This is a genomic window from Neorhizobium galegae (genome assembly GCF_021391675.1).
GTDB lineage: Bacteria > Pseudomonadota > Alphaproteobacteria > Rhizobiales > Rhizobiaceae > Neorhizobium > Neorhizobium galegae_B.
The window spans coordinates 3,653,871-3,711,541 of sequence record NZ_CP090095.1 but is presented as its reverse complement, the minus strand read 5'-3'; the positions used below and the strand labels follow the sequence as shown (position 1 = coordinate 3,711,541).

The window sequence follows — 57,671 nt, the reverse complement described above, 5'->3', positions numbered from 1 at the left end:
GGGAACCATTTTCAGGTTGGCGATGCTGAAGAGCCAGTCGTAGTCGTATTGGGTCAGCTGAGCGGCGTATTCGCCTTCTTGCGTCACGACGGGGATATCCTGGGCCAGCGCCCAGTTTCTGACCGATCCGTTCGACGTTGCTACGGCCTCGATCCTATGTCCGCGCCCCCGCAGAATTTCAGCGCATTGAACGAGTAATAAACCGCCACCGATCAAAACACACTTCAATTCGCCCATAAAGCTTGTCCCCACTCGTTGCTGTTCCAGGCACTCCGATAGAAACGGGGAGCGGTATAAAACTCAACATGCGCCGGACCACCCATGCGGATGATCGCGCCTAAGCCTGAATTGCAGGCCATACCCGGCTTTCCCCCATACGGATGATCATGGCTTCCAAAGGAGTAATTGCGATTGCGTCTTGGCTGGCAGCACATTGAGGCTGCGGGTTTGCGCTCGCGGATTTCAGTGGGAAGCGGAACGAGGCTCGTGGCATCATTGGGGTGATGTCATCAGGTTGGCCTCCGTGGGTTAGGGCGGTGTCGATGCTTGAGGGGTCAAACCAGGTCTGTGCCAGCGATATTGCAATCGTCGGCATGGCTTTGAGAGTGCCGGGTGCACGCAATGTTTCGGAATTCTGGCAGAACCTGCGAGACGGCGTAGAGTCGGTTCGGACGTTTTCGCCGGAGGACCTGATCGCTGAAGGCGAGGACCCCGAGCGGCTCCATCACCCCAACTACGTTCCCCGCGGCGCCGATCTTCCCGACATGGAAATGTTCGACGCGGAGTTCTTCGGCCTGAACCCGAAGGAAGCGGCGATCATGGATCCCCAGCACCGCCATTTCCTTGAATGCGCCTGGGAAGCCATGGAGGACGCCGGCCGGACGCCGAACAATCAGCCCGGCCCGGTCGGTATTTTCGCCGGCTGCGGCATGGGCAGCTATTTCTATTTCAACGTTTGCAGCAATCGCAACCTGATCGACCAGGTGGGAATGTTCCTGTTGCGCCACACGGGCAACGACAAGGATTTTCTGGCGACGCGAGCCTCTTTCACGTTCGACCTGCGCGGCCCGAGCGTCAATGTGCAGACCGCCTGCTCGACGTCGCTCGTCGCGGTGCATTACGCCTGCCAGAGCCTGATCTCCGGCGAATGCGACATGGCGCTTGCCGGCGGGGTGACGATCGAATTCCCGCATCGGCGCGGCTATACGTTCCAGGAAGGCGAGATCCTTTCGCCCGACGGGCACTGCCGGCCTTTCGATCATCGCGCGGCGGGGACCGTTTTCGGAAGCGGCGTGGGGGTGGTCGTGCTTCGCCGGCTTTCGGATGCTCTTCGCGACGGCGATGTGATCCATGCCGTGATCAAGGGTACGGCCGTCAACAATGACGGCAACAGCAAAGCTGGCTATCTCGCGCCGAGCGTCAGCGGGCAGGCCGAGGCGGTTCTGGAGGCTCAAGGGCTCGCAGGCGTCGATGCCGACACCATTCAATATGTCGAGTGCCACGGCACCGGCACGTTCCTCGGCGATCCGATCGAGATCGAGGCGCTGACGGCGGCCTTCAGGCAGAGCACCGAGCGGACCGGCTTCTGCCATGTCGGATCGGTCAAATCCAATATTGGCCATCTCGATACCGCCGCGGGTGTCGTCGGTCTCATCAAGGCGACGCTTGCCGTCAACGAGGGTGAGATTCCGCCGACGCTCGGCTTCGAACGCCCCAACCCCTCGATCGATTTCGAGAAGAGCCCGTTCCGGGTCAACAACAAGCTGGTGAAGTGGCCGCATGCGCCGGGCCCTCGCCGGGCGGCCGTCAACTCGCTCGGCGTCGGCGGCACCAATGCGCATGCCATCATCGAGCAGGCGCCGACCCGTTACGTGGCCGACGCAGCCGGGGCTAATGCAAAGATCGGCGCCGATTCCGATCCGATGCTGCTTTTCCTTTCGGCCCGCCAGCGCAAGACGATCGATCAGGCGGCCGAGCGGCTCGGCTCGGCGATCTCCGGACAGCCCGGCCTTTCGCTCGATGACGTCAGCTATACGCTGCAGCATGGCCGCAAACATTTCGACCACCGCATGGTGGTCGCCGTCCGTGGTCGGGAGGACGCCATCGCGGTCCTTGCGAACCCCGGCAGCCGTGGTTTCGTTCATCAGCCCGTGCCGAACAATTCCGGCGCCATATTCCTGTTTCCAGGCGGCGGTGCTCAATATGTCGGCATGGCCAAGCGGCTGTACGAGGAGGATCAGACATTCCGGCGGAGCGTCGAAGAGGGGCTTTCCCATCTGCCTGTCGACGCAGCAAACGAGATCCGCACGGTGTGGCTCGGCGAGAACTCCGCGACGGCTGCGAAAACCTTCCTACGCCCCTCGCTCCAACTTCCTGCCATTCTGATCACCGAGATCGGATTGGCCCGGCTATGGATGGATTGGGGCGTGAAGCCGAAGGCGCTGATCGGCCACTCCATGGGCGAGAACGCCGCGGCCTGTGTTGCCGGCGTGATGTCCTTCAAGGACGCCGTCAACCTGGTGCATCTGCGGGGCAAGCTGTTCGAGACTATTCGGCCCAGCGGCATGATGAGCGTGCCCCTCGATCACGACCGGCTTTCCGAACTGCTGCCGGCATCGCTCGACATCGCTTCGGTCAATGCGCCGTCGCTTTGCGTCGTGTCGGGCCTCAACGAGGATCTCGACCTCTTCCGGGAATTCCTGGCGAGGCAAGGCATTGATGCGACGCGCGTGCCGATCAACATCGCCGCCCATTCGCGGCTGGTTACACCCATCCTGAGAGCATTCGAGGCTTTTCTGCGCGATATCACTCTTCGCGCCCCGGCAATTCCGATCCTATCGAACCGTACGGGCTTGCCGTTGAGCGCCGAAGAGGCGACCGATCCGATGTACTGGGTCGGTCACCTTCGTTCGACCGTTTATTTTGCGAACGGCATGGCAGCGCTTTCGGCGGAACCGGGACGTATCTATATTGAAGTGGGTCCCGGGCGTGTTCTGTCGTCACTGACGAAGGCGCAGGGGTCGATCCCCGCAAACCAGGTGATCAACAGCCTGCCGCATCCCGACGAGGCCGGCGACGATCGGCTCCATTTCCTCTCCGCCGTGGGGCGGGCCTGGGCGACCGGGCTCGAGGTCGATATCGACCGCCTGTGGCAGGACCGTTCGCCGCGCCGGGTCCGGCTGCCGGCCTATCCGTTCCAGCACAAGCGCTTCTTCATAGACCGCGCCGGAGCAAATGAGAGAGGCAAGAGCGCCGAGCCCGTCCTTTCGAAGGAACCCGATATCGAGCGCTGGGGTTATCGCCCCTCTTGGAAGCAGACGCTAGCGAATTACGAGCTGGGCGCCGAGAAAGAGGCGCAATCCTGGCTCTTCTTCCTCGACGAGGCCGGGGTCGGTCAGAAGCTGGTCGAAGCGCTGAGGACGGCCGGCCACCGTGTGGTAACGGTTTCCCTCGGCGACGCTTTCATTCGCCGCAGCGCCGAGGACTACATGCTCTGCCCGGAACTGGGCCGCGCCGGATATGACGCCCTGATTGCCGGGCTTGTCGGTGATGGCGGCCTGCCGTCGCGTGTCGTGCATATGTGGCTTCTGACCCGGGCCGAGACCTTCCGGCCCGGCTCGAATTTCTTCCATCGGAACCAGGAATGCGGTTTCGACAGCATGCTGCATCTTGCCCAGGCTCTGGGGGATGCAGCCAGCCTTGCGGACGTGCATTTCACCGTCGTCACCAACGGCATGCAGCAGGTCTTGCGCGAGCCGTTGCCCTATCCCGAAAAAGCCACCGTTCTGGGGCCTAGCCTGGTCCTGCCGAAGGAGATGGCGGGTGCCACGGTCAGGGTGATCGATATCGATCTGCCGCCCAAGACCGAGCGGAACAACAAGCGGTTCTCCTTCGGGCGCTTGATGGGGCGGGTAGAGAAAAAGGAGCCCGCGGAGCCGGCGGCGTTGATCGAGCAGCTCTGGGAAGATCTGCATGCCAAGCCGGGATCCGAAATCGTCGCCTTCCGCAAAGGGCGGCGCTGGTCGCAGGTTCATCAGCGGCTGCCGTTGAAAGATGTATCGTCCGAGCAGGCGACACTGCGTGAGGGCGGCGTCTACTTCTTCTCCGGCGGCCTGAGCGACGTCGCTTTGGCGCTTGCCGACGAACTCGCCGGCCGGTTCCGGGCGCGGATCGTGCTAGTCGGCCGCACCGTTGTGCCGCCGCGGGAAAACTGGGAATTCTACGATCGCACCCACGGCCATGGCGTCGTTCGGCGGGCGATTTCGGCAATCCGGAGGCTTGAGGAGAAGGGGTCGGAAGTTCTTTATCTGGTCGGCGATGTCGGCAATCCGGAGCAGATGAGCCGGGCGGTCGAGACCTCGCTCTCCCGGTTCGGGGAAATCAACGGTGTCTTCCATGCGGCCGGCACGGTTGATGACGGCCTGATGCAGACCAAGACACGCGACAGCATCGACAGGGTCCTGACGCCGAAAGTGCTCGGCACCACTGTGCTGGATGCGGCATTCGAAACCGTGGCCCTCGATTTCTTCCTGATGTTTTCCTCCACCAGCACCGATGTGGTGCGGGCAGGGCAGGTCGATTACGTCGCCGCGAACGCCTATCTCAATGCCTTCGCGCAGAGCCGTTCTCATCGCCCCGACCGTGCCACCGTCGCGCTGCATTGGGGCGTCTGGAATGAAGTCGGTCTTGCGGCACGGGCGCTTGGCGCCTCCGAGGGCGGCGGGTGGATCAAGCCGGTTGCCGGGCCGGCTGCCGGTCCGTTCTTCCAGCACTGGAAAGAGGACGAGACGGGATTGCCCTGGCTCGAGGCGCTGGTCAGCCCCGAGACGGAATGGATGCTCGACGAACATCGGCTGCTTTCCGGCCAGGCGGTCATGCCGGGTACAGGTTATCTGGAGCTGATTGCACAGGCGTCCCGGGAATACGGGCTTCCGTTCGAAGCGGAAGTGGCGGACCTCGTATTCCTGAGGCCGCTTGCCTTCAATGACGGCGAGACGAAAGCCGTTCGAGTGCGGTTGGAGCCGGCGGCGGAACATTTTCGCATCGTGGTTCTGGCCGGCCCGGCGGATGGCGAGGATGCGCTGTTCGTCAAGCACGCCGAAGCCATCCTCAAGCCGCAGGCGCAACAGAGGCGCGCGACGGTCGACATCGCCGCTGTCGCCTCTCAGTGCGACGGGTCACGGGTCGCCGGAGGCGGAGCGCGCTTCGCGCAGTTCAGGAGAAGCATATCCGCTTCGGCCCCCGCTGGGCCGTCCTGCGCTCCATGGCGATGGGGCGCGGCAAGGCTGTTGCGGAATTGAAACTGGACCCGATCTTTGCCGACGATCTTGCGAAAGGCGTCCTGCTGCATCCGGGCCTGCTCGACATCGCGACCGGCTTTGCCATGCAGCTTGCCAAGGACTACGACGCAGAGACCTCGCTTTGGGCGCCGGCAACCTATGGCCGGGTGGTCCTCCACATGCCCCTGCCGGCCGAGGTCGTCAGTATCGTGGAACTCGCCGACAGCAGCGATTTCGGCGAGGGTTATGCGGCCTTCGACGTGACGATCACCGATCCTCTCGGCAACGTCATTTTCGAAGCCGAAAAATTCGTCATGCGCAGGCTGGAGAGCGATCTTGCGCTGGGTCTCGCATCCCAGGCGGACTCGCCGGCTGCTGCCAAAGCGAAGCCGGCCGCGCTTTCTCCGGCGATGTTGAAGCTCGGCACCCAGGTGCGCAACGGTATCCTGCCGGCGGAAGGTTTTTCGGCGCTGCAACGCGCGCTCGGCACATCCGAACCTCAGCCGATCATCAGTTCGATCGATCTCGAAACTCTGCGCGAATGGATTGCCGCCTCTGCCGAAACCGCGACGCCGTCCGGCGACAATTTCGAGAGACCGGACCTCGAAAGCGAGTTCGTCGAGCCGCGCAATCCGATCGAGGAAACGCTGGCCGGCTATTGGCGGGAGCTCCTCGGGATCGCCAAGGTCGGCATCCACGACAGTTTCTTCGACATGGGCGGGCATTCGCTGATCGCGGTTCGCCTGTTCCGGATGATCAAGAAACAATATGCGCTCGACCTGCCGATATCGACGCTGTTCGAGGCGCCGACGATCGCCCAATGCGCGGAGCGTATCGCTGCGGAATTGCCGGATGGAGGCGAGGCCGCAGGATCCGAGCTCGCGGCGAGCCTGCCGACGACGACGGCAAAACCGGTTCATCTGGTCCTGATGAACCCCGGTAGGAATGCAAAAGCAACCCCGCTGTTCATCTGCGCCGGCATGTTCGGCAATGTCCTGAACCTTCGCCATCTGGCAATGACCATGGGTGCGGACAGGCCCGTCTACGGATTGCAGGCCCGCGGACTTTACGGCGACCACGAGCCGCACGCGACGTTCGAGGAGATGGCGGCCGACTACATCGCCGAAATCCGTACGGTGCAACCCAGCGGACCCTATCTTCTCGCCGGTTATTCGGGTGGCGGCATAACCGCCTTCGAAATGGCCCGGCAGCTTCAAGATACAGGAGAAGAGGTTTCCCAGGTGATCATGCTGGACACCCCCATGCCGCGGCAGCCGGGGCTGGGCCTGCGCGACCGTATCAGCATGAAATTGCAGGACATGCGCCGACATAAGATGAGGTTCGTTGGCGCGTATCTGAGAGACCGTCGTGCCTATCAGGAGCAACAGCGCGCCAAGTTCGAGTTGGAGCATCAAGGTGAATCGCCTGAGTATTTCAACAATGTCAGGATTGAGATGGCGTTCAGGAGAGCCTTGCTCAGGTATGATGTCAGGGCTTATTCCGGCAAGGTCACTTTGTTTCGTCCCAAGCCCGATATCTTCTATAGCCTTGGTGGCGGCCGTCACCTGAAGCAGAACCGCGATGTGCTGCTGCCTGACAATGGGTGGGGGGGGCATGTACCGCAATTGCGGGTCTCGGAAGTGCCAGGAGACCACGACAGCATGGTGCTCGATCCGTATGTTCGCGTGCTCTCCGAGCACATGCGTGCTGTCCTTGAAGCCTCCGGTGTCACGGCTGCGCTCCATGGGACTGCCGATATGGAGGCCAAAGTTCAAAGCAGAGCGCCGGCCCGGGTCGCCGAGATTGCTTAGCCGATGAACGATGGCCGGATCTCGAAAATACTGTTTCCGCGATTGCCATGACATGCCCGGGGGCACGCTGCTTGCGTGCCTTCAACATTAAACTGGAAAGTCTTCTTAAAGAACGGGGAGTCTTCTGTGACTGACGCAATCGTTCCCTCGGATTGGAAGCAGGTGCCTTCCCCTCACGCCAGGGAGCCGTTGCCTCTCGACGCTTTGCCCGTGACGGTTCAGCCGCCGAAACGGCGTCTTCGCACGACCCTTATCCAGGCCGCAGGTTGGTCGATGATGGGGTATCTCCTCTCGCAGGTCGTACGCATCGCAAGCAACCTGGTGCTGACAAGGCTGCTGATACCGGAAATGTTCGGCATCATGGCCGTCGCCACCATGATTCAGGTGTCGGTCGCCATGTTGTCCGATCTCGGGCTCAGGCCCGCGGCCATACAGAGCCAGTTTGGCGACGACCAGTCCTATCTCGACACCGCATGGACGCTGCAAATCATCCACGGCTGCTTGATCTGGTTTGCGTGCGTCCTGATTGCCATCGGGATCGGGCGTGCAGCCGAGTATGGCCTGTTCCCAGCCGGATCGGTCTACACGGTCGCGTCGTTGCCAGCCATCATCATGGGAATGTCTTTTTGTACCGTGATCATGGGGCTGCAATCCACAAAACTGATCACTGCGTTCCGGCACCTCGATCTTGGGCGCGTCACCTTAATCGAGATAGTGGCTCAGGTCGTCAGCCTGGCGGTCGGGATCTCGCTTGCGTGGCACACAGGCTCGATTTGGTCGTTCGTCGCCGCAACGCTTCTATCTGCGTTGACGACCACTATTCTTACTCACATATGGCTGCCGGGTCGGCACAACAGCCTTTACTGGGAAGCTGCGGCGATAAGGGATCTTGTTCGGTTTGGCCGCTGGATCATGCTGTCGTCCATCCTCACGATGATAGCAGCCAACGGAGATCGTATCTTTCTCGCCGGATGGACAAGCCCCGTCATGCTCGGCTTCTACAGCCTGGCCTTCAATCTTATCTCGATGCTGGAAGGTGCCGGTGGCCGGCTGTTCTTAAACGTGGCAATGCCGGCCTTGGGCAGGATTGCAAGGGAACGCCCGGAGCAGCTCGGCTCCATGTTCTGGAAAATGCGATTGCCGCTGGATCTTGTTTTCATCGGAAGTGCGGGCGCGATCTATTCGAGCGGCACGGCAATCATCGAAGCGCTCTATGATGATCGCTATCGAGATGCTGCTCCAATTATCCAGATATTATCGTTCAGCCTTCTCATCATGCGTTTCGGTCCCCTGTCTGCGGTCTATCTCGCCGTCAATGAACCGCGTAACCAGACCGTCATGAATTTCATTCGCGCGGTCTCGAGTTTTACATGCCTGCCCCTGGGTTATTACTTGTTCGGCTTCGAGGGCGCAGTATGGGCGGCCGCACTTTACGGACTGCCCGTATTGCCGGCGATTCTTTACTTCAATCACCGTCACGGCCTCAACAATTTCCTATATGAAGCGGGTGTGTTGTTGGCCTGGCCTGTCGGGTATCTGGCTGGAGTTCTTGCGACGGGCATTCTCCACCACGCTGGGCCGCTGTTTTAAGAAAAGCTGCCAGAAACTTCCAGTTTTGCTATTTTTATATGTCGGCCTGCCGATTATTTGGCGCCGAGATGTCTGGACGGCGGTTGCTTCCACGCCGCATCGGTCGTTGTCCCGAAATACGACGTTTTGCGTCGGACCAGGTCAAGTATCCGAAAGTTCATGGGCGGGGCCGGGATCGAGTTTTATGGGAGCATTTTGACGTGCACGTTAACTATAAGGAGATATCCAATTCCCTATCGGAACTTAGCTCGCCCCCTCCGGTAAATATTTTTATCTAGCTGCTTACTTGCGCATAGACTAAATTACGTATCTGCTGTATATTGACCTTAATAAAAGGTTGAAAGGTGTAAAGACAGTCTGTTGGCGTACTTATAGTTGCGGTTCCTGAGGGGGACAATCGATCCTAGACTTCAGGTAAGGGGGTAAGATGAGTTCCACACCAAGCGGCTACAGCCGTTCTCCTGCTGTGGCAGAATCCTTTCGCATTATGAATGACATCCCAAAGCTCGCCGAAAGAGATGATCGAGGCAGTGAGGGAGCAAACCACGACGGATGCCTTGTGATCATCGACGCGAGAGCGCTTGATCGCGAATGCCTTGCCAAAGCCCTCATCGGGCGTGGCCTCGAGATGGATGTCTGCGCTGTCGGCTCCATCGAGGAATGGAAACTAGAAAAAGATCTCTATCCGCCTGTCCAGGCCGTTCTGTTCAATATAGGCGGCCGAAAGGCGGACGATTCCGCACTTGCTACTGACATCTCGAAATTGACGACCGAGTTCAAGTCGCCGCCGATCATCGTGCTCTCCGACTCCGACGACCTCGCCCAGGTCGTGAAAATGTTGGAATACGGGGCTCGAGGTTTCATTCCCTCTTGCGTCGGCATCGGCGTCTGCGTGGAAGCGATCGGTCTGGCCGTTGCCGGCGGGATTTTCGTTCCGGCAAGCAGCGTCCTCTCCATGCGGCACCTGGTCAGCGCTGCGACGGCGGCGGCGGAACACCGGCCACTCTCGGGAATGTTCACGCTGCGCCAGGAAGCGGTGGTCGAAGCCCTTCGCAAGGGCAAGGCCAACAAGATCATCGCCTACGAGCTCAATCTGCGGGAAAGCACGGTCAAGGTCCATATCCGCAACATCATGAAGAAGCTGAAAGCGACGAACCGTACCGAGGTCGCCTACAAACTCAATGACCTCTTCCCATACGGAGCGGCCAACTAACCGTTCGCCGGTCGGTTGGCGGGCCGACCCGAGATATCACGGCTGCGAAGTCGAGCCTTCGCAGCTGCGTGAAGGGATACGATAGAAAACCACGTCAGCGCTGACAGGGGCGTTGCCGCGGCAATGCCTCCCGGAGCGACGAACTTTCGACATGGATGTTTGTCGGGCTGGCGATCGTGCATACGCCATTGCACCTGGCGAAACACATGGGAACGGCGCAGCGCGCAGGTTCCGAACATTGACAGCTGATCTGTTCATCTTCCATCTGACAGTCGAGCGATACCGGAAAGGGGTCCGGTGTGCCGCGACTGTGAGACCGATCTCTCGTGTCCCGCCAAATCAAATCAATCATCCAGGCTCGAACAGATTCCGATCGTGGGATGGACGAAGCAGCTAAGGCGCTGGCTTTGGCAGGGCCTTCCAATTCGGATCCGGCCAGACGAAGGGGTTGCCCCCGGGGTCCGGACGGGTTTCGGCAAAATAGCTCTGGCAGCCACTCGCCTCGTTCGGTTCGCCGACATGCACCCAGAAGCTTCGGCAGACTTTTTCGACGATGACGCGCCGGCATTCTGCCATGCTCGGCGGGTGCAAGCTTTCCCGCTGCAAGAAATCTCGGGTGACCCCCCATGCAATCTTCTGCAGCTCCTTCGCAAGGTCCCGGGGCACGGTCGGCGGCGCTGCGGCGCCCTCGGGCGACTGGCGATAGATCGAGGCGTAGTGGACCGCAGCGACAAAATAGACGCCTGTATCGGTCAGGTGGACCTCGTCGCGGAATATCCGGTCGAGTTTTTTCCTGTTGCTTCCGGTGAGGCCGACAACCTTCCCGTCGAGTGTCCTTTTCACCAATTCCACGAGAGCCGTTCCGGCAGGTACGACGGAAAGATTGGCCGGGCGCTTTTCAGCTTGCAGTGTCAGCTTCACTTTCTCCGCTACGCATTGCCATACGACCGAAGCGTTTGTCTCGTGTTCCAACCAGGGCTGCGGATTGTCCTTGTCGACGCCAAGCCAGGTGTGGACATAAAGGGTTCGGCCTTTAGGGTTGCCGTCGAGAAGGCGGTCGTGAAAATGGCGCAGATAGCCAATCGCGTTTTCCCATACGATCATGTTTAGCAAATTGTGGTTTTCCGCTGCGACAACGGTGTCGTAAGGGCGCCCCGTGCCGATGCGCCGCGGGCGAAGCAGTTCCTCGACGACATCCATCTGATCGCCGTTGCGGTTCTTCCCGTACCTGTATCCGGCCCAGCTCCAATCCTGGTCGTTCTCACCTCGCGTTCGATACCTCAGCGGGGATCCAATGACGATCTGCTGCTCCCAGGCAATATTTTTGCCGCGGCTTTTGGCAATCATCTCGACCCAGTTGGCCAGGGGATTGTCGATCAAGCTATGGCCGGTGAAAAAGACCTGCGCGGAGTTCAGCGGGGCATCGCCCGGTGTGATTTCCTGTGAAGACGCCGGGCCGGACAGTAGCCATGCCATAGACAAGATGATGGTACGCATCGCTGTCATAAGAATTCCGTCTTTATTGAGCGCGAGAACAACTATCGGCAGATAGAGAAATACAACCTGGGAGCATAGACGTCGGAGATCCTGTCCAGCATCATGGACAAAAGGCGTAAGCCTTCCGGTATCGGCGATCTGGCTGTCAACAAAAGCCAATGGAAACCCGAAGCGACCGCCTGCCCGACGGACGGCGTCTCTCACCTTCTTTAGGTGTAGCCACAGGCTGCATTAGTCGGCGTTGCTCAAATATCGGCGGTGCCAGAAAATGGCGGCGATCTCCTCGCAAGGTTGGAACATGAGTTCGATCGATAAGGTTCTGATTGTCGCGGAACACGCCTCCCTGAAGTTCGGTGGCGAAGCTTCCCTCCCGTGGCATTATTTCACCCGATTGCGCGCCCGGGGCATAGAGACGTGGCTTGTCGTTCATGAGCGTACTCGGGAGGAATTGACTTCTCTCGCACCCGACGCCGTAGACCATATGCATTTTATCAAGGACACATGGCTGAATATTCTGATGTGGAAGCTGGGGCAGCACGTGCCTGACCAGCTCGCCAACATCACCGTTGGCTATATCAGCCGCCTCGCTACGCAGATGGCCGCACGTCGCATAACCCGCGAACTGGTTCACAAGCTAGGTATTCAGGTCGTCCACCAACCAATTCCGGTCTCGCCACGTGAGCCATCCCTGATCGCCAACGTCGGTGCGCCGGTGGTTATAGGACCTATGAACGGCAACATGTCCTATCCGCCGGGCGTTCATCCGAAGGGACGAACAAGCGGCTGGGGCGATATACTGTTCAAGCTGGGGCGGCGTTTATCAGACGGTCTGCATCTCTTGATGCGCGGCAAGCGAGAAGCTGCGCTGCTACTGGCAGCCAATGAGAGAACACGCGCGGTTCTACCCACGAATATCGGCGGCACGGCGGCAATGCTCGTTGAAAATGGCATCGACGTCGAACTTTGGACGCAACGCAGCTACGCCGACGATCTGCCGGGAAAGCCGGTTCGCTTCGTTTATCTAGGGAGATTGGTTGACTGGAAGGCGGCGGACCTCCTCCTGCTGGCGTTTGGGCGCGTCAAAAGCCGGGAGGAACTCGTGGAACTGGATATTGTCGGTGACGGCCCGATGCGGAGTACGCTCGAAGCGCTGGTTGAGGCCATGGATTTGGTTGGCCGGGTACGCTTTCTCGGATTTTTGCCTCAACGGGAATGTGCGCGGGTTCTGCAGCAGTCGGATGTTTTCGTCATGCCCAGTATTCACGAATGCGGCGGTGCCGTCGTTCTTGAGGCGATGGCCGTAGGTCTGCCTGTCATCGCCACAAAGTGGGGTGGCCCCGACGACTATCTGGATGATGATTGCGGCGTCCTCGTTCCGCCAACGTCGCGAGACGATATTGTCGCGGGGTTCGCCGAAGCGATGCAGCGTCTTTCCGATGATGTGAACTTACGGCGCCGCCTTGGGGAAGCCGGCCGCGCAAAAGCGCTTAGGCACTTCGATTGGGACGACAAGATCACGCAAATCATCCAGCTTTACGCCGTGGCAATCAAAAATCAGATCACAGCTGCAGAGGACGAGGATGTAAACTCCAACGAACGGGAAAAACAAATCCTCCTGAACGTTGGAGGCAAGTGACGGTCGTCCGGCAACCGAGCCAACGCATGCGCTTCGGGACCGGGGGCCTCGAAGCCGATTCCCGATCAGGTGATAAGCGGCCTGGGGCAAGTCGTGAAAATTTTATTAAAATTTTATAGTATATACGAGCGATGCGCCTCTCGACTTCCCAGTAGTTCCTTGGGTGGTAAGGTATTCTTAAATCGTTCGACCCTCATGCAGGCTTTTCACAAGGAAACGGAAGCTTGCTGGCCCCATTGAACCTCCACTTATAGCTTGGCCGGCCTATCTGGCGTCCATGTCGAGCGTGCAGCCGCCATGGCCGGGGGCGGGCTTGAGAACCGAATCAGGCTCCCGTTCACAGACGAATCGATCGCCCGAGGCGCAAGGTCATTCGGTCAAGGCGCGTTCCTGGTCGTAACAACCATCCCAGATAACTCTTTGGAAACCGTGTTTTGCGGCGATTGGGGCAAGATGTGTGGCTTTAATACGTCTTCCGCCGCCGCAGTTAACCTTCTGTCAATAAATCCGTTCCCGACACATAACCGGCTATATCGCGAAGGTTAAGGAAGTCTTGCTTTATATTGGGTGGCGGAGTTGATTGCGGCACAGTTTTTATTGGGGGTTAGAGTCATGTCCGTTGAAGATCCGCGTCTGTCGAACATCTCGGAAGAAAATCTGACTGAGAATTTCTCGTCGGAAATCCAGGAGGAGATCGCAGCCTCTTCTACGCCTTCTCCGATCGAGCATGAGATCCAGGTGGCGCAGGCCGGTGATGGCCGCACCCCGACGACGAACCGCGTTCCGACCGATCCGAATGCGCCGGCCGCTGCTCCAGCAGCGCCGGCTGCAGAAGTGACCCCGGACGCCAACAACATCGTTCACCTGGCGACGAGTGTATCGATCGACGATATCCGGGTCGACGGCGCAAACCTGATCCTGGTGCAGGCGGACGGAACCGAGATCGTCATCGTCAACGGCGCGACCAAGATCCCGACGATGCTGATCGGTGAAGTGGAGGTACCCCAGCAGGTGCTCTTCGCCGCCCTGGAAGACAGCGGCATCAACGTCGCAGCCGGCCCGGACGGATCCTTCAGTGCGACCGGACGCCCGGACAGCTCCGGCGCTGAATTCGACGACTCGATCCAGGGCAGCCAGAACGACCCCATTCAGCTCGCCTCGCTGCTCGGCGATACGGAATTTGGCGATGGCGGAGGGCTTGACGACCGGACGGCTGCGGACGATCAGCCGGACGCCTTCGACATGGGGTCGCCGTTCATCTTCTCCGAATCGGTTCTGGCAGATGACGTCGTCGGCAACGAGACGATCACGGGCGTGCTCGCTTTCGACGGCGGCGACGATTTCGGCATCGTCTCCTCGGTGAATTACCAGAGCACTTCCGACATGGCGGAAGGGACCGGCAGCGGTGTTGCTGCGCCGCTCACGTCCGGCGGTCAGGCGGTCACGGTGTCGACCTCGGCTGACGGCCTGACGGTCACCGGCACGATCACCGTCGGCGAGACCACGGTCACCGTCTTCACGCTGACGGTCACCAACCCGACCACCGGCGCCTTCACCTACACGCAGTCGCAGCCTCTCGACCATCCGGATCTCGGTGAGATCGGTGCCGATGACGCCCTGCGACTGAACTTTACGTTCACAGTCACGGACAAGGATGGCGATTCCGATACCGGCTCGTTCTCGATCGAGATCGGTGATGACGGCCCGGTACAGCGCGAGGCGGGCAGCGCCTCGCTGAATGAAGACGATGTTTCGGCCTATCCGGCCACGGATGGCAGCGAAGCTGCCAGAAAAACCGGCGATATCTCGCTCGGCATCTCCTGGGGCGCGGATGCCGATACACGCAATGGTGAAGGCGACACCTTCGGCCGCTCGGTCGGTTTTGCTAACGCGGCAGGCGCGGTCCCGGCCAATGCCGAGGGCGTTTACACAGGTGCCGCAGATGTCGGTCTCTCCGTCACTGGCGGGACTCTGACCTCGGGTGGTAGCGAGCTTTATTACGTGATCACCGACCTTGGGAATGGTGGTCAGACGCTGACGGCATATGTCGATGGCTCGGAACCAGCAGCGAAGGTATTCGAGATCTCGCTGGATCCGACCTCTGCAAATGGGTCTTACACGGTCGAGATCTTCCAGGAACTGGATCACAGCTCAGACTCGGATGCGTTGACGATCTCGTTCCAGTTCCAGGGTGTCGACGCCGACGGTGACGCCGCAGCGTCCGGCACGGCTTTGATTACCATCGCTGACGACGCGTCGGTGATCGGCGCAGCCGGCGAAGGCAAGGTCGACGAAGGTGGCGGCAAGACCGCGCACAGTTCGCTTGGCATTTCCTGGGGGGCGGACGACGGCAATACGAGCATCGACGGCGGCTACAGCGGCACCCAGGACGCCGGAGATCGGTCCGTGGTCTTTACCCCGGGCGCCGTCTCCGATCTCCCGCCCGCAGACGGCGGTGACATGCCTGCGCTGAAGGCGGTCGATAGCTCGGTACTTTCTACGGCTGCGGTTTCGGCATTCATGCGTGTATCGAGTGGCGAGATCGAGATCGCGCTTGGGGATCTGAGCTCAGGTGGCCAGTCGCTGGTCTACACGCTGTCGACGGATGGGAGAGTTCTGACGGCGGCTGACCAAGAGGGCGGACCGGTCTTCACCGTGACCCTCTCCGACACCGGCGCCGGCGGCTACACCTTCGAGCTTCAGGGCGTTCTCGACCATCCCGGCCATGGCGAAACCGGCAGCGAGACCGACATCCTGACCTTCGAATTCACCTACACCGTGCGTGATGGCGATGGCGACGTCGCCGAGAGCACCTTCACGGTCGATGTCAAGGACGACGTTCCGGTCGCCACCGGCAGCGCTGTTGAGATCAGGTCCGATGAGGACGACATCTCCAACCTGCTCTCGTCCGGCACGCATCCGGATGACGGAACTGCCGACGGTTCCACCTCGACACCTTCGTTGATCGGATTTGGCGATGCGGCGACCGTGTCCGGCTCGATCGCCTCGGTCGTCGCCTTCGGCGCGGACGGCGCGGCAGCCGGCGGCGGTTTCGGTTTTGTCGCCGATGCAGCAGCCAAGATGCAGGCGCTGGCCCTGACCTCGAAGGGCGGCACGCTCTCCTATGCGATGGTCGGCGACGCCCTGGTGGCCTTTGTGAATGTCGCCGGCGGCGCCGGCTTCGGTTGGGGCGACCGGCCGGTCTTCTCACTGACCCTCGATCACGTCACCGGCGCATTTACCTACCAGCAATACGACCAGCTCGACCACGTCGCCGGTAATGGCGAGAACACCGCCCTCAAGAGCGGATCGGGTTCGATCGCCGCCATCGACTTCGGTGCGGTGATCCAGGCGACCGACGGCGACGGTGACCATGTCGGCCTCGGCGGCAAGTTCTCGATCACCATCACCGACGACGTCCCGGCTCCGTCGATCATCGCGACGGGCGCCTCGACGACGATCGACGAGACGGTCAACAATCAATCAAACGATACCGACAACCAGGCGGTAAGATCGCTGTTTGCGGCGGTTGCCAATGTTGGCCACGACGCCGACATGGGCAATGCGGCGATCTTCGCGCGCAACGGCTTCTCGCTGGTCACCACCATATCCTCGGAGCCGGGCGCCGACGAAACGACCACCAAGGTTCTTTCCCTGGAAATTGCCAGTGTTGGGGTTGATTCGGGTCTGGCGACGACCGGCGGCAAGTCGATCTTTCTGTTCGAAGAGGGCGGGTTGATCGTCGGCCGCTTCGACTCCGATGGCAACGGGACCCCGGACGCCGCGGCGTTTGCGGTCGCCATCGACCAGTCCGGTCGCGTCAGCGTCGCGCAATATGTATCCTTGCACCAGGGCGACACGGCGACGTCCAACGAGACCGTGACCCTGGGCGACAAGATCTCGGCGGTCGTCACCGCCACCGATTACGACGGCGACGTCGTCAGGGACACGGTCTCGATCGGCAGCCATATCCGATTTGCCGACGACGGCCCGCTGGCATCCGGCGCGAAGGTATCGGCCACGGCCGACGAGGACGACATCTCCAACCTGCTCTCGTCCGGCACGCATCCGGATGACGGAACTGCCGACGGTTCCACCTCGACACCTTCGTTGATCGGATTTGGCGATGCGGCGACCGTGTCCGGCTCGATCGCCTCGGTCGTCGCCTTCGGCGCGGACGGCGCGGCAGCCGGCGGCGGTTTCGGTTTTGTCGCCGATGCAGCAGCCAAGATGCAGGCGCTGGCCCTGACCTCGAAGGGCGGCACGCTCTCCTATGCGATGGTCGGCGACGCCCTGGTGGCCTTTGTGAATGTCGCCGGCGGCGCCGGCTTCGGTTGGGGCGACCGGCCGGTCTTCTCACTGACCCTCGATCACGTCACCGGCGCATTTACCTACCAGCAATACGACCAGCTCGACCACGTCGCCGGTAATGGCGAGAACACCGCCCTCAAGAGCGGATCGGGTTCGATCGCCGCCATCGACTTCGGTGCGGTGATCCAGGCGACCGACGGCGACGGTGACCATGTCGGCCTCGGCGGCAAGTTCTCGATCACCATCACCGACGACGTCCCGGAGATCGCGATCTTCACCGATGAGACGGTGACGATCGACGAAACGTCCGGCTTCCAGAACGACGACAGCGGCGCGGGCAGCATCGGCAGCCTGTTCGCCGGCGTCGGCAACCGTGGCGTGGATGCCGATCTCGGCGGGCCGATTTATGCCCGCGACGATGTAATCGATATCTCGGTCGAGAATGGTGCGGACGACAATGTCTCCACTGCACTGACCTTACGGGTCGATGGTGGAAACGGCATCGATTCCGGCCTGCTGACCACCGAGGGAGCTCACATCTATCTGTACCTGGAGGCAGGAGTCGTGGTCGGCCGCGTCGGCGGTGCCAACGGTTTGGCGGCCTTCGCGATCGCCATCGACGGCGACGGCCGTGTCAGCGTGGCGGAATATCTGTCGCTGAAGCATCCGAGCAATGCCTCCTCGGATGAGGGCGTTAATCTCTCCGGGAAGATCTCCGCCGTTCTGACCGCCACCGATTACGACGGCGACGTGGTCACCAAGTCAGTTTCGATCGGCGACAAGATCGCCTTTGAGGACGATGGCCCGAGTGTTGGCGGAAACAGTGCCGTATGGGTAGACGACGACAACGTCGTCGGTGCCCAGGGAAATAACGGCGGCACGGGAGATCACGCCCTGGCAAACATCACCGGCGAACTTTCCCACGATTTCGGTGCCGACGGAGGGTCGATCGCCTGGAAGACGACGGGTGCGCCCACCGGTTTCACCTATGTGCGTGACGGTGATGCTCTGCTGGTCAAGCAAGGTGCGACCACTGTCATGACGATCACGCTCGACACGGCGACCGGGGCTTATTCGGTTACTCAGAATGCGGCGATCGACCACCCAGCCGGAAACAACGAAAACGACGTGTCGTTCAACCTGACCTACACCGTGACCGACGGCGACGGCGATCATGTCGATGGCACGTTAACGATCAATGCCGACGACGACACGCCGATCTCCACCGGTGTAATCGGCACCGGCGCTATCACTGAAAGCGCCACAGGCGGTTCGATTGCAGGCGAGCTTTCCGCCCTGGTATCGCCGGGCGCTGACGGCGTCGGTCGCTACTCGGTTGAAACCACCGGTCTGTCCTCCAGTCTGACTTCCCTGACTTCCGGCGGTGTCGCCCTTACCTATTCTGTGGTCGGCAACGCGCTTGTGGCGAAAGCCGGCGCGGCGACGATCTTCACCTTCACCGTCGATCCGGCCACCGGCCATTATGCCTTTGCGCAGACCGGCCCGCTCGACCACACCGACACCGTGGTCATCGACGGCGCATCGATCCCGGCTGCCGCTCTCGGCGTTGTCGGAAGTCATGCCGCGGTGCCCGATGTCGGCGGCAACGATCTAGCCTTTGTGGGGCGCATGCCGGACGGCGACGCGATCATCCGCGTCAGCAATGATGGAGGCGTGGCAAGGACCTGGGTGCTGGATAACAACGCAGGCGGGGCGGATTACGTTCTGCAAATCCCGGCCCACACCACCTGGTATGTGAATGTCGGCAATGTCGCCAATCAGACGAAATTCGATCTTGACGGCTTCGGTGCGCCGAGTGGCACTACGACCGTCAACAATGGCCATCAGCAAATTGCCGTCATCGACGGCGATAGCTCGCTGGACCTCGACCTTTCCTCCGCGGTCACGGTGACCGACGGCGACGAGGACGGCGTGGCGCTCAACGGCCAGCTGATCGTGACGGTCGCCGATAGCGTGCCGACGGCCGGCCCCAATGCCTCCGGAACGGTTGAGGAAGGCGGCACGGAAACTATCACCGCCGCCCTGACGGGCCTTGCCTGGGGTGCGGATGCCGGCAGCGCGCGCACGCTTTCCTTCACAGGAAGTGTCGCGACAACGGATCAAAACGGTGCTCCGGTGGCGGGGCTCAGCTCGAACGGCCATCCGGTGACGATCGATATCATCAATGGCGTGCTGACCGGGTTCATCGGCTCGACCAATCCGCCGGCCCCAGGCGATATCGTCTTCACGGCATCGCTCAATGTGGCCACCGGCGCCTACAGCTTCTCACTGCTTCAGCCGCTCGATCATACGGCGCCGAACGCGACGAGCCAGTATCTCGATCTGGCCCTCGGGTTCACCGCAACCGACGCGGACGGCGACGCCGCCACTTCGACGGTTACCGTTCGCGTCGATGCCGCTGGCTCGATCGACTCCATCAACTATTCCAACCTTTCCACGAGCGTCTTCGTCAACCTTGACGATGCTGCCCAGATGGTCGGCGGCCAGGCGGTGGCTGCCAACACCGCGACCGACGGTGCCTCCGAGATTGACAAGGTCATCGGTCTCGACAGCGTCTCGGGTATCGTCGATGCCCTGGGTGGTGCGGGCAACGATGTGTTGATCGGCGGCGCCGAAGCCAACAAGCTCACCGGCAATGGCGGCAACGATCATCTGGACGGCGGTCTCGGAGCCGATGTTCTCGACGGCGGTGCCGGCAACGACACCTTCGTCCTCGGCGCGGATGTGACCGGTTCCGGTACCCGCAACATTCAGCTCGGCGACGGTAGCCTCCTGGCGGTCAATATCGCCGGTCTTGCCGGCACGGCTGACAAGGTTATCGGTGGCGCAGGAAACGACACGATCATCCTGGAGCGGGACGGCAAATCGGGCTTCGTGGCCGATTACAGCACGGCTCCGGATTATCTCTCCGGCGTCGAGAAGATCGTCGGTACCGATGGCAACGATGTCATTCTCTTGGCTGCAGGTTCCACCGCGGACGGCGGACCGATCACCCTCGAAGGCGGTAACGGCAACGACACCCTCGGCGGTTCGAATTCCGCCGATATCATCAATGGCGGCGACGGCAACGACCTGATCTCCGGCCTTGGCGGTAACGACACCTTGACTGGTGGCAATGGCGACGACGAAATCTGGGGCGGCGCCGGAGCCGATACGATCGACGGCGGCGACAACACGGACAAGATCACGGGTGGCCTCGGCAACGACACGATCAACGGCGGAGCAGGAGGCGACACCTTCAACTATGCCATCGGTGATGGCGTAGACACCATCGATGGCGGTGCGGCCCCTGACGTTCTCCTGACTTCCGGAAACGCCACCGCGGAATCCGCAGTTCTCACCGTGACCTCGACCGGTCTCACCCTGGATGTCGACGGTGATGGCAATGTCGACGTCAACGCCACCAACATCGAATCGGTGGTGCTCTATCAGGCCGAGGGTGCCGACAAGATCACGGTACGCGGCCAGGATGCAGCCGAGACGATCACGATCGCAGGCAACTCCAATCTCCTGCAAGTCTACGGCAACGGCATACCGTCCATCTCCGGGATCAGCACGTCCGAGCTGAGCATCGAAGGCAAGGGCGGCAATGACGTCATCAATGCCAGCGGCCTCAACGCTTCTGTATCCCTGACGATCGACGGCGGTGCCGGCAATGACGTGCTCTACGGCGGCCAGGGTCTTGATACCCTTGCCGGCGGAGACGGCGCGGATATCATCATCGGCGGAGCCGACAATGATATCCTTTGGGGCGGCAAACACGCGGATAGCCTTTTCGGCAATGGCACCAGCAACACGGGTTCAGATCTGAATGCCGCCGTCGGCGAAGCCGATAGCGCAAACTATGGCGGTCCCGCGAACAAGTATCATGTCTTCTTCGACACCACGGCACTTGGGGGTGGTCTCGGCATCTGGAGAGTGCAGGCACTGGACGGTGCTCCGGAATTCACGGGCACTCACGTCAGTGTCGACACCGACAACCTCTATGGGATCGAGAAGATCCAGTTCAATAATCTGACCCTTGATCTGCTGGCACCTGTTCGTCTGTTCGACGGTAACAACCTCGTCGGTACGTTCACGACGATTAGTGATGCGAACGCCGCAGCGTTTGCCGGCTTCCGCATCGAACTGGTCGGCACGGTGACCAACCAGTCCGCGACGATCACCAAGGAGAACCTGACGGTCGTCGGCGGCGCCGAGGATACCGGCATCGTGCTGACGCTGGACGGGGTTCAGAACATCACGCTGCAGGGCGAAGCCCCGATCAACGTTATCGGCAACGGCCTCAGCAACACGATCAACGGCAACGACGGCGCCAACCTTCTCGAAGGCGGTGACGGCAACGACGTTCTCAACGGCAATGGCGGCGACGACAGCCTGTTTGGCGGCGCGGGCAATGACCGCTTCAGCGGCGGCACCGGCATCAACAAGATGGTCGGCGGCACAGGCAACGATCAGTTCTTCGCGACCGGCGGCACGGACACGATCCATGGCAACGGCGAGGCGGATATCGCGGCCACTGCCGGTGAGAACGATATGGTCGTCTATTACGGCAATCAGTCGAACTTCGCGATCACCAGGATGCTCGATGGCGGCTGGCAGGTGCTGAACACCGCCAATGGCGAGATCGACAAGCTGTATGGCGTCGAAAGCATCAACTTCAACGGCGGTGCGATCGAGCTGGATCTGACTGCTCCGGTGCAGCTGTTCGACGGTAACAACCTCGTCGGCACGTTCACGACGATTAGTGACGCGAACGCCGCAGCGTTTGCCGGCTTCCGCATCGAACTGGTCGGCACGGTCACCAACCAGTCCGCGACGATCACCAAGGAGAACCTGACGGTCGTCGGCGGCGCCGAGGATACCGGCATCGTGCTGACGCTGGACGGGGTTCAGAACATCACGCTGCAGGGCGAAGCCCCGATCAACGTTATCGGCAACGGCCTCAGCAACACGATCAACGGCAACGACGGCGCCAACCTTCTCGAAGGCGGTGACGGCAACGACGTTCTCAACGGCAATGGCGGCGACGACAGCCTGTTTGGCGGCGCGGGCAATGACCGCTTCGGCGGCGGCACCGGCATCAACAAGATGGTCGGCGGCACAGGCAACGATCAGTTCTTCGCGACCGGCGGCACGGACACGATCCATGGCAACGGCGAGGCGGATATCGCGGCCACTGCCGGTGAGAACGATATGGTCGTCTATTACGGCAATCAGTCGAACTTCGCGATCACCAGGATGCTCGATGGCGGCTGGCAGGTGCTGAACACCGCCAATGGCGAGATCGACAAGCTGTATGGCGTCGAAAGCATCAACTTCAACGGCGGTGCGATCGAGCTGGATCTGACTGCTCCGGTGCAGCTGTTCGACGGTAACAACCTCGTCGGCACGTTCACGACGATTAGTGACGCGAACACCGCAGCGTCTGCCGGCTTCCGCATCGAACTGGTCGGCACGGTCACCAACCAGTCCGCGACGATCACCAAGGAGAACCTGACGGTCGTCGGCGGCACCGAGGATACCGGCATCGTGCTGACGCTGGACGGGGTTCAGACCATCACGCTGCAGGGCGAAGCTCCGATCAATGTTATCGGTGACGGCCTCAGCAACACGATCAACGGCAACGACGGCGCCAACATCCTCGAAGGCGGTGACGGCAACGACGTTCTCAACGGCAAGGGCGGCGACGACACGATCCAGTGGTCCGTCGGCGACGGTCTGGATGTCGTCGATGGCGGCACCGAATTCGCAGGCGGTCGCGACCTGTTGCGTGTTGTCGGCTCCTCGGCAAGCGAGCAGTATGCGATCTGGAGCGTCGCGGCCTATAACGCCGCTCATCCAGGGACTCCGTATGCCGGTTTGGCCGAAATTCTGCTGACCGTGAACGGGGCGTTGGCCGCCGAGGTCAACGAGATTGAAGACATCGTCATTCAGGGCGGCGGCGGCGCTGATACCCTTGCCGTCAACGGCAGCTTTGCGGGTACTTCGCTGCTTACCTCGACCATCACTTACGAAGGCGGAGAGGGCGATGAAACCTTCGACGTCTCGGAGCTGACGTCCGGCCATAGCGTGGTCGTCAAGGGTGCCGGTGGAGCCGACGTGCTTGTCATCGGTGACGAGGCGGGCGAAAGCGTCTGGAAGGACGTGACCGTCACGCAGGATCCCGCCACCGGCGAGTTCACGATCTCGCTGCCGAATGGCGGCCCGGTCCTCAAGGCGACCGGTGTCGAGAGTTTCCGGTTTTTCGACGGCACGGTCACTGCAGCCCAGTTGATCGAGCAGGCACCGACGGATCTGACGACTTCGGGTCTCACCGTTGCGGAGAACTCGGCTGCGGGCACAGTTGTCGGCAGTGTTCATGGCGTCGATGTGAACGGTTCTATCGACCCGCTGAGCTATGCCTTCATCCTCGCCGATAGCTCTACGTCGCTGACATCAGCCGATGGCAGGTTCGTGATCAATGCCTCGACCGGCGAGATCAGTGTCGCTGCGGGTGCGGTTCTCGACTATGAGACGACCCCGTCAATCGGCTTCTCGGTGCGCGTGACGGACAGTAAGAACGGCAGCTATTCCGAGACATTCAGCGTGCAGCTGACCAACGTCAACGAAGCGCCTATTCTCGCCCACCCTATTGCCGACCTGAGCATTGCGGAGGAAGGCACGATTTCCTTCCAGATTCCGGGAGACACGTTCTCGGACGTGGACTCGCTGCTGACCTACGTGGCAACTCTCGGCGATGGTTCGGCACTGCCGGCCTGGCTGCACTTTGATCCCGACACAGGGACGTTCAGCGGCAAGGCTCCACTCGACTACAACGGTCCGATCAATGTCATGGTCACCGCTTCGGACGGGCCGAATAGCGCGTCCGATACGTTCAACATCACCGTCACTCCGGTGAACGACGCGCCGACTCCGCATGACGATATCTTTTTCGTCGATGAGGACCACACGACGTCCGGCACCAATTTCCTTACCAACGACACCGATGTCGATGGGGACACTCTGCAACCGACCGCCGCAACCATCACGTCAGGGCCGGGGGGCAGTGGCTGGCTCTATCAGAACGGGGACCTTGTCTACACGCCGCACGCCAACGCCAGCGGTATCACCACGATCGACTACACAGTAAGTGACGGCACGACCACGGCTTCGGCAACCATCACGCTCAACATTCGCCCTGTCGCGGATGCGGCGACGATCTCCGGTTCTGGTCTTGGTAACGAAGACGGTATCGCGGCCGTTACCCTCAATATTGGTCTCGGCGACACCGACGGTTCGGAAAAGGTGACGCGGGTTGAACTGTCGGGCTTCCCGACCGGTGCGATCTTCAGCCAGGGCGCGCAGGTCGGCGGGGTCTGGGTCATCGAGAATGCCGCGGGGGTCAATACCTCTGGCCTGACGATGACGCCGCCGCACGATTTCGCCGGCAACGTCACGCTTAACGTGGCGGCAAAGGTTCTGGACAGCGCTATGCTCTCTGATGGCCTCGTTTACGAGGATACAGAAATTTCCACGGGTTCGATCTCGATTGCCGTGAATGCGGTGAATGACGCGCCGGTTATCACCGGCGATCATGCCCTTGCTGTCAATGAAGGTGCCACTGTTGCTGTAACTTCCCAGGATCTCTATTTCAGTGATCCGGATGACATCGGCACGGGCGTGACCTTTACCGTAACTGCCACGACGAATGGTTCGGTTCTAGTCAACGGTATTGTTGCAACGACGTTTACAGCTCAACAGCTTGCCGACAACCTTGTCAGCTTCAGGCACGACGGGTCGGAAACCACTTCCGGTTCCTTCGGCGTCAGCCTGGAGGATGGCAATGAAGATAATTCGACGGCGGCAACTGCTACCGTAAATGTCGCTGTAACGCCCGTAGATGATCAGATCAACACGATCACCGTCACGGGATCTGATACCGTAGATATGACGAACTACGGCAAGATCATTTACAGCAACGATACGCTTAACCCATCAGGAACTACCGACGCAAAAGTCACTAATTTTGATGTCGTGGGTGACAAGATATCCTTGAAGTTGGCGGGCACTGATGTTCTGGCTGGCGCATTTCAGGTTATTACTTCAGATAATACCGATGTTGCGGCCGGCGTGAAAATTATAGCTCTTCAATATAGCGGAGCCACCGTGGGGTCCCTTAGTCAGGATAACGACGGAAACAATGTTGAGGATATAATTGCTGCTGCTACTAAGGATTTTCCAGGATCTGGAACTTATACATTCATAGTCTATCAGAATACCCAGGCGAATAATGCCCACGCCGGGATTTATATGGTCCAGATTAACGATGTAACTGATCCGGCGTCGGGAAGTCCAAGCTCGAACCAGATAATTGTTGAGCACGTTATGACGCTCAATAACGTGGGATATGGGAAGCTTACGGCGGCTAATTTCGTTGCTGCAGCCGACCCCATCATCCTCGACCTCGACCACAACGGTTTCGCCTTCACATCCGTCGATGACGGCGTGAAATTCGACATCAATGCCGACGGCAAGCTCGATCAGGTGGCCTGGACCAAGACGGACGGCATCCTTGCCTTTGATGTCGACGGCAATGGCAAGATCGACAACGGTTCGGAAATCTTCACCCCGAACTTTGCCGGTGGCGCGCATGCCGGCGGTGTGGCGGCGCTTTCGACGCTTGACGTCAACCATGACGGCAAGATCGATGCGTCCGATACCGGCTTCGACAAGCTGCTGGTCTGGCAGGATGCCAACGGCAACGGTGTCAGCGACGAGGGCGAGCTGAAGGGTCTGAACGACTACGGCATCACCGGCATCTCGCTCGATGCCGACAGTGCGGAAGGTTATATCGACGGCCAGGCGCTGTTTGCTGAGGGCTCGTTCACCTATGCCGACGGTTCGACCGGCTCCTTCGTCGAGGTCGGGTTCGACACTCTGTTCAGCGATGCGCCCGATCACGTCCTGGTCGGAACGGATGGCGACGATATCCTCGCTGCCATGCCGGGCCTGACGCAGATGACCGGCGGTACCGGCGCGGATACGTTCGTGCTCGATCCTTCGGCCCTGCACGAACTCGACATGGCCGACATCATCACCGACTACAAGTCGAACGAAGGCGATGCGGTCGATGTTTCGAAGCTTCTCGACACCCTGCTTGGTCATCAGGCAACCGGTGAAGAGGCCGCCGCGAATGTTCGCACCACGATTGCCGGCAACGACACGACCGTCAGCGTCCAGGTCGCCACCGATAGCTGGAAGGATGTCGCCGTGCTTCAGAATCACACGGAAGCCGTCAAGATCCTCTTCGACGACGACAAGCATTCGGCGAACATCTCGCACGTATAAAGTGAAGAGTGTTGCAAGTCGGAAACCAGAGAAAAGGCGCGCAAGCGCCTTTTCTTGTTTAAGTAATGTCTTGCTAAAGAATTCGAACAATCAAGGACTGTTCTGAATTTATACAATTAGCGGGCGTGGAGCGCGTGTATCCATGCACCGCGAAAGAGCAGTTCTCCATGTGTCCCGGCGGCTACACAGGAGGTAAATGTATACGCCTGTGAAAACGGACGGGATTATCTACTTTTGCGTCCAATCAGTTGGCTTTATAAATTTTTTGTTAAAAAACAAATGGATGGATGGTTTCCATTTGGTAATTAACCCTAGAACGATGAATATCGGAAGCAGGCTTGGGTCGCTGAATTAGAAATGATAATACTTCCCAACGAAATCGCCGCAGTATATGAATGCCGAGATGGGATTTTAATCGGCGAGGGGCTTCCGATTGTTTAAGAGCACAAGAATTTTAGCGACGCTGTTGGCGACAGTAGCCTTGGGGGTTGTGTTTAGCGCACCTGCCAACGCGATGACGCTCGATGAGGCGGTAGCAAAGACTCTCAAAACCAACCCGCAAATCATGCAGGCGGTAGAAAACCGTGAAGCGGTTGAGTTCGAGTTGCGGCAGGCGCGGGGTCTTTATCTTCCTTCCATAGATTTGCAGGCCGGTGTAAGCCGACGTAGACTGTCTAACAGCAGTACGGGTACGCTGACTCGCGACTACGAAAACTTTAAAGGCTCCGATGCGAGCCTGACGATTACTCAAACGTTGTTTGACGGCGGCAGCCGCCGCTCTCAGGTAGAGCAGCAGGCATCGCGTGTTGATGGCGCTTCGTTCCGCGTTGTGGAGCGATCCGAGTCGCTGGCTCTTCAGGTCACTCAAGATTATCTTGAGTATATCCTGCAGTCCAAGATCGTCGGCATCGCCCAGCAGAACGTCGCTGCCCACAACCAGATTCTCGGCGATATCGGCGCCAGCATCCAGGGCGGTGCCTTGACCGACGCCGACCGTCTGCAGGGCCGTGAGCGCCTCGAGGCGGCACGAGCACGGTTGCGCGAAGCTCAGGAAGAGCTGGAGCTTACAAAGATCCGCTTCCTGAAGACGGTCGGAGAGCCGATCGGTCCGGTCAAGGTGCCGGTATCGCTCGCGAAGTTCATCCCGAAGACGCTCAACGACGCGATCTTCATCGCCAAGAAGAACAGCCCCCAGATTCACGCGGCCGATGCCGACGTCGATGCGGCGGATGCAGGCGTTCGCGGTTCGCGCGCCAACTATCTCCCGAAGGTCGATCTTCAGGGTAGCGCGCGTGTCGGCAACGACATCGATGGCAACCAGGGCAATACCAACGACGTTCAGGTCGGTGTGACCGCCCGCTGGAACCTCTATCGCGGTGGTATCGACCAGGCGCGCGAGCAGGAGCAGATCCGTCGCGCCAGCGAGCAGCGTTACGGTCTGGCGCAGGCCCATCGCGAGGTTGAGGAATCCATCCGCTCCGCATGGAACGAGCGCAGCGGCCGCGGCGAACTGTCGACGATCCTGGCGCGCCAGTCTTCGACGAACGGTAGCCTCGTTTCCTCGTATCGCGAGCAGTTCAAGGTCAATCAGCGCTCGCTTCTCGACGTGCTGGATGCCCAGAATACCCGTTTCAACACCAGCATTCTTGCGGAAACCGCACGATTTGCTTCGCTTTTCGCCGAATACAAGATCCTGGCCGCATCGGGCAGCCTGCTTCAGTCGATGAAGCTGAAGCCCGTCGGTCAGGCTGAGGCGTATGCCCGGAATGAGTTTACTGTCCCGGGTGGCGTCACGAATCCTGGCTATGTCGAAATTGACTCCCGTCAAAAGGCTGGCATGCCCATGGATCTCCTGGCGCCGATCCGACAGTAACGGATTGGCAAGGACCACATGCTCAACGTAAAGCTCGACCACGCAGACACTACGCCGTTTAGGACATTTAAAACTGCATTCAGGTCTGTTGCGAGTTTTTACGGGCGCCCGACATCAGACATCGTCCTGTTTTCCGGATTGCCGGATGAGATTTCCGAATCTCTTGAACTGGACGATGTCGAGCATCTGGCGCAGCGCATCGGGCTGGAAGTCATCCGCCACGGCGAACGCGAGTGTCGCGAGGGCAATTTCGATTGCCCCGCCATCATCGTCTTCGAAAACGGCGGCGTCCTGCCGCTGCTGGAGACCGATGCCGATGGAAACTACGTCACGGATCTGGTTCCGGCCTCGGGAAATCCCGTCAAGCTGACGCGTCAGGAGCTCATGGCGCTAAAGCCGAGCTTCGGTTTCGCCTTCACGCTCTATTATCAGAACGCGTCCGACAATGCCTCGGTCGGCACGGCCGGGGAAATAGAGCGCCGGCACTGGTTGTTGCGGGCGCTGGTTCCCTATTGGCGCACCTATATGCGCGTCATCATGGCCGCGCTGTTCATCAACCTGATCGCGCTCGGCTCGCCGCTGTTTACGATGAACGTCTATGACCGCGTGCTTCCCAACAAGGCGTTTCCGACGTTGTGGGTGCTCGCCATCGGCATCACGCTTGCCTACACGTTCGATTTTCTCCTGAAGACCGCCCGCGCCGCGCTCATCGATCATGCCGGGCGTAACGCCGATCTGCGTCTTTCCCAGATGATCTTCGACAAGGTGCTGAATTCGACGCTCGCGTCGCGTCCGCTGTCGACGGGCGAATATGCCAACCGCGTCACGCAATACGAATTCGTCCGTGAGTTCTTCACCTCCAACACGGTCGGCCTGCTGATCGACACGGCGTTCGTGTTCATTTTCCTGATCGTGATCTACATGCTTTCAGGCTGGCTTGTGGTGATCCCGGCCGTGGCGCTGGTGCTGTCGGTGCTGATCGGCCTGCATGCCCAGGCCAAGATCGGCCACCGCATGGCGGCCGCCACCAACGAAGCATCGCGCCGTCAGGCGCTGCTGGTCGAGACGATTTCGACCATCGAGACGGTGAAGAGCCTTCGCGCCGAAGCGGGCATGCTGCGTCGCTGGCAGGAGCTGATGAAGCTCTCGAGCCGCACCAGCGAGGAAATCAAGCATGTCTCCTCGAATGCCGTAAACCTCACCAATCTTGTCCAGCAGATGGTCAGCGTTCTGATCGTGATTGCCGGTACCTACGAGTTTTCCGAAGGTCATCTGGCCATGGGCGCGATCATCGCGACCGTCATGCTGGCAGGCCGCGCGGGCGCGCCGCTCGGCCAGATCGCGATGGCGCTTGCCCGTTTCCGGCAAGCGATGACGTCGCTCAAGATCCTCGACAAGATCATGGAACAGCCGGAGGATCGTCCGTCCACGGTGGGTTTCGTGAACCGGGAGATCAAGCGGGGCGGCTTCAGCTTCCAGAACGTCTCCTTTCAGTATCCGGGATCTGACTACAAGGTCATCAATCAGCTTTCGCTGACCGTCGCTCCCGGCGAGCGGGTCGGGATCATCGGCCGCATCGGCTCGGGCAAGACGACGCTTGGCCGCCTTCTCGATGGCCTCTTCCTTCCGTCCGATGGGCGCCTGCTGATCGACGGCGTCGATATCCGCCAGTATCACATGTCGGAGGTCCGCTCGGCGGTCGCGGTGGCCGGGCAATCTTCCGATCTGTTCTCGGGGACGGTGAAGGAAAACCTGCTGATCGGCCGCGCCGATGCGACGGACGAGGAATTGCTGCATGTGTCGCGCATGACCGGCGTCGACGAGTTCGTTTCCAACCATCCGCGCGGTTTCGACATGCCGGTCGGCGAGCGCGGTAGCAACCTCTCCAGCGGCCAGAAACAGGCTCTGGCGATTGCCCGCCTGCTCCTGACCAAGCCCAAGATCGTTTTCCTCGACGAACCGTCGGGCGCCATGGACCTTGCAAGCGAGCGCCATCTGCTCGCCAAGCTCTCGACCGCATTCAGCCGCGAGACGACGCTGCTGATCGCCACGCACCGCTTCAGCATGCTGGAACTGTGCGACCGGCTGGTGGTGATCGACAAGGGTCGCATCGTTGCCGACGGGCCGAAGGCGGCCGTGCTCGAAGCGATGCAGCGCAAGGGAGCAAAGCCGTGAGCAGAGGCGTTCACGACAATCCCCCGTTCTTCGCCCGCATGCTGGTTGGTCTGGTGGCAGCCTGCATGACGACGTTCCTCGCCTGGGCAGCGCTTGCGGAGATCGACGAGATCGCCCGCGGCGAAGGCAAGGTCATTCCCGTTTCCAAGACGCAGATCATCCAGTCGTCCGAAGCCGGCGTCGTCCAGGACATAGCTGTTCAGGTCGGCCAGGTTGTCCGCAAGGGGGATTTGATCGTTCAGCTGAACAATACCACAACCGAATCCACGCTCGGCGAATCCGTTGCCAAGGCGAGGGCGCTCGGCGCCAAGATCGCGCGCCTCCAGATGGAAGAAAAAGGCGAATACGACCAGCCGTTCGTATGTCCGGCCGATGTCCTGGCGGTCGCCAAGAACGTCTGCGACAACGAAGATCGGCTGTTCCAGGCCAACAAGGCCAGTTACAAGAACAAGTTCGATGTGCTTCAGGAGCGCATGAAGCAGCGGCAGAACGAACTCAGCGAAGCCAATGCCAACATCGATCGGCTTGAACAGAATATCGCCTCCTCGACGCGGCAGCGCGATCTTTACGGTCCTCTCGCCAAAAAAGGTTTGGTCTCGCAGACGCAGCTTCTGACGATCGAAAGCCAGCTTACGGACCAGCAGGGCCAGCTCAAGGTCTATCAGGAAAGCCTGATACGCCTTCGTGGTGCCATCGAAGAAGCAAAGCTCCAGGTCGGGGAAATTTCGTTGGCTATCCGCCAGCAGGCCCTGACCGACAAGGCGCAGGCCCTCGCGGAGCTCTCCGTCATCGACGAAACGATCCGTGGTGCTTCGGACCGCGTCAAGCGCACCGATATTCGCTCGCCGGTCGATGGCATCGTCAATACGTTGGAAGTCAATACGATTGGCGCCTATGTGGATCCGGGCCGTGTGGTTGCCGGCATCGTCCCGACGGCAGACACGCTGCTGATCGAAGCACGCATATCGCCCCGGGATGTCGCGTTCGTCCGCCGCGGGCAGCCGGCCATCGTCAAGATCACGGCCTATGATTTCGCAATCTTCGGCGGGCTCGACGGCGAAGTGACCAACGTTTCAGCCGACAGCATCGTTGAGAAGGAAAAGGGCGAGACCTATTACCTCGTCCAGGTCAAGACCAACAAGTCCGAGCTGGAACGCAACGGCAAGTCCTATCCGATCATTCCTGGCATGATTGCGTCCGCCGAAATCATGACGGGCCGCAAGACAGTCCTCAGCTATCTCATGAAGCCTATCAATCGGGCGCGTTCCGATGCGCTTACCGAACGGTAGAGCCCTCCAATGAAATCAGGTGCGCTTTCAATGTCCGGCATCGAACCTGCGGGCGATCCGCTGCCGATTATCGACAAGGAAGAAGTCGAGCCGCGTTTTCGCGCGGTCGTGGCGCGCAATGGCGAGCGTCGCGGTATCAGGCTCGAGAAAATCTATTGGGAAGGCCTCAGCCGCATGTCGGCGGCAGGCAAGATAACCACCGGCGATCTGGTTCAGTACACCGCGGCCCAGATGCCGGAGGGGGGCAATCTCACCTCGCTGCTGCGCGTCCTCAGCCTCAAATGGGCGCTTGGACGGCTGGCGACGGTCGAGGAAGTCTCGTCGCTCGAAAATCTCGGTGCGCTGGTTCAGGCATCGCCGTCCCCGACGGTCGTGTTGACACGTGAAAAGCGGTTGCAGTTCTTCAACGAACCGTTTCTTGTCATGCTTCGGCAGCGGTTGGTGGGGGAGGATACGTCGCAGCTGATGAAGACCCTGAAGTTCTCGATCGACACGCAGATCGAAGACGCGATGGACACGCTGCAGATGAATCGCGGCAAGACCTTGAATACCGGCTTCACGATTTCCTGCGCCAGGCAGGTCATCAAGGGTCAGATCAACCTGGCCCTTGCCCCGGCACATGAAAAGCCGATGTTGATCGGCTATATTTCCCGTTATTGACGCCCAGGGCCGGAGCGCATCGCATCCCGGCCCAGAAAGCCTAGAAGTTTACACCTTCGCCTGGCGCAATCTTTTCCAGCGGCGTTGCCATCGCGACGTTCTGGTCCTTGCGGCGGGAGCCGTGCAGGAAGCCCTTGCCGCCCTTGATCGAATAGAGCGGCATGTAGTCGGGAAGCTGCGTATCCAGGAGAACCTGGTTGCGCATGTTGTCGAGGATGAAGAACTTGCCGCCGGCTTCGACCGAAAGGACGGCGTGGTAGAAGTGCCGCTTCTGGTCGAACAGGACGACGATCGACATCTGCTCGGGGTCGATGCCTTCCGCGCGAAGTGCCGCCATTTTCAGGATCGCGAAATCTTCGCAATCGCCCTGCTGCAGGCTCAGCGTTTCCCGGGGCGTGCTCCAACGGTCGGTAACCTTGTAGGCGTCCTGGTCGGTGCGGTAGCGAATGGACTGGTTCACGGCGGCATTGACGGCGTTGAGCTTGTCGCGGATCGACGATTGCGACGTGTTCAGACCGACGAGCTGGATGGCGGCGAAGGCCGGGCTGCAGCCCTTGCCGTTGCATTTCACCGCGGTGCCGCTGTTCATCTCTTCGAGAGCGGGCGCGAGCTTCTTCAAGGCGGCAAGGCGCTTGAAGGGGATGGCGACCGTATCGAACACGGCGCCGTTGGGCGTTGTCGGCGCTACGCGCTTGGATGGTGACAGGTCGGCCGGTTTGATAGCGACCTCGACTACATTCGCAGGTCTCGCCGCGGGCAGCGCGATCGTCGAGCCGAGCTGGCTGAATGTCTGAAATGCTGCGGCAACCTGTACGTTCCGGAACGCAAGCGAAGCCATGATGGAGAGCGTCGTCGGAAGATATTCCAGGACATGAGTTCCGATAACCGCTACGCCGGCTCCAGTATTTGTCGGAAACTGCTGGTTTGCGATCGGAGCGGAGACTGAAGTTGAAGCAATGAATGGTAATGTGAGAGCTGTAGCGATTGCGATTTTCAGGGTATTCTTCTTATTCGCCATTTTTTATCTCCCTTGGTAGAGAGATGCTAACAAGCTCTGCTGAATTTCTGGTTTTTGAAGATAGATAATCTATAAATAAGTTATTTGAGATAAAACGTATAAAATTTTATATTTCAGCGAGGGTGCTTGTTAATGATTTTTGTCTGGGATAGCATGGCCTTACCACAACCAAGAAGGCCGCAGAGTGGTCCAGGAAATGCCGCAAGGACGTTCGTTCTTTTACCCTTCAGATCTCGCCGACGTTACTCATAAGGCCTTCCGAATGACGACGCGCCTGCGTCCGATACGTATATCGCTGCTGGGTTTGCTGGCTGTCGCTATCCTGTCCGGATGCGAATCCTCGTCCGTTGCCGACAGGGTTCTCGACGACAAGGCGCTGAAGCCGCCGCCATCCGTGGTTGAGGAAACATTCGGGCGCGGCTCGACGGAAGTCACCGTGCTTCTAACCAAAGCGCCGAACGGCACCTATGAGGGTGCTGCGCGCGACATACGTGACGGTGCGGCCCTTGCCATCGGCGAACTTGACGATGCCGGCGTCATGAAGATCAAGGTGGTCGACGTGGCGGAGGGGCCGGCTGCCGTGGCCCCGGCGCTTGCCGCTGCAAGAGCACGCAATTCCGGTCTGCTGATCAGCTATGCGCCGCAGGCGACGACGGCGGCGATTGCTGCCATTCCGGCCGATCAGCGACCGCCGCTGATCAATCTTTCAAGCCCTGTGGCTGGCGCGAACGTCTTCAATTTCGGGTTCGATGAGGTGGCGAGTGTTGCGCGGGGCGTGCGCCCGGTCATCACCTCCGGCCATAAGAGAGTTGTCGTCCTGACGCCCAATAGCATAGCCGGTGTCGACGAGGAGCGCCTGAGATCCGCGGTCGGCCAGGCCGGCGGCGCACTGATCGGCGTGGTCCGTTATGATCCAGCCGCGCCGCTTGGCGACCTGCTTATCCGCAACAAGGCTCTGCTCGATGATGCCGGTGCCTTGGTGCTGATGGGGGATTCTGCAACGGTCGGAACCGTCCTCAAGGGTGTCAGGGCCTCTTTCGGCAAACTGGCCGTGGTCGGAACCAGCCACTGGCCAATAGAGCTTTATGCCGATCCGGCTGCCTCCAATGTCATCATCGCAGCGGCCGATCCGGACGCGTCCCTGTTGATCGGCGAACGATATCGCCGCTTCAACAAGCGTTCGCTCTCGGTCTATGCCGCGGAGGGTTACGACAGTATCGCGGTCGCTGCCGGCATCGTCAGAGGCAAGGGTGCAACGGCGCTGACGCCGGAGGCGTTGACGACGAAGACGGGGTTTCGAGGCGTTACGGGCCTGTTCCGTTTCACGCCGAGCGGAATGGCGGAGCGTAAGATCGGGCTTTACAAGATCGACGGCGGCCGGCTGGTGGCCATCGAGCCGAAGGCGGTCAGCTTCTGAAAAAATTACGTGGGTCGCCAATGATGGAGATCCTGCTGCAGCCGAAAGGTGGAGTTTGGACGGCGCGGCGTATCGACGGGGCACACAGGCTTTGACCGGCTTTGACGCATCGGTATCGGCGCCAAATCTCGCCCATCCGGGAGCAAATCCTCAATCTGCTGGCCGAGACGAAAAAGGAGTTCGGCTTCTTCTATCTTTTGGTGCGTGACGACCTTTCGGGTGCGCGCTATTTCCCGGACACTGCCAGCCGAATATTATCCAACGGAAAGACCGGGAGATTTTGCATGGTTGAGTATCGCTATCTGGGCCGCAGCGCCCTGAAGGTTTCGCCGCTGACACTGGGGGCCATGATGTTCGGCAACCAGACGCCGGACGACGTGGCCTTGCGCATTATCGACAAGGCGCGAGACCAGGGGATCAACTTTATCGATACCGCCGACGTCTACCACGATGGCAAATCGGAGGAGGTCGTCGGGCGCGGCATCAAGGCTCATCGCGACGACTGGGTTGTGGCGACGAAGTTCGTCAATTTCCACAATAACAAACCCAACCAGGGCGGCCATTCGCGCAAATGGGTCTTCCAGACGGTCGAGAACTCGTTGCGCAATCTGGGCACCGATTATATCGACATCCTCTATTTCCACCGTTCCGTTTTCGATGCACCTCTGGATGAGCCGATGCGGGCCATCGCCGATCTGATCAGGGCTGGCAAGCTGCGTTACTTCGGCGTTTCGAATTTCCGCGGCTGGCGTATCGCCGAGGTATCCCACCTCGCGGACCAGCTGGGAATCGATAGGCCGATCGCCAGCCAGCCGCTCTACAACATCGTCAACCGCACGGCGGAAGCCGAGCAGTTGCCGGCCGCTGCCGCTTATGGTCTCGGCGTGGTTTCCTACAGCCCGCTCGCGCGCGGCATCCTCACCGGCAAGTACAATGTCGGGGAGGAGCCGGCCGCCGATACGCGTGCCGGGCGCGGGGACAAGCGCATGCACGACGTGGAGTTCCGCGAGGAATCGATCGCGCTCGCCAAGCAGATCGCCGCGCATGCACACGCGAAAGGGATTGCGGCTGCGGATTTCGCGCTCGCCTGGGTGCTCAACAACCAACTCGTCACGTCGGCGATTGCCGGCCCGCGCACCGAGGAGCATTGGGACGGTTATGTCCGCGCGCTCGAGGTCAAGCTGGACGCAGAGGACGAGGCGCTGGTCGATCGTCTAGTCGCAACCGGTCATCCGTCGACACCGGGCTTTACCGATCCGGCTCACCCGGTCGAGGGCCGCGTTGCCCGCTCCGCAGGTGGATCGGCGTCGGTCGCTCCGCTGAGGCAATCGCAACGCATCGCCTAGCCGATACGGGCGATCAGGACGTCGGCCGGTTTTGTTGTGGTTCGAAAAGGTCGCGGATGGCCGATCCGGTTGCGGCTGCGGAACCTGGGTCTGGGCCTCTGTAACTCAAGGAGTAGCGCTCGATATCGGAAGCCGAGAATTCCCCAAGCCTCATCCGAATGGGCAGTTCCATTTCTGCAGGCCTGCTCTATCTGCTGGTGATCCGGGGTTCTCTCTCGAAGGCATACATGGCTTCAGCAGATTCTGAGACGGAAACGACGGATGTCTGCATCGTCGGCGCAGGCCCCGTCGGGTTGGCACTCGCTCTGAAGCTTGAGAAACTCGGGCTCACCGTAACCCTGCTCGAAATGGGCGCGGGCGGAGCGGCGGAAGACGCCGGTGCCGGCGATATCGAATTCACCAACGGCCGTCATGCTCCTTCAATGGCGATGTCCCGTCCGGGCATCGGTGGTGCGTCGGCGCTTTGGGGCGGCCGGTGCGTCACTTTCGACGAACTGGATTTCGAGGTGCGGGATCATGTGCCGTTTTCCGGTTGGCCGATTTCCCACGAGGAGCTTCGCCGCCACTATCCGGAAGCGCTGACATTCCTCAACTGCAATGCCGGCGAGCCTGCTTTTGAGCCGATCGGCGTCCCGGATAATAAGATCGACACGAACGCCCTGGAGCGGTGGAGCCGGCTTCCGGATCTCGGGCCGATTTATGGAGAGAGGCTCAAGGCTTCCAGACGTATTCGTCTCGTGAACGCGACCGTCGCCGGCATCACGCTTGATGCGTCCCGCGCGCGCGTCGAGAGTCTCACGGCCTACAGCGCCGGACAGGAAAGCCAGATCACGGCGAGAGCTTTCGTCCTTGCCGGAGGAGGGCTGGAAAATGCCCGCCTGCTGCTCGCCCTGCGGGAGAGGCGGCCGGAGGCACTGGGCGGCCCCGAGGGGCCGCTTGGCCGCTTCTACCAGGGACACCTCACTGGCTACATTGCCGTGCTGCAATTCGACCAGCCCAGGATCGCGAGCCACTTCGCCTTTAATATCGACGACGAAAACTATGTCTTTCGTCGCAGGCTGCAGATCACGCCGGCGATCCAGGCGGAGGAAAAGCTTCTCAACTGCGTCTTCTGGATCGACGCGATTTCGGTTGCCGACCCCGTGCATGGCTCGGGCGCGCTGTCGCTCATCTATCTGTTCCTGAAGATATTCGGTCTCTATCGCCGCCTCTCGAACGGCCTGGCGCCGACGGCCAGGGGGCCTGAGAACATTGACCGCCGACAGCATTGGCGGAATATCCGCACCGATCGCCGCACCCTGTTCGATTTGTTCGGATCGGTTCTCAACATGTTGAAGCGACGCATGGAACCGTGGCGCACGCTCATCAATCCAAAAGGCCGCTATCTGCTTCGCTACCATGCCGAACAGGTGCCCAATCCGGAAAGCCGGGTCCACCTGCAACCTCAGGGCGGAGCGGGCACCCGAGCCGCTCTTGTCGTCGACTACCGAGTGACCGAACAGGACTTGAGTTCAGTCCTGAAATCGCACGAGATTCTTGATATGTGGCTACGCCGAACCGGGCTCGGACGACTGGAATATCTGCATGATACCCTCCAGCGGCGGCAGGCCGTGCTGAGCCAGGCATTCGACGGCTATCACCAGATCGGTCTAAGCCCCATGTCCGGCAACCCTGACGATGGCGTGACCGATGCCGATTGCTGCGTCCATGGCATCGGCAATCTTTATCTTGCCGGCAGCGGCCTGTTCCCGACGGGAGGCCATGCCAACCCGACATTGCCGGCCGTGGCGCTGGCGCTCCGGCTCGCCGGACACCTTTCCGAAAAGTTCAGGCGATGATGGTCCGCCGGGGTCTGGAGGGGTAGGTCAAGGGGGCGGACTTCTGGCGAAGGGTCAGCCGGCCGGCGGCGTAGAACATCAGGAACGAGCCGATCTGGTAGGGGAAAAGCACGTCGACCTCCACGAAGGCCCGTATCAGCAACAGAACGCTCAGCGCGCATAAGAGCGTCGAGCCGGGATCGCGGTTGCGGCTCAGCATCGCGCTCAGATGGCCGAAGACGTTCGTCAGCATGATCATGCAGAGCAGGGCTAGCCCAACGAGGCCGGTCTCGACGGCGACCTCGATGAACGTGTTGTGGAAATGGAACCCGCTGCGGGCGGTGATGAAAAAGTCGTCCCACAGTCTCTCGGCATCGGCGAAGCCAGGAACCCAGTAACCCTGATAACCGGTGCCCAGAATCGGGTTTTCGCGTATTGCCTCGATCCCTTGCTGCCAGAGATAGGTCCGTCCCGTCAGCGTCGAATCCTTGCCGAATATGCCGAGGACCGCATCGACGGCGCCGATCTGGAGCGCCCCGATTATCGCGACCACTCCAATCACCACCAGTCCGGCGACCAGCAGCTTGCGGTGATTGGGGAAAAGATGCGCGACCGGCATATAACCGACGCAAAGCGCCAGAACGCCGGCAGTGGTGATGGCGGAGGTCGCCGATTGAGAGGCGAGAAGGCAATAGGCGCTCAGCAGGCCAACCCCGCCAGAAGCCATCAACCAGAGACCTTTCTGCCGCCAGATGAGCAGATAGGATGCCGCAAAGAAAAGGCCGAGCGAGGCGTAGAAGCCGAGCTGGTTCTTCGAGGAAAAGGCGCCGACGAAACTGTAGCTGCCGTCGATCGCGTCGTAGAGGTAGGTTCCGAACAGCATGGAAAACAGGAGCACGATCGCCGTGCCGACGATCGCGCCGCGGGTCAATGTCAGCACGCTGATCGTGCGCATGGCAACCAGCGCGCAGACCACATGCGTCAGGTATTGTATCGCGGTGCGCAAGGAGATGCCGAAGGCAGGCGACCAGAAGGCGGAAATGAAGCAGAACAGCGCAAACCCCAATATCCAGAGATATTTGAGGTAGTTGCCGAGCGCCCGCCGATAATCGGCGAGCAGCAGCAGGAACCAGACGCCGTAATAAGCGAGGATCGAAATCTGCCCGAACCGGCTCGAATAGGCGAACACGAAGAAGGACAGCGCGACCGCAGCCACGCCGTAGACTTCATTGTGAGCCGGATCGATCAGCGCAGATTTGGCAATCCTCATGCGATCCTCATTGCATCAGGAGCTCGGCGGTGACCTTGACGACGTCGCCGGGCTGAAGCTTGTCGTTTTCGCCGACGACAACTTCTTTCGGTCCCTGACCGTTGTCCCGCACCACCGTGTATTTGATGGTAGCAGACTTGCCCGAAGTGTCGAATTTCAGCGCCTCGGCCGACTGAGCCACGGCCTCCGACATCAGTTCGTGGCTGGTGCCGAGCTGCAGACCGAGCTTTTCGAGTTCGGCATCGGTGTTCTGCAGTTCCTGGGCGCGCTGGGCCTCCCAGTCGTTGCGCAGGTTGATCTCGTCCTGGTTCGCCTTGTTGATATCCTGCTTGGCGCGAAGGGTGGAGGTGTCGATATCGAGGAGGTTGCCTTCGATGGTCGCGGCTCTTTCCTCGGCGGTGATGCGGCGGCTGGATGTCGCAAGCCCCTGTTCGGTCAGCTTCGCCATCTTTTCGCGATCCTCGCTGACGAGCTGCAGCTGCCGTTTCTGGGTCTCGGCCTTCTGGCTGAGCGACTGGACCTCGTTTTCGAGCAGCGAGCGCAGGTCGGTCAGCGCCTTGAGTTGAAGTTCGTACCGGTCGCGCCGCGATTTCATCAGCGAGGCTTCGCTGGCGATCAGTTTTTCGGCGTTGTTGACGTCCTTGAGTTCCGGGGGGACTTTCAGGTCGGTGGCGCCGGCGACTTCCGCCAGCAGCCGGGCACGGCGAGCGAGAAGCCGGCCGCGCTCGGAATCGTAGACGGAGGCGTCGCCGCGAGCATTGATGAAATCGCGGGCGAAACGCTGGCCAGAATCGGATCGGAGAAGGCCGCCGGCGAGGCTGATGGCCTTCAGCACGGTCAGGTTGGGAGTAAAGGGATATTCGCCCGGCGTATGTACGTCGCCGGCCAGGAAAACCGGCCGGAACTGGGCGATTTCCACTGAAGCCGACGGCAGGTTACGCAACGCGAATTTGCCGCGCAACTCCTCGCCGATGGTTTTCGCCACCTCGCCCGCCGTCTTGCCGGCCGCCGGGAGGTCGCCGATGAAGGGAAGCGAGAGCGATCCGGTCGGCCCGATGGTATAGTCGCCGCTCACCGCATCCCAGTTGCGGATCGTGCCGTCGGCCGGCTGCCACTCCGCGACGCGGATGCGCAGCTTGTCCATCACGCCGAGACGATAGCCGGCCTCGTCCGCAGTCGCGCTACCGGCCAGAGCGACTGTGATCGCACCGGCCAGAAAACATAAAGCACGCAGGCCCCTCGCGGAGGCGGTTTGTGTCTGCATGGATTTTTCCTTCAAAAGGCGCGGAACCAGGTCCGCGCTCGAAGCCCGCCAAAATCGCCGATCCCGTCAAGGGGCCGACGCCTCAGCAGAGGGATGGATGATCAGTAACTGCCGCGCGCCATGCAGACGGCGGGGATCGTTTTCACGATGATGGCGACATCACCGATGAGCGACCAGTTCTGGACGTATTGGGTATCGAACGCGATACGGGTGTCATAGGAAACGTCATTGCGGCCGCTGATCTGCCAAAGCCCGGTGAGGCCCGGGCGCGTGCTCAGGTAGTAGGCCGCAAAGCTGTCGTAGAGGTTCAGTTCCTCGTCGACCACAGGGCGAGGGCCGACAACGCTCATCTCACCCCGCAGAATGTTGAGAAGCTGCGGAAGCTCGTCGAGGCTGAGCTTGCGCAGCACGGTGCCGACAACCGTCACGCGGGGGTCGTCTTTGAGTTTGCGCGTCGCTCGCCATTCCTCCGCGGCTTGCGGGTTGGCTTTCAGGTGGCTCCGCAGGACTTCGTCGCCATTTACGGCCATCGTGCGGAACTTGAGGCATTTGAATATGCGGCCGTTATGGCCGATCCGAGGATGGCCATAGAGAATAGGGCCATGGTCGGTAAACTTCACCAACGCCGCGATCATCAGGAAGATGGGACTGAACAGGATGAGGGCTAGGGTGGCGGCGGTGATATCGAAGCTGCGTTTTGCCAAGCCCCCAGTTGGGAGAGTCATGCGGGCTTGGTCTGACGTTGAGAACGGCGAACCTGCCGAACGTGTCGCTGACTTCATAGAGTGAACTCCACTTAGGTTTTGCGATAGTCGGTGCCATTACGGCGCGTCATTGAGCGTTAATGTGATAATAAGTCTGTGTTCGCAATTTGATGAAGATCAAACTTTTCCGCCAACCGCCTCCGGCAGGGGGTGGGGGCCGATTGCCAACCCGCGATTGGGCCGGAACAACTTGGGAGATATACGCCGAACGTACGGTCAATACTGTAGAGGGCGTGTAAACTTGGCCATGTAATCAATATTCGCATCTTGCTCCAAACTTATCCCCGCGTTCTCTCCTGTCGGGCGTCTAGTCATAAAGCGTGCCGCTTCTTGGCGACGGGGACCAAAGTAGCTTGCGCCTCGGACCAAAGGCCCATTCCTGTTGCGTCGCAATACAATGCTGCAGCGCAACAATGGTTGGCGAGTTTGCGTGAGCTTTGTAACAAAAGTTGATCGGGTTTGACAGGAGTTGAGAGAACTGGCCGCGGATTTCGTTCCAACCCAGTGGAATCCGGGCGAAAATGTGGCAAAATCGAGGCGAGGGGCTTGTGGTCGTGAGATAGAGATCGATCCATTGCCTGCAGTATTTATTGGGAACCTCGAGGACCTTACGAAAGTTTCACCAATAGCTGGCACTATCGGGATCGGAAAACTTGAATCCTCTCCGCCAGACTCATATGGTTGTTTATCGGGAGAGGAGCCTGAAAAGCCTAGAGCGGAACATTTATGTTCGGGAGGAAGGATCATGTACGCGCCGCGCGTCTTTATCAGCATGACAGGGACTCTGCTCGTGTTCGCGGTGGCTGCGTACTTTATCAGCGGGTCGCTCTATACGGCATTTATACAGACCCTGATCTGTGCCGTCCTGATCCAGGCGGGATATTTCGTCGCCATCCTCTATCTGGTCCGCCGTGAAAAGCAGTTGCGGGATGCAGGAGTAACTTCGGATGCCGCTGCGACCGCCAAGAGCTCAAAGGACGGCAGCCGCCGTGAGGGGCTGCGTGCCGACCCCGCTCCGCACCTCCCGGCCGGCGATACCTGAACGAAATCGCGCTTTTTTCTGCCAGTTTCACACGAGGGCCATTTTCCTGCGCCCATAGTTGCATCGCGATGCAACATGGAGTGGGCTATGGCGGAAAACGCTTCTCAGACGATCTGCGTCATCATCGCGGTCAAGAATGCCGCGGAAACGATTGGAATCGCGATCCAATCCGCCTTGAACGAGGCTCGTGTCAGCGAGGTCGTGGTGGTCGATGACGGCTCGACCGATGCCACCGCCGATGTCGCGCGCAAGGCCGACGACAAGTCGGGACGGCTGACCGTTGTTTCGTTCGAAAAGAATCGCGGCCCCTCTGCCGCCCGCAATCATGCGATTGCCATATCGAGCGCGCCGCTGATCGGCATCCTCGATGCCGACGACTTCTTCTTCCCCGGGCGGTTCGCGCCGATGCTGGAGGAGGAGGGCTGGGACCTCATCGCCGACAATATTGCCTTCATCTACGAACCGGGCGAATCCGTCCGTCCGGAGCGGTTCGAGACCCGGGCGCGGACCATGTCGCTTGTCGAATTCGTGGAAGGAAACATCTCCAAGCGCGGTGTCAAACGCGGCGAGACCGGTTTCCTGAAGCCGGTGATGAGCCGGGCGTTCCTCGACGCCCACGGCCTCCGCTACGACGAGAACATGCGTTTCGGCGAGGATTACGACTTCTACGCCCGGGCGCTCGCCAAGGGCGCGCGCTACAAGGTGATCGAGCATTGCGGCTACGGTGCCATCGTGCGCCAGGATTCGCTGAGCAGCCGGCATCATACCGACGACCTGCGCAAATTCTACGAGGCGGACGACGCGCTCCTTGCAGATCCGGCGCTCAGCGAAGAGGAGAGGGCGGTGATCGTCCGGCATCGCGACCATACGCGCGACCGATACGAGTTGCGCGCGTTCCTCGACATCAAGTCGCAGGTGGGGAATGGCGCGGCCATCCGGCACCTGCTCTCCCGCCCGCAGGTCCTGCCGGCCGTGGCGACCGGCATCTTCCTCGACAAGCTCGATCTCCTGCGCGCCAGGTCGTCCAAGCCGCAGGTGCAGCCGGTCGGCATGCGCTATCTTCTGCCCGGCATACCCGCCGGTCAGAAATAGTCGCGGCGTATCCCTTCCAGCATCGTCCGGAATCGCTCCTTGCGCTCGTCGAGAACCTCGACGGGGCTGAGCCGCGGTTCCGCGCGGCTTGCCTGCCAGAGCGCCAGTACTGACGGAGCTGCAAGCAACTGCTTCGCCATGCCGCGAAGGCCGGTCCGCGAGGACGGCCGGGTAATGACCTCGCCGCTGTGCGGCTCCGGCGCCGGCTCATGCGCGGGTTGCTGACCGTCGAAGCTGAAGCCCCAGAAGCGCGAGCGTTTGGCCACCGCTTCTGCGCGGGTGGAGACTGGCACGTAGCGAGGTTCGTAAACCGTCCCCACAGATGCCGCCCAGTCGTTCCACTTGAAATTGTTAATGGAACGGGAGCTGCTGACGGCCACCCACGGCACCCGGAAGGCATCCGCCAGGATCGCACCGTGCATGGATTCGGCGATGATCAACTCCGACTGGGCGATATGGCGGATGACCGATTTCGCCTCGCCGCGCGGATCGAGATAGGTGAGGCCGACGGGCTCGCAGACGGCGTTCCACATGCCGAATTCCGCGGATTCCCAATGGGGAATGAAGGTCTTCTTGTGAATTTTCGGCAGGTTCTGGAATTCCGGCATGTCGGCGATCATCGCCGCCGGGTCGGTGATCGCCTTGTCGGTCGAAATGCCGAGCTTGGCGGCCGTCATCGGGCCGCGGACCGCCCGCACGTCCCATTCCGCCGCGTCGGCGACATCAGGCGGCGTGCCATAACCGTAGCCGCTGCCAATGACCAGCTTCTTCTGGCCCGCAGGCAGCAGGACCGGATTGAGGACAGTGCCGACGCCGACCAGCAGGACCTCGGGATGGACGTCCCGGAAGCCGGGAAGCAGGACATCCCAGAGCCAGAGATTGAGGTCGTCGCCGAAATTGCCGTGATGCGATTCCCAGTAGTACGCTTTCATGCGGGCCTCCGTGGGATGATGAAATTAAAAGGAAACACAGGCATTTAGCGTGCGTTACGGCCGAGTTTCCCGGCCCCGAGTTCGAATGCTGCCCGGATCAGCGCGGGATCGCGCATCACCCAGCGGGCGAGCAGGCCGAGGTCCGGCGCCTGGCGGCGTTTCACCCGTCCGGCCTGGCTCCAGAGGGCCTGCCGCCGGGCAGTGTTCTTGTAGGATGCGATCGAGGCGACGTCGCTGGGGCGGGAACGGAAACGCTCCTCCAGCGTATCGAGCGCCACCCAGGTGTTGAACTGCTGTCGCAGGAACTGCGGCGAGCGATTGTCGATGCTGTGGAAGATGTTGAGACCCATGCCGCGGACCGCACCCTCCTCGTCGCAGAGCAGCGTTCGCTTCGATTTCAGGATGCAGTCGACGAAGAACAGCACGTCTTCGGCCGCCAGTCGTAGCGAGGGTTCGAAACGGACCGTTTCGAAGACCGGCCGGGCGATGACCATGCAGGAGAGATGCAGGAAGCTCCAGTTCTTCAGCATGACGCTTGCGAGATCCGGCATTTCGATCAGCAGCGGGCTTTCAGAAAGCCGCGTACCGCCTTCCGTCTGTTCGAGTTCGGCCATGCCGAAGTGGTAGTAGAACTCGTCGCTCGCCTGCATCGAGGCCCAGTAGCACTCGGCATCGAAGCGGGTCATGCTCTCAAACGCATTCTTCAGATGATCCGGCAGCCAGACGTCGTCCGAATCGAGAAGTGCCGCGTAACGGGTGGCAGCGGGTATGTTGTCGAGGCCGGTATTGCGTGCCGCACCCGGCCCGCCGTTCTGCTGGCGGATTACCCGGATACAGGATCTCCAAGCATCTTCAATGCCTTGAAGCTCCATATCTGCGGAGAGAGGCGACTCGTCGTCGACGATGACGATATCGAAGTCCTGATAGCTCTGATCGAAAATCGATTTCAGTGCGCGGCGGAGAATGCCGGCTTCCTTTTGGAAAAATGGGATAACAACCGTGAACGTCGCCATGTTTTTGCCCCTGCCTTTTCAAAGAATTACAAGCCTCTGACGTTTGTCGGGCTCCGGGTTGACGGCAGTGCGCTGCCGTATCGAATGACCTCCCGTAACAGGATCTGACCATATGGCTCCCGCCAAGACGATCACACTGGCGTCGGCCGAGCGCGTTATCAAAGACCGTTACATTCGGGCTGAAATTTGTCACGGGCTCCAATCTGGCAAGACTGCGGGCCTTAGAAGAGCTCGATCGGTCCCTGGGCGCCACCCAGGTGCTGTTTTCGACGATGATCTGCCGATCGCCCTGCGCATCTTCGCAGCGCAGTTAACGAACCCTTAGCTGGAGGCGGTAAGCGGCGGTACAGCCGGGGGCAACCCATCAATTGCCGCTTATTTGCTGATTGAGCGCGCTGTTTGCAGAAAATTCTCGATACCTCCGGGCGCTGCGGATCGGGCCGACGCAGCCGGCGTGGCCTTCACCTGATTGTGTCCCAGATTTGCCCAGATTCCGCCACATTCCAAGTCCGCCTCAGGGCGAGGAGGTACATGGATACGAAAGGTTTAGCCGTTTCGGCCTATTGCAAAAAGATTTTTTTGTGCTGTTGCGGTGCAGCATTGGGAGCCCTGAAGTAGGCCCTGAACCCTTGAAAACCATAAGTCCCCGAAGCCGTATCGGACGCCGGGGCGGGAGCCTCTTCGAGCCTCAGTATTTCCGCGCGGGTTGCTTTTTTGCTGCGCCGCCACATTTTGTGCCAAACTCGGCCCGATCCTTTTTGCGTGACTGCGGGCTCAAGTCTGCTCTGATTGAAACGGTGGTGACGGGAGGCACTGCCCAAAAAGGGTGACTCGTTTGACTGTCGATCCAAACATATCCTCCCGTATCAATCTGATGCGTATTCTGCTGATCTCCGGCATCCTCTTCGTCCACGTGCCGCACGATCCTGCGACCAACCCCTTTCTGGGGCTGAATGGTTTGTTCGATTGGCTCAGGGTTTTCCTCGGGGATAGCCTGTTCCGTATCGGCGTGCCGTGCCTCAGCGCGATTTCCGGCTACCTGCTGTTCCAGCGTGGCTGGGAGGCGTTCGACTATGCCAAGACGCTTCGCTCCAAGGCGAGGACTGTCCTGGTGCCTTTCTTATTGTGGAACCTCGGTCTGCTTGGGGCCGTTCTCGTCGTCCAACCCATGGGCATCGGTGTTGGGTATTTCCCTGATCTCTGGAACCTTTCGACGCGGGAATTCTTGAGCAATGCACTGGCCACGGAAGGGTTGCCGATCAATATTCCTCTCTACTTTCTGCGCGACCTGATCGTCTGCATCATCCTGTCGCCGATCCTTGCCATGTCGGTGCGGCGTTTTCCGGCGGCGACGCTTGGCGTGCTGTTCCTGCTGGCGATCACTCCCGCGTTGATGCTCGGCATCGTCCTGAAGAAATCGATCCTGTTCAGCTTCACCCTCGGCATCTTCCTGGCGCTCAACCGGGTGGATCTCAAGGTTGCGGACCGGTTTGCGGGGTTGGGTACGGCGGCAATGCTCGCCGCCGCAGTGCTGCTGTCCATCGGCCTCTACTGGACCGGCCCGGATTTCCCCTGGCCTCTCGACATGGCGCGCAGTGCGCTTTCGATTGTCGGGGCCGGCGGATTTTGGCTGATGTCGGCGATCGTCATCCGTTCCTGGGCCGGCCAACGGCTCGCCGCCACCGGAAGCCTGAGCTTCTGGATGTTCTGCGCCCATTATCCGCTGCTCGTCCTGATGTGGATGGTGTGGAACCGGGTGGCAGGCGATGCCCTTTATCCCGTCTTCTACGCGGCCGCTGCCGTCGGAAGCTTCCTCATTCTTTTTGTCAGCAACCATCTCTTCTCGCGCAGATTGCGCGGTCTGTACGAGGTGTTGACGGGCAGCCGCGGCCGCAAGGCCAAGCTTTCGGCCGCCGCCAGCTCCCACTCACCCGCCGGGGCCAACCATCCCGGCGAACCCGTAATGACGCAACAGCATAGGTGAAACATGACGGCCAAGGCCAGACAGATTCAACTAACCTGCCAGGTTATCATCGCTGCCGCGGTGTCTGGATTTCTCTCCCCCGCAGCACATGCCCAACAGGGTGCTGCGGGTCAGTCCTTCGTGGAGAACTTCGACAGCCTCGATCGTTCCGTCTGGTACGTCTCTGACGGCTGGAACAACGGCAAGCACCAGAACTGCACCTGGTCGAAAAAGCAGGTGAAGGTCGAAGGCGGCGCCCTGCAGCTCAGCTTCACGGGAGACAAGACCGGCGACCGTGACTTCGCCTGTGGCGAAATCCAGACCAAGGCGCGTTTCGGCTATGGGACCTACGAGGTGCGCATGAAATCCGCGACGGGCTCAGGGCTCAATTCGGCGTTCTTCACCTATATCGGCCCGACCGACAAGAAACCGCATGACGAGATCGATTTCGAAGTGCTCGGCAAGAATACCGGCCAGGTCCAGCTCAATCAGTATGTTTCCGCCAAGGGCAATAATGAAAAGCTGGTTCCGGTCGCAGGCGGTGCGGACCAGGGTTTCAACGACTATGCGTTCATCTGGGAGGAGAGCCGCCTCCGTTACTTCGTGAACGGCAAGCTCGTCCACGAAGTGACGGACAAGACGAAGATCCCGCAAAACCCCCAGAAGATTTTTCTCAGCCTCTGGGGAACCGACACGCTCAAGCAGTGGATGGGCGCATTCTCCTACACTCAGCCGACCTCGATGACCGTCGACCGGATCTCCTTTACCGCGATCGGCGAGAAATGCCGCTTTCCTGAATCCGTGCTCTGCACGCTCGGCTGAGCCGCCTTGGCGGCTCGACAATGGAGTTGGACGATTTGACTTTGAACGTTCTCTATCTCGCGCATGACATGGCCGACGCGGCCATCCGGCGGCGCGTGCTGACCTTGAAGGCCGGCGGTGCGACCGTCACCGTCGCGGGCTTTGAGCGCGGCTCGAACGTGCTTGCCGACGAGCGGGATGTGACGACCGTTTCACTCGGGCAGACGGCGGACGGGCGGTTTGCGCAGCGCATCGGAGCGGTTCTTGCCGCCCGCATGAGGCTGAAGCGGACCCTGGCTGATATCGCCGTCCCCGACGTCATCATCGCTCGCAATCTGGAGACGCTGGCGCTTGCCGGACGCGCCGCGTCCATGTTCAGCCGCCAGGTTCCCGTCGTCTACGAATGCCTCGATATTCACCGCCTGCTTCTCGACGCGGGAATGAAGGGTCGCCTGATGCGCCAGGCGCAGCTGTTTTTCGGCCGCCGCGCCAGCCTGCTGATCACCAGCTCCCCGGCTTTCGTGGATAATTTCTTCAAACCGCGTTCCGGTCTCGACCTGCCGGTTCTGCTTCTGGAAAACAAGGTGCTTGCCCTCGAGCCGGCACTGGTTTCCGGGCCGCTCCAGCCCCGCCCACCGGAGCCGGGCAAGCCCTGGCGGATCGGCTGGTTCGGGGCGATCCGCTGCCGCAAGTCGCTCGATATGCTGATCGATTTCGCGGCCCGCATGGACGGGAAGGTCGAGATCGTATTGCGAGGCCGCCCGGCTTACAGCGAGTTCGACGATTTCGATGCGAAGGTTGCTGCCGCCCCGCATGTCGAGTTCCACGGTGCCTACCGCAATCCCGAGGATCTTTCTGCGATCTACGGCGACGTGCAGTTCACCTGGGCGATCGATTTTTTCGAGGAGGGGCTGAATTCCAGCTGGCTGCTGCCGAACCGGCTCTATGAAGGCGGGCTGTACGGCGCCGTTCCGATCGCGCTTGCAGGCACCGAGACCGGCCGCTTCATCGGCAAGCGAGGCATCGGCCTGGTGCGCAATCACGTGACGGCGGAGACGCTCGAAGCGCTGTTCAAGGAAATGACGGAAGCGCGTTACCTTGACCTCTTTTCCCGGCTTGCCGCCGTGGAGCGCAGCCAGTGGGTGACCGGTCCGGCGGATTGTCGCGCCCTTGTTTCGCGGCTCGCCGTCCTACATCCCAACGTCCCGTCGCCGGCCGAAATGCCGGCTGTTTCAACCCTGCAATCGTGAGGTGGAGTATGGTTTTGCGTTCTCACTCCAATGCCCAGATGTCCGAGATCCGGACGCTTCTGGTGATCCCGTGCCTCAACGAAGCGGCGACCATCGCGCCGCTGTTGCACAAGCTGAATAGCCAGCGCGGCGACATGGACATGCTGATCGTCGTCGCCGACGGCGGCAGCCAGGACGGCACGACGGACATCGTCCAGAGCCTCATCCCGGAGATCCGGGACGTCGTCTTGCTCGGCAATCGCAAGCGCATCCAGAGTGCCGCCATCAACCTCGCCGTCGATCGGTTCGGCGAGGGCCGGGACTTTCTCATCCGCATCGATGCGCATGGGGACTACCCGGACGACTACTGCCGCACGCTTCTGCAGGAGGCGATCGGCATGGATGCCGATTCCGTGGTGGTCGGGATGGAGACGGTCGGTTTCGGTGCCTTCCAGAAGGCGACCGCGGTGGCGCAGAATTCCAAGCTCGGCAATGGCGGTTCGAAACATCGGGCCGGCGGTGGCGGCGAATGGGTCGATCACGGCCACCACGCGCTGATGCGGATCGAAGCCTTCCGGGCGGTCGGCGGATATGACGAAAGCTTCAGCCATAACGAGGACGCCGAGCTGGATTTCCGGCTGCGCGCCGCCGCCTTCCGCATCTGGATGACCGGCAAGACCTACATGACCTATTATCCGCGTTCGAGCGCTCCCGCGCTGTTCCGGCAATATCTCGCCTATGGCCGCGGCCGGGCGAAGAACCTGATCAAACATCGCTCGATCCCCAAGCTCAGGCAGGCGATCCCGCTTGCGGTGGCACCCGTCGTTGTCGGGGCGTTGCTTGCGCTTCTCTATTGGTGGGCGGCCATACCGATGGTCATCTGGGCCGCCGCCTGCATCGGTTACGGCTTCTGGCTGGCTGTGGGTAAGAACAACCCCTACGGCCCGCTCGCCTCGCTCTCCGCGATGATCATGCATTTCGCCTGGTCGGCCGGCTTCTGGCTGGAACTGATCGGCATCCGCCCACGGAGGATCGCTTGATGGTGGCAGAGGAAAGGCCGTTCCGCATCGATATCGGTATCTGCACCTACCGGCGTCCGGAACTCGCCGAAACGCTGATCTCGCTCTTCGAGATTGCCGTGCCGGCGGGCGCGGAACTGCGCCTGATCGTTGCCGATAACGATGCAAGCCCGAGCGCAAGCGGGCTGGTGGATGGTTTGCGGGAGCGTTCGCCGTTCCCGATCCGCTATGTGCATTGCCCGAAATCGAATATCTCGATCGCCCGCAATGCCTGCCTCGCCGAAAGCGATGCGGACTACCTCGCCTTCATCGACGACGACGAGACGGCGGAGCCGGAATGGCTGGTCGGGCTCGTATCGACGGCGAGGCTGACCGGAGCCGATGCGGTTCTCGGGCCGGTGAGGGCGGTCTATGGAACCCAAAGCGCCGACTGGATGCGCAAGGGCGATTTTCACTCGACCATGCCCGTCTGGGTCGGCGGGCAGATCAGGACGGGTTATACCTGCAATACCCTTCTCCACATGCGTTCGCCGGTCGTTGCGGGCCGCAGGTTCGCGCTTTCGCTCGGGCAGAGCGGCGGCGAGGACACGCATTTCTTCACCGCCTTGACGGATGCGGGCGGGCGGATCGAATTTGCATCGGATGCAACGGTCGAGGAACTGGTTCCAGAAAAGCGGGCAAGTTTCGCCTGGCTCGCCAAGCGCAGGTTCCGTTCCGGGCAGACGCATGGGCGCATCCTTGCGACAAAGAATTCCGGCCTCGGCCGGATCAAGCAGACCGCGCTTGCTGCGCTGAAGCTCGGTTACTGCCTGGCAGTGACGGCGGCAACCATTGCCTCGCCGGTCACCCGTATTCGCTACGCCCTTCGTGCGGCACTCCATGCCGGCGCGGTCACGGGCACGCTCGGCATCCGCGAGATCCGCCAATACGGAGCCGCCGAAGCCACATGACGATGCATGATATGCAGGCCCCGGATTTCCAGCCCGACGTGAGCTTTGTGATTGCAGCTTACAACGCCGAGGAGACGCTCGCGCGTGCGATCGACAGTGCGCTCGCCCAGATCGGCGTCACGCTCGAAGTGATCGTCGTCGACGATTGTTCGACGGACGGGACGCGGGCAATCGCGGAAGGCTATTCCGATCAGCGGGTCAGGCTGATCGCCCAGGCGGTGAACGGCGGGCCGGCTGCGGCTCGAAACGCCGGGCTTGCTGCGGCAAGGGGTCGTTGGGTCGCCATTCTCGATTCCGACGACACGGTCTATCCCGTCAGGCTGTTGACCATGCTGGAGCGGGCCGAGGATGCGCAGGCACAGATCGTCGTCGACAATCTCGACGTCATCCCGTTCGACCATGGGGCGCCCCATGCGATGTTCTCCAAGGAGGCGCTCAGGCAGCGGTCGATGCTGACGCTTGCCGATTTCATCGGCTCGAACGTGATTTTCCAGTCGACCTTCAACTTCGGCTACATGAAGCCGATCTTCGAACGCGCGTTTCTCGTCGAGCACGGGCTGCGCTTCGACGAGGCGCTGCGGATCGGCGAAGACTATCTGCTGCTTGCTTCTGCCCTGGCGAGCGGTGCGCGATGCGCGATCGCGCCGGAGATCGGATATGTCTATCACCTGCGCCAGGACTCGATTTCGCGCGTCCTGGAGCAGAGCCACCTGGATGCGATGCTGGCCTCCGACCGCGTTTTTCTCGCCCGCTACAAGCTGGATGCGAAGGCCTCGGCTGCCCAGCGCAGGCGGACCCGCAGCATCCTCGAAGCGGGTTCATTTCTCACGCTCGTCGACGAAATCAAAAAGGGTTCCGTCGGCGGCTTCCTGAAAACGGCAATCGAAAACCCACGTGCGCTCCGACTTCTGCGCATGCCGATCGCCGTTCGCATGCGCCGGCTGGTGAAGCGGCCGACGTCAACTGAAAATCCGATCAATAGGGCGGGGGCGCCCTCAGAAAGGACGAAGGAATGGACATGAAAAGACCAGTTCGAAAGGCGGTGATACCCGTCGCAGGCAACGGCACTCGGTTCCTGCCGGCCACCAAGGCCATGCCGAAGGAAATGTTGACGATCGTCGATCGGCCCGTCGTTCAATATGCGGTCGACGAAGCCATGCAGGCGGGAATCGAGCACATCATTTTTGTGACCAGCCGCAACAAAACCGCGATCGAGGACTATTTCGACAGCGCGCCGGAGCTCGTCGCGACGCTGACCCGCTCGGGCAAGACGGTCCAGGTTACCCAACTCGAAAAGATGCTGCCGGTCGCCGGCACCGTCAGCTATACGCGCCAGCAGGTGCCGCTCGGGCTTGGCCATGCGGTCTGGTGCGCCCGTGAACTGGTCGGCAACGAACCGTTCGCGCTGCTTCTGCCCGACATGGTTTCCTACGGTCCGCAGGGCTGCATGGCCGGGCTGATGGATCTCTATGAAGAAGTCGGCGGCAATGTCTTTGCGGTCGAGGAATGTGCGCCGGAAGAGACGTCGAGTTATGGTATCGTGGGTGTCGGCCACAGCGTGTCGCATGGTTTCGAGGTGACGGAGATGGTCGAAAAACCGAAACCTGCTGAGGCGCCGTCCAACTATTACCTGAATGGGCGTTATATTCTGCAGCCGGAAATCTTCGAATTGCTTGCCCGGCAGGAACGCGGCGCCGGCAACGAAATTCAGCTGACGGACAGCATGCACAAGCTTGCGCAGGTCCAGCCGTTTCATGCGCATCCCTATCAGGGACGCACATTCGACTGCGGCAGCAAGCGCGGCTTTATCGAAGCGAATGTCGCCTTCGCCATGCTTCGCCAGGATATGGGGGCCGAGATTTACGCCTCCATCAAGGAACTGATGATGTCGCACGAAACGCGGGTCAAAGCCGCCTGACGCGCATTCAAGTCATACGAGACGGATGGCGGCAATCCGCCATCCGTCCCCCAAAGCTCCAGAAAGCGGGTCCTATGGATCAGGTAAACTTCCGACCGAGAACGATATTCCCGAGCGAAACGCGGGATAACGACACGTTCATCGATCTCGACAAGCTCTGGGCGGCTGCGATCCGTCGTTCGGGCATCGTCGTCGTCTGCCTCATCGCCACCGTTGCCCTTGCCGGGCTCTACCTGGTGATGGCGCAGCCGATCTACACCGCCCTGACGCAGATCCTCATCGACGAGAACCTTTCCCGTTATGCTGACGACGCGCAGGACAGCCAGTCGGCCCAACAGATCGACAACCGCATGTCGAGCGCAGTCGAGATCCTGAAATCCAAGGCATTGGCGGTGAGGGTGGTAGACAAGGCCAAGCTCGATCAGAACGACACGGTGGTCAATCCGCCGCAGTCGCCGGTCGATCTTGCCAAGGGCGCCATCCGCAGCGTCGTCGCGCTTCTGACCCCCGGCAGTCCGCCGGCTTCCGAGGAGAATATCCGGATGGGCCGGCGCGAAAAGGCGGCGGCCGTCCTGCAGCAATCGCTGACCGTGGAGCGTGTCGGCCGCAGCTCGGTGATCGCACTGTCCGTTCGTTCGCCGGATCCGCAGCTTGCCGCGATGATCACGCGGACCTATGCGGAATCCTACCTCACCGAACAGCTCAACGCGAATTTCGATGCGACGGAGCGGGCTTCGCTCTGGCTGCAGGAGCGCCTGAACGATCTCAACAGCCGTTCGCAGCAGGCCTCGCTTGCCGTCGAGCAATTCAAGACCCAGCACGGTCTGGTTTCGCCGCGCGGCGAACTCCTGTCGACGCAGCAGCTTTCGGATCTCAACAGCCAGCTGATCGTGGCGCAGGCCGATGCAGCCACCGCTTCGGCACGCTATAATCAATATCAGGCGATCATCGACAAGGGGCCTGACGCAGCCGTTCAGAACGCCGTCGTTTCGGCTCGCGATACGGACAACACGGTCATTCAGGACCTCCGGAAGCGTTACATCAACATTTCCGACCGCGAGCAGGGCATCATCCAGCAGTTCGGCGCCAACCATCCGCAGGCGGTCGCGCTCAAGGCGGAAAAGAGCGAACTCGCGCAGCAGATTTACCGCGAGCTGCAGCAATTGACCGGCAGCTTCCGCAACATATTCGAGGTGGCGAGTTCGCGCGAAAAATCGCTGCGTGAGAGTATCGACCGGGTTGCGGGCCGCAATTCGGAAGCGAATGTCTCGATGGTCCAGCTGCGCGAACTGGAGCAGAAGGCGGCGGCGCTGAAGACGCTCTATGAATCCTATCTCGGGCGCTTCGAGGAAGCGACGCAGCGGCAATCCTTCCCGATCGCCAAGGCCCGCGTGATCTCCGACGCCGGTCTGCCGACGGCCCCCTCCAGCCCGCGCAAGACGCTGACCATGGCGCTCTCCATCGTGCTCGGCCTGCTGATCGGCGGAGCGGCGGCAACGCTCCTGGAATTCCGCGAGCGGTTCTTCCGGACCGGCGACGATGTGCAGGAGAAACTGGGCCTTCGCTTCCTCGGCTACCTGCCGATGGTGAGCGGCGCCAGTGCGGAGGAAACGCCGCCGCCGGCAACGACCGACGCCGAAGCGGCAGGAGCACCTCCCGGCAACCCGATCTCGTTCCGGCGATTGATGCGGGTGGCGGTCGAGGCGCCGCGGTCTCAGTTCGCAGAGACGCTGCGCAACGCCAAGCTTGCATGCGATATCATGCTGCAGGATCGGAAATGCCGGGTGATCGGCGTGGTCTCCTGCCTGCCGGGCGAAGGGAAATCCATGGTCGCCGCCAATTTCGCCGGGCTGATCGCCTCGACGGGCGTTCGCACGCTGGTGATCGACGGCGACCTGCGCAATCCGGGTCTCAGCCGCATGCTGGCCTCCGAGCCGGAAGTCGGCCTGGTCGAAGTGGTGCTCCAGCAGACGCCATGGACCAATGCCGCACGTGTCGACCGCCGGTCGCGCCTGACGATCCTGCCGATGACGACGCGCAGCAAGCAGCTCGCCCATACGAGTGAACTCCTCGCTTCTTCCGGCATGAGCCATTTCCTCGAAAGCATCAAGGATACGTTCGACGTCATCGTCGTCGATCTGGCTCCGCTCCTCCCGGTGATCGATGCCAAGGCCTTCGAGCCCTATGTCGACGGTTTCGTCTTCGTCACCGAGTGGGGCGTGACCCCTGCGAAGGCGGTGCAGTCCATCATCCGGTCCGAACCGCAGATCGCTTCGAAAACGGTCGGCGTGATCCTCAACAAGACGGAAATGTCGGAGTTGCACCGCTATGCCGATCCGGGTTCGCCGGAGCGGCTGCACAGCAGCTACGTCTCATACTACAAGGAAGGCTCCACCTCGGCGCCTCGCTGACCTGTGATCCAAAGGGGCGGTTTTTACCGCCCCTTTTTCGTCAGGCGCTTGCCGCGGCCTGGTCGCTCCACTGCGTGCAGTCGGCAAAATCAGCCTTGCGAAATACGTGGCCGATGCCGATCAACACGGGTTCATCGATGCCGATCTCTGCCATGGCCGTGGCCATGTCGCTCAGCCGTCCGGCCCAGCGCCGCTCGTTCGCCCGCGTCACCGCGCTGACGACCACGACCGGCATGTCGTGCGTCATGCCGGCGTCCGTCAGCTTGCTGACGATCTCGCCCGCGGTGCGTCCCGCCATGTAATAGATGGTCGTGGTTCGCGGGTCGGCGAGGCTTTTCCAATCCAGATTGTCGGGCAGCACGCCCTTGCGCGAATGGCCGGTGACGAAACGAACGCCCTGCGCATGGTCGCGATGGGTGAGCGACACGCCGAGCCGCGAGGCCATGGCGCTCGCCGAAGTGATGCCCGGCACGACGTCGACGGGGATGCCTTCTCGTTCCAGGCAGGCGATCTCCTCTCCGGCACGGCCAAAGATCATCGGGTCGCCGGATTTCAGGCGGACGACGCGTTTGCCCGCCTTGGCGAACTTCACCAGCATGTCGTTGATGTCTTCCTGGCGGCAGCTTACCCGACCACCGCGCTTTCCCACCAGCATCCGTTTCGCCTCGCGGCGCGCGAGTTCCAGCACCTCGTCGGAGACGAGATCGTCGAACAGGATGACGTCGGCCGCCTGCAGGGCACGCACGGCCTTCAACGTCAGCAGTTCCGCATCGCCAGGCCCGGCGCCGACGAGGGTAACACGGCCCTTATGGGCCGAGGATGCCACGCGGCCGGCATCGGCGAGGATCGCGGCTTCGCTGCCCGATCCCGGTTCGCTGCCGAAGGCGCGGTCCACGAAACGTTCCCAGAAGGCTCTCCGCTGCAGGCCGGGCGCCAGGCGGTCGTTGATCTTTTCCCTGAGCGACTGGGCGAGTTCCGCCCAGCTTTTCAACGAGGCCGGCAGCAGGGTTTCGATACGACGGCGGATCGCCTGCGCCAGGATCGGCGCTGCGCCATCGGTTGAAATGGATACGACGACCGGCGAGCGGTTGACGATCGAACCGAATTGGAACTGGCAGAAGGCTGGCTTGTCGATGACGTTGACCGGCACGCCCGCCGCGCGGGCAGCGTTGAAAAATGCCTGCACCTCGTCCTCATCCTCGCAATCCGCAATCGCGATCGCTGCGCCCGCGAAAATCGAATCGTCCCACACCTTCGGATGATGAATAAAGCGGCCCTGCGGATGTTCCGCCCCGCGGTCGATCAGCTTTTCGAATGTCTCGGACAGCCTATCCGCATAGACATGTACATTGGCTCCGCAGGCAGCGAGCAGCTCGGCTTTCCACGCGGCCGCATCCGACCCGCCGGCAACGATGACGGGCCTTCCTTCGAGCGCCCAGAAGACCGGGAGCTTCGCAAGCGGCGCCATGCGGCCGCCACGATCAGGAGATGCTTCATTCCGCGGCTGCTGCAAGACATCCATCGATGATCCCCCTGATTTCAGCGCGGCAGGAGCCGCAATTGGTGCCGGCATTGGTTTCCTTGCCGACGGCCTCGACGCTGTGGCAACCGGTCCGGACCGCGCCGATGATCCGGTTGACGCCGACCGAAAAGCAGGAGCAGACGGTGGCGCCGGGATCCGGCTGGTCGGCTCCGGGTCGTCCGGCAACGATCGCAAAGC

The 57,671-nt window shown here is 60.8% G+C and carries 33 protein-coding genes (2 of these 33 cut by a window edge); 23 read left to right on the top strand and 10 right to left on the bottom strand.

All coding sequences use genetic code 11. From position 1 onward, the window contains the following. On the bottom strand, window positions 1–87 hold the beginning of the coding sequence (locus tag LZK81_RS18265; protein ID WP_233954159.1) for a MupA/Atu3671 family FMN-dependent luciferase-like monooxygenase. It extends 4,383 nt beyond the left edge of the window; the window shows 87 of its 4,470 coding nt (coding positions 1–87); its start codon is at window positions 85–87; the stop codon falls past the left edge of the window. A gap of 455 nt (window positions 88–542) precedes the next feature. Between LZK81_RS18265 and LZK81_RS18260 the strand changes: the two genes are divergently transcribed. The 4 genes from LZK81_RS18260 (at window position 543) to LZK81_RS18245 (ending at window position 9,893) form a co-directional block, all read left to right on the top strand. After that, window positions 543–5,300 (top strand): type I polyketide synthase, encoded by a 4,758-nt coding sequence (locus LZK81_RS18260; protein WP_326491494.1) that lies wholly within the window; start codon window positions 543–545, stop codon window positions 5,298–5,300. Beyond that, entirely contained in the window at window positions 5,264–7,090 is a 1,827-nt protein-coding gene (locus tag LZK81_RS18255) for a thioesterase domain-containing protein (protein ID WP_326491493.1), read from the top strand. The genes LZK81_RS18260 and LZK81_RS18255 overlap by 37 nt, the downstream gene beginning before the upstream one ends. A 126-nt stretch (window positions 7,091–7,216) precedes the next feature. Then, a complete protein-coding gene (locus LZK81_RS18250; protein ID WP_233954157.1) occupies window positions 7,217–8,680 on the top strand; it encodes an oligosaccharide flippase family protein in 1,464 nt (487 codons plus the stop codon). Window positions 8,681–9,107: 427 nt separating this feature from the next. Further along, the gene (locus LZK81_RS18245) at window positions 9,108–9,893 is read left to right on the top strand and encodes a helix-turn-helix transcriptional regulator (RefSeq protein WP_052753517.1); all 786 of its coding nucleotides are present in this window, start codon (window positions 9,108–9,110) and stop codon (window positions 9,891–9,893) included. Between the two features lie 393 nt (window positions 9,894–10,286). On the opposite strand, the gene LZK81_RS18240 is transcribed toward LZK81_RS18245, so the two are convergent. After that, complete coding sequence (locus tag LZK81_RS18240; RefSeq protein ID WP_233954156.1) at window positions 10,287–11,549, bottom strand: hypothetical protein; 1,263 nt, start codon at window positions 11,547–11,549, stop codon at window positions 10,287–10,289. Window positions 11,550–11,658: 109 nt separating this feature from the next. Here LZK81_RS18240 and LZK81_RS18235 point away from each other — a divergent pair, with 109 nt between their 5' ends. The 6 genes from LZK81_RS18235 to LZK81_RS18210 all read left to right on the top strand — a co-directional run bounded on the left by LZK81_RS18235 (window position 11,659) and on the right by LZK81_RS18210 (window position 32,685). Continuing rightward, window positions 11,659–13,026, top strand: coding sequence for a glycosyltransferase family 4 protein (locus LZK81_RS18235; protein ID WP_233954155.1), 1,368 nt, complete (start codon window positions 11,659–11,661; stop codon window positions 13,024–13,026). Between the two features lie 612 nt (window positions 13,027–13,638). Further along, entirely contained in the window at window positions 13,639–26,688 is a 13,050-nt protein-coding gene (locus LZK81_RS18230) for a DUF5801 repeats-in-toxin domain-containing protein (RefSeq protein WP_233954154.1), read from the top strand. Window positions 26,689–27,121: 433 nt separating this feature from the next. Beyond that, window positions 27,122–28,561, top strand: coding sequence for a TolC family outer membrane protein (locus tag LZK81_RS18225; protein WP_233954153.1), 1,440 nt, complete (start codon window positions 27,122–27,124; stop codon window positions 28,559–28,561). 18 nt (window positions 28,562–28,579) lie between these two features. Continuing rightward, entirely contained in the window at window positions 28,580–30,736 is a 2,157-nt protein-coding gene (locus LZK81_RS18220) for a type I secretion system permease/ATPase (protein WP_233954152.1), read from the top strand. A gap of 38 nt (window positions 30,737–30,774) precedes the next feature. After that, window positions 30,775–32,025 (top strand): HlyD family type I secretion periplasmic adaptor subunit, encoded by a 1,251-nt coding sequence (locus tag LZK81_RS18215; protein ID WP_046604607.1) that lies wholly within the window; start codon window positions 30,775–30,777, stop codon window positions 32,023–32,025. 30 nt (window positions 32,026–32,055) lie between these two features. Further along, window positions 32,056–32,685, top strand: a complete 630-nt coding sequence (locus LZK81_RS18210; protein WP_233954151.1) for a ribbon-helix-helix domain-containing protein — start codon at window positions 32,056–32,058, stop codon at window positions 32,683–32,685. Between the two features lie 40 nt (window positions 32,686–32,725). Here the strand turns inward: LZK81_RS18210 and LZK81_RS18205 are convergent, their stop codons facing one another. Further along, window positions 32,726–33,523, bottom strand: a complete 798-nt coding sequence (locus LZK81_RS18205) for a transglutaminase-like cysteine peptidase (RefSeq protein ID WP_233954150.1) — start codon at window positions 33,521–33,523, stop codon at window positions 32,726–32,728. A 442-nt stretch (window positions 33,524–33,965) separates the two neighbouring features. On the opposite strand from LZK81_RS18205, the gene LZK81_RS18200 reads away from it, so the two are divergent. From LZK81_RS18200 to LZK81_RS18190, 3 genes are all read left to right on the top strand, one after another. Continuing rightward, on the top strand, window positions 33,966–35,120 hold the full coding sequence (locus tag LZK81_RS18200; protein ID WP_233954149.1) for an ABC transporter substrate-binding protein: 1,155 nt from the start codon (window positions 33,966–33,968) through the stop codon (window positions 35,118–35,120). Window positions 35,121–35,404: 284 nt separating this feature from the next. Beyond that, window positions 35,405–36,466, top strand: coding sequence for an aldo/keto reductase (locus LZK81_RS18195; RefSeq protein ID WP_233954148.1), 1,062 nt, complete (start codon window positions 35,405–35,407; stop codon window positions 36,464–36,466). Window positions 36,467–36,693: 227 nt separating this feature from the next. Beyond that, window positions 36,694–38,304, top strand: coding sequence for a GMC family oxidoreductase (locus LZK81_RS18190; protein WP_233954147.1), 1,611 nt, complete (start codon window positions 36,694–36,696; stop codon window positions 38,302–38,304). On the opposite strand, the gene LZK81_RS18185 is transcribed toward LZK81_RS18190, so the two are convergent. The 3 genes from LZK81_RS18185 to LZK81_RS18175 all read right to left on the bottom strand — a co-directional run bounded on the left by LZK81_RS18185 (window position 38,294) and on the right by LZK81_RS18175 (window position 41,599). Beyond that, window positions 38,294–39,553 carry an O-antigen ligase family protein gene (locus tag LZK81_RS18185; RefSeq protein ID WP_046604288.1) on the bottom strand — a complete coding sequence of 420 codons (1,260 nt, stop codon included), beginning with the start codon at window positions 39,551–39,553 and terminating at the stop codon, window positions 38,294–38,296. The two genes, LZK81_RS18190 and LZK81_RS18185, sit on opposite strands and share 11 nt — an antisense overlap. Window positions 39,554–39,560: 7 nt before the next feature. Then, the gene (locus LZK81_RS18180; RefSeq protein ID WP_046604289.1) at window positions 39,561–40,817 is read right to left on the bottom strand and encodes a polysaccharide biosynthesis/export family protein; all 1,257 of its coding nucleotides are present in this window, start codon (window positions 40,815–40,817) and stop codon (window positions 39,561–39,563) included. 101 nt (window positions 40,818–40,918) lie between these two features. Continuing rightward, a complete protein-coding gene (locus LZK81_RS18175; RefSeq protein WP_046608223.1) occupies window positions 40,919–41,599 on the bottom strand; it encodes a sugar transferase in 681 nt (226 codons plus the stop codon). A 727-nt stretch (window positions 41,600–42,326) separates the two neighbouring features. On the opposite strand from LZK81_RS18175, the gene LZK81_RS29340 reads away from it, so the two are divergent. Further along, window positions 42,327–42,623, top strand: a complete 297-nt coding sequence (locus LZK81_RS29340) for an exopolysaccharide production repressor protein (RefSeq protein ID WP_046604291.1) — start codon at window positions 42,327–42,329, stop codon at window positions 42,621–42,623. 87 nt (window positions 42,624–42,710) lie between these two features. Further along, window positions 42,711–43,715, top strand: a complete 1,005-nt coding sequence (locus LZK81_RS18165; RefSeq protein WP_233954146.1) for a glycosyltransferase family 2 protein — start codon at window positions 42,711–42,713, stop codon at window positions 43,713–43,715. Here the strand turns inward: LZK81_RS18165 and LZK81_RS18160 are convergent. Together LZK81_RS18160 and LZK81_RS18155 are read right to left on the bottom strand one after the other, a co-directional pair. Next, on the bottom strand, window positions 43,706–44,647 hold the full coding sequence (locus LZK81_RS18160; RefSeq protein ID WP_233954145.1) for a polysaccharide pyruvyl transferase family protein: 942 nt from the start codon (window positions 44,645–44,647) through the stop codon (window positions 43,706–43,708). The genes LZK81_RS18165 and LZK81_RS18160 overlap by 10 nt on opposite strands. A 44-nt stretch (window positions 44,648–44,691) precedes the next feature. Beyond that, complete coding sequence (locus LZK81_RS18155) at window positions 44,692–45,660, bottom strand: glycosyltransferase family 2 protein (RefSeq protein WP_046604294.1); 969 nt, start codon at window positions 45,658–45,660, stop codon at window positions 44,692–44,694. Window positions 45,661–46,495: 835 nt separating this feature from the next. Between LZK81_RS18155 and LZK81_RS18150 the strand changes: the two genes are divergently transcribed. From LZK81_RS18150 to LZK81_RS18115, 8 genes are all read left to right on the top strand, one after another. After that, complete coding sequence (locus tag LZK81_RS18150) at window positions 46,496–47,644, top strand: acyltransferase family protein (protein WP_418936450.1); 1,149 nt, start codon at window positions 46,496–46,498, stop codon at window positions 47,642–47,644. A gap of 3 nt (window positions 47,645–47,647) precedes the next feature. After that, window positions 47,648–48,445, top strand: a complete 798-nt coding sequence (locus tag LZK81_RS18145) for a glycoside hydrolase family 16 protein (RefSeq protein WP_046604296.1) — start codon at window positions 47,648–47,650, stop codon at window positions 48,443–48,445. Between the two features lie 68 nt (window positions 48,446–48,513). Further along, window positions 48,514–49,674 (top strand): glycosyltransferase, encoded by a 1,161-nt coding sequence (locus LZK81_RS18140; RefSeq protein WP_233956614.1) that lies wholly within the window; start codon window positions 48,514–48,516, stop codon window positions 49,672–49,674. Between the two features lie 8 nt (window positions 49,675–49,682). Then, entirely contained in the window at window positions 49,683–50,693 is a 1,011-nt protein-coding gene (locus LZK81_RS18135; RefSeq protein WP_233954143.1) for a glycosyltransferase family 2 protein, read from the top strand. Next, window positions 50,693–51,622 (top strand): glycosyltransferase, encoded by a 930-nt coding sequence (locus tag LZK81_RS18130; RefSeq protein ID WP_233954142.1) that lies wholly within the window; start codon window positions 50,693–50,695, stop codon window positions 51,620–51,622. The genes LZK81_RS18135 and LZK81_RS18130 overlap by 1 nt, the downstream gene beginning before the upstream one ends. Then, window positions 51,619–52,644, top strand: a complete 1,026-nt coding sequence (locus LZK81_RS18125; protein ID WP_233954141.1) for a glycosyltransferase family 2 protein — start codon at window positions 51,619–51,621, stop codon at window positions 52,642–52,644. The genes LZK81_RS18130 and LZK81_RS18125 overlap by 4 nt, the downstream gene beginning before the upstream one ends. Beyond that, window positions 52,635–53,540, top strand: a complete 906-nt coding sequence (locus LZK81_RS18120; protein WP_046604299.1) for a UTP--glucose-1-phosphate uridylyltransferase — start codon at window positions 52,635–52,637, stop codon at window positions 53,538–53,540. Before LZK81_RS18125 ends, LZK81_RS18120 begins: the two co-directional genes overlap by 10 nt. A 74-nt stretch (window positions 53,541–53,614) precedes the next feature. Continuing rightward, on the top strand, window positions 53,615–55,951 hold the full coding sequence (locus tag LZK81_RS18115; RefSeq protein ID WP_046604300.1) for a polysaccharide biosynthesis tyrosine autokinase: 2,337 nt from the start codon (window positions 53,615–53,617) through the stop codon (window positions 55,949–55,951). Window positions 55,952–55,991: 40 nt separating this feature from the next. Here the strand turns inward: LZK81_RS18115 and cysG are convergent, their stop codons facing one another. Both cysG and LZK81_RS18105 read right to left on the bottom strand, forming a co-directional pair. Then, window positions 55,992–57,473 carry a siroheme synthase CysG gene (gene cysG / locus LZK81_RS18110; RefSeq protein ID WP_233954140.1) on the bottom strand — a complete coding sequence of 494 codons (1,482 nt, stop codon included), beginning with the start codon at window positions 57,471–57,473 and terminating at the stop codon, window positions 55,992–55,994. Continuing rightward, window positions 57,445–57,671 carry the final stretch of a nitrate reductase gene (locus LZK81_RS18105; RefSeq protein ID WP_233954139.1) on the bottom strand. 2,428 nt of this gene lie beyond the right edge of the window, so only the last 227 of its 2,655 coding nucleotides appear in the window; the start codon falls outside the window, past its right edge; the stop codon is at window positions 57,445–57,447. Before LZK81_RS18105 ends, cysG begins: the two co-directional genes overlap by 29 nt.

What these genes read in the sequence shown, in the direction of transcription:
- LZK81_RS18135 (WP_233954143.1), top strand. Translation starts at nt 49,683, where the DNA reads ATGGTTTTGCGTTCTCACTCCAATGCCCAGATGTCCGAGATCCGGACG.
- cysG (WP_233954140.1), bottom strand. Translation starts at nt 57,473, where the DNA reads ATGGATGTCTTGCAGCAGCCGCGGAATGAAGCATCTCCTGATCGTGGC.
- LZK81_RS18175 (WP_046608223.1), bottom strand. Translation starts at nt 41,599, where the DNA reads ATGAAGTCAGCGACACGTTCGGCAGGTTCGCCGTTCTCAACGTCAGAC.
- LZK81_RS18255 (WP_326491493.1), top strand. Translation starts at nt 5,264, where the DNA reads ATGGCGATGGGGCGCGGCAAGGCTGTTGCGGAATTGAAACTGGACCCG.
- LZK81_RS18235 (WP_233954155.1), top strand. Translation starts at nt 11,659, where the DNA reads ATGGCGGCGATCTCCTCGCAAGGTTGGAACATGAGTTCGATCGATAAG.
- LZK81_RS18215 (WP_046604607.1), top strand. Translation starts at nt 30,775, where the DNA reads ATGCTGGTTGGTCTGGTGGCAGCCTGCATGACGACGTTCCTCGCCTGG.
- LZK81_RS18230 (WP_233954154.1), top strand. Translation starts at nt 13,639, where the DNA reads ATGTCCGTTGAAGATCCGCGTCTGTCGAACATCTCGGAAGAAAATCTG.
- LZK81_RS18140 (WP_233956614.1), top strand. Translation starts at nt 48,514, where the DNA reads ATGGCCGACGCGGCCATCCGGCGGCGCGTGCTGACCTTGAAGGCCGGC.
- LZK81_RS18210 (WP_233954151.1), top strand. Translation starts at nt 32,056, where the DNA reads ATGTCCGGCATCGAACCTGCGGGCGATCCGCTGCCGATTATCGACAAG.
- LZK81_RS18220 (WP_233954152.1), top strand. Translation starts at nt 28,580, where the DNA reads ATGCTCAACGTAAAGCTCGACCACGCAGACACTACGCCGTTTAGGACA.
- LZK81_RS18180 (WP_046604289.1), bottom strand. Translation starts at nt 40,817, where the DNA reads ATGCAGACACAAACCGCCTCCGCGAGGGGCCTGCGTGCTTTATGTTTT.
- LZK81_RS18245 (WP_052753517.1), top strand. Translation starts at nt 9,108, where the DNA reads ATGAGTTCCACACCAAGCGGCTACAGCCGTTCTCCTGCTGTGGCAGAA.
- LZK81_RS18120 (WP_046604299.1), top strand. Translation starts at nt 52,635, where the DNA reads ATGGACATGAAAAGACCAGTTCGAAAGGCGGTGATACCCGTCGCAGGC.
- LZK81_RS18155 (WP_046604294.1), bottom strand. Translation starts at nt 45,660, where the DNA reads ATGGCGACGTTCACGGTTGTTATCCCATTTTTCCAAAAGGAAGCCGGC.
- LZK81_RS18125 (WP_233954141.1), top strand. Translation starts at nt 51,619, where the DNA reads ATGACGATGCATGATATGCAGGCCCCGGATTTCCAGCCCGACGTGAGC.
- LZK81_RS18195 (WP_233954148.1), top strand. Translation starts at nt 35,405, where the DNA reads ATGGTTGAGTATCGCTATCTGGGCCGCAGCGCCCTGAAGGTTTCGCCG.
- LZK81_RS18115 (WP_046604300.1), top strand. Translation starts at nt 53,615, where the DNA reads ATGGATCAGGTAAACTTCCGACCGAGAACGATATTCCCGAGCGAAACG.
- LZK81_RS18200 (WP_233954149.1), top strand. Translation starts at nt 33,966, where the DNA reads ATGACGACGCGCCTGCGTCCGATACGTATATCGCTGCTGGGTTTGCTG.
- LZK81_RS18130 (WP_233954142.1), top strand. Translation starts at nt 50,693, where the DNA reads ATGGTGGCAGAGGAAAGGCCGTTCCGCATCGATATCGGTATCTGCACC.
- LZK81_RS18145 (WP_046604296.1), top strand. Translation starts at nt 47,648, where the DNA reads ATGACGGCCAAGGCCAGACAGATTCAACTAACCTGCCAGGTTATCATC.
- LZK81_RS18205 (WP_233954150.1), bottom strand. Translation starts at nt 33,523, where the DNA reads ATGGCTTCGCTTGCGTTCCGGAACGTACAGGTTGCCGCAGCATTTCAG.
- LZK81_RS18160 (WP_233954145.1), bottom strand. Translation starts at nt 44,647, where the DNA reads ATGAAAGCGTACTACTGGGAATCGCATCACGGCAATTTCGGCGACGAC.
- LZK81_RS18260 (WP_326491494.1), top strand. Translation starts at nt 543, where the DNA reads ATGCTTGAGGGGTCAAACCAGGTCTGTGCCAGCGATATTGCAATCGTC.
- LZK81_RS18165 (WP_233954146.1), top strand. Translation starts at nt 42,711, where the DNA reads ATGGCGGAAAACGCTTCTCAGACGATCTGCGTCATCATCGCGGTCAAG.
- LZK81_RS29340 (WP_046604291.1), top strand. Translation starts at nt 42,327, where the DNA reads ATGTACGCGCCGCGCGTCTTTATCAGCATGACAGGGACTCTGCTCGTG.
- LZK81_RS18190 (WP_233954147.1), top strand. Translation starts at nt 36,694, where the DNA reads ATGGCTTCAGCAGATTCTGAGACGGAAACGACGGATGTCTGCATCGTC.
- LZK81_RS18185 (WP_046604288.1), bottom strand. Translation starts at nt 39,553, where the DNA reads ATGAGGATTGCCAAATCTGCGCTGATCGATCCGGCTCACAATGAAGTC.